Origin of the sequence: Achromobacter dolens, from assembly GCF_902859745.1 — a bacterium.
Classification (GTDB): domain Bacteria; phylum Pseudomonadota; class Gammaproteobacteria; order Burkholderiales; family Burkholderiaceae_B; genus Achromobacter; species Achromobacter dolens.
The window spans coordinates 1-57,671 of sequence record NZ_CADIJW010000029.1 but is presented as its reverse complement, the minus strand read 5'-3'; the positions used below and the strand labels follow the sequence as shown (position 1 = coordinate 57,671).

Here is a 57,671-nt window from a genome sequence, read left to right as displayed (position 1 = left end):
CAAGCCCGAACAGATCGAAGAAGTCATCATGGGCAACGTGCTGCAGGCCGGCCAGGGCCAGGCGCCCGCTCGCCAGGCCGCGCTGGGCGCGGGCCTGCCGCTGGGCGTGGCGTGCACCACCATCCACAAGGTGTGCGGTTCGGGCCTGAAGGCCGCCATGTTCGGCCACGACCTGCTGGCCGCGGGCTCGGCCAACATCGTCGTCGCCGGTGGCCAGGAAAGCATGAGCAACGCGCCCTACCTGCTGCTCAAGGGCCGCCAGGGCTACCGCTACGGCCACAACACCGTGTACGACCACATGGCGCTGGACGGCCTGGAAGACGCCTACGACAAGGGCAAGGCCATGGGCGTGTTCGCCGAGGACTGCGCCGCCAAGTATTCGTTCACCCGCGAGCAGCAGGATGCGTTCTCGCTGGAATCGCTGCGCCGCGCCCGCGCCGCCACCGAGGACGGCAGCTTCAAGTGGGAAATCACCCCGGTCACGGTCGCCGGCCGCAAGGGCGACACCGTGATCGACACCGACGAGGCCCCCACCAAGGCCATGCCGGAAAAGATCCCGACGCTCAAGCCCGCGTTCAAGAAGGACGGCACCGTCACCGCCGCCAACTCGTCGTCGATCTCCGATGGCGCCGCCGCCATGGTGCTGATGCGCGCCTCCACCGCCGAGAAGCTCGGTGTCAAGCCGCTGGCCCGCATCGTGGCGCACAGCCAGCACTCGCAGGAACCGAACTGGTTCACCACCGCCCCCGTCGGCGCCTTGAAGAACCTGTTCGCCAAGACCGGCTGGAAGGCCGAGGACGTGGACCTGTACGAGATCAACGAAGCCTTCGCGGTGGTCACCATGGCCGCCATGGCCGACTTCAAGCTGCCGCATGAAAAGGTCAACATCCACGGCGGCGCCACCGCCCTGGGCCACCCCATCGGCGCCTCCGGCGCGCGCCTGATGACCACGCTGATCGGCGCGCTGCGCAAGACCGGCGGCAAGCGCGGCGTGGCCACGCTGTGCATCGGCGGCGGCGAAGCCGTGGCGATGGCGATCGAGATGGTCTAAATCCGCATGTTCGGGAAGCGGGCCTCGGCCCGCTTCCCGAACCGGATTCCGCTGCGCCTTTCCTGCATGGCAGTGTCCGCGACGGGTCGGTCGCGGGCCGTGCGGGAGAGGCGCAACGAAATCCGGACAAGCAACAAAAATCATCGACAACCATGCCCGGCCCACCGGGCGGCGAGACAAACCGCTCGATTCCGAGCGCCTTCAACATCCCAATCAGCAGGACGGGTGGTACCCCATGCCCATCATCGAATCCCGCATCAATCCGCGGTCGCAGGACTACACCGACAACGCGCGCGCCATGCAGGCGCAACTGGACGACCTGAGCCGGCAACTGGCGCAGACCGCCCTGGGCGGCAGCGAATCGTCGCGCGCCAAGCACGTGGCGCGCGGCAAGCTGCTGCCGCGCGACCGCGTCGAGAACCTGATTGATCCGGGGTCGCCGTTCCTGGAACTGTCGCCGATGGCGGCGCATGGCATGTACGACGGCGAAGCGCCGGGCGCGGGCGTCATCACCGGCATCGGCCGCATCGCCGGCACCGAATGTGTCATCGTCTGCAACGACGCCACCGTCAAGGGCGGCACCTACTATCCGATGACGGTCAAGAAGCACCTGCGCGCGCAGGAGATCGCCGCGCAGAACCGCCTGCCGTGCGTCTACCTGGTCGACTCCGGCGGCGCCAACCTGCCGCAACAGGACGAGGTCTTTCCGGACCGCGAACACTTCGGCCGCATCTTCTACAACCAGGCGCAGATGTCGGCGCAGGGCATCGCGCAGATCGCGGTGGTGATGGGGTCCTGCACCGCCGGCGGCGCCTACGTGCCCGCCATGAGCGACGAGTCCATCATCGTCAAGAACCAGGGCACCATCTTCCTGGGCGGCCCGCCGCTGGTGAAGGCCGCCACCGGCGAGGAAGTCAGCGCCGAGGACCTGGGCGGCGGCGACGTGCACACGCGCCTGTCGGGCGTGGCCGACCACCTGGCCGCCAACGACATGCACGCGCTGCAACTGGCGCGCGGCGCCGTGGCGCGCCTGAACCGCAAGAAGCCGGCGCCGCTGGCCACCGTGCCGGTGCGCGAACCGCGCTACGACCCGGCCGAGCTGAACGGCATCATCCCCGCCGACACGCGCAAGCCGTATGACGTGCGCGAGGTCATCGCGCGCATCGTCGACGGCTCCGAGTTCGACGAATTCAAGGCGCGCTTCGGCCCCACGCTGGTGACGGGCTTTGCCCACATCCACGGCATGCCAGTGGGCATCGTCGCCAACAACGGCATCCTGTTCTCGGAATCGGCGCAGAAGGGCGCGCACTTCATCGAGCTGTGCGCGCAGCGCAAGATCCCGCTGGTGTTCCTGCAGAACATCACCGGCTTCATGGTCGGCCGCAAGTACGAAAACGAAGGCATTGCGCGCCACGGCGCCAAGATGGTGACGGCCGTGGCCACGGCCAACGTGCCCAAGTTCACCGTGCTGATCGGCGGCTCGTTCGGCGCCGGCAACTACGGCATGTGCGGCCGCGCCTACTCGCCGCGCCTCTTGTTCATGTGGCCCAACGCGCGCATCTCGGTGATGGGCGGCGAGCAGGCCGCCAGCGTGCTGGCCACGGTCAAGCGCGACGGCATCGAGGCGCGCGGCGGCCAGTGGTCGGCGGCCGAGGAGGACGCCTTCAAGGCGCCGATCCGCGAACAGTACGAACGCGAGGGCCATCCGTACTACGCCACCGCGCGGCTGTGGGACGACGGCATCATCGCGCCGGCGGACACGCGCCGCGTGCTGGGGCTGGCGCTGTCGGCGGCGCTGAACGCGCCGATCGAAGACACGCGCTTCGGCGTCTTCCGGATGTAGAAGAAAGCCCACCCCCTACGCGCTGCGCGCGCCCCCTCAAGGGGGCGACACCGGCGGACCGGCGAAGCCGGATCCGCGGTGTCCCCGGTAAGGTCGGCGTGATGCGACGTGTGAGGGTTTTGGATGCAACGCGCTCCGCTGCAACGTAGTCAACGAATCATCCCAGTCTGGATAACGCCATGTTCGATACCCTGCTGATTGCCAACCGCGGCGAAATCGCCTGCCGCGTCGCCGCCACCGCCCGCCGCCTGGGCATCCGCACCGTCGCCGTCTATTCCGACGCCGACGCCGACGCCCGCCACGTCGCCGCCTGCGACATCGCGGTGCACATCGGCGGCCCCGAGCCGCGCGCCAGCTACCTGCGCGCCGACGCCATCCTGCAAGCCGCGCGCGATACCGGCGCCCAAGCCATCCACCCCGGCTACGGCTTCCTGTCGGAAAACGAAGCCTTCGCCGAAGCCGCCGAACAGGCCGGCATCGCCTTCGTCGGCCCGCCGGCCTCGGCCATCGCCGCCATGGGCAGCAAGTCCGCCGCCAAGTCGCTGATGGAGAAGGCCGGCGTGCCGCTGGTGCCCGGCTACCACGGCGACAACCAGGACCCGCTATTCCTCAAGGAGCAGGCCGACGCCATCGGCTACCCGGTGCTGATCAAGGCCAGCGCCGGCGGCGGCGGCAAGGGCATGCGCGTGGTCGAATCGTCCGGCGCGTTCCTCGATGCGCTGGCCTCGTGCCAGCGCGAGGCCGCCTCCAGCTTCGGCGACGACCGCGTGCTGATCGAACGCTACCTGCAGAAGCCGCGCCACATCGAGATCCAGGTATTCGCCGACAGCCACGGCAACTGCGTCTACCTGTTCGAGCGCGACTGCTCGGTGCAGCGCCGCCACCAGAAGGTGATCGAGGAAGCGCCCGCGCCCGGCATGACCGAGGAACGCCGCCGCGCCATGGGCGAAGCCGCCGTGGCCGCCGCGCGCGCGGTAGGCTACGTGGGCGCCGGCACGGTGGAATTCATCGCCGAGCCCGACGGCCGCTTCTACTTCATGGAAATGAACACGCGCCTGCAGGTCGAGCACCCGGTCACCGAGATGATCACCGGCCACGACCTGGTCGAGTGGCAGTTGCGCGTGGCCGCCGGCCAGCCGCTGCCGGCGCGCCAGGAAGACCTGCGCATCCACGGCCACGCCATCGAGGCCCGCATCTACGCCGAGAACCCCGAGAAAGGCTTCCTGCCGTCGATCGGCACGCTGGTCTACCTGGGCCTGCCGGCCCACGTCGCCTTCGCCAACGGCGATATCCGCGTCGATGGCGGGGTGCGCACCGGCGACACCATCACGCCGTTCTACGACCCCATGATCGCCAAGCTGATCGTGCACGGCGCCGACCGCGACCAGGCCCGCGCCCGCATGCTGCGGGCGCTGGCGCAGACCCAGGCGGTGGGGGTGCAGACCAACGTCGCCTTCCTGTCGCGCCTGATGCGCGACAGCGCCTTCGCCGCCGCCGACCTCGACACCGGCCTGATCGAGCGCCAGCGCGCCACGCTGCTGCCCGAACCCACGCCTGCCGACGCCGCCACGCTGGCGCTGGCCACGGCCGCCGTGCTGGCCAGCCAGGGCCAGGCGCAATCGGCGCCCCACGGCGCCACCCCGGCCGATCCGTGGGACACGCGCGACGGCTGGCGCCTGGGCGGCCGCTACCAGCGCACGCTGCAATGGATCGACAATGGCGAGACCCGTCACGTCACCGTCGCGCGCCAGGGCGCCGACTGGCTGCTGGACAGCGGCGACGGCGCCCGGCCCTTCGCCTGGCGCGCCGAGGACCGCGATGGCCCGGCCCGCGTGCTGCGCATCACCCTGGACGGCCGCGAACGCGCCGGCACCGTGGTGCTGCACGCCGACAAGGCCCACGTCTTCGGCGACGGCGGCGCGCGCGTGCTGGACCTGTACGACCCGCTGGCGCACGCCCAGGACACCCAGGGCGACCACGGCGGCGGCCTGACCGCCCCCATGCCGGGCAAGATCATCTCCATCGCCGTCAAGGCCGGCGACAGCGTCGCCAAGGGCCAGCCGCTGCTGGTGATGGAGGCGATGAAGATGGAGCACACCATCTCCGCGCCGGCCGACGGCAAGGTCGAGGAACTGTTCTACGCGGTGGGCGACCAGGTCACGGAAGGCGCGGAACTGGTGTCGATCGGCGCCTGAAGCGGCCCCGCTCCCACGGCGCGCAAGACCCCACGGCCGGCGGGCGCTTTAGTTTGGCGTCAGCCGGCTGTTTATAGAATGCGCATTCCGGCGCCGTCCGCGCGCCTGCCGCGCGTTCCGCCCCGATGCCCGCCCCCGACTCGCCCAGTCCGCTTTACCGACCCGCCTTCCTGCACTTCCTGTTCGCGCGCATCGGCGCGTCGCTGGCCTTCCAGATCGTCTCGGTGGCGGTGGGCTGGCAGATCTACGCGCTGTCGGGCAGCGCGCTCGACCTGGGCCTGATCGGTCTGGCGCAGTTCCTGCCGATGGCGGCGCTGACGCTGGTGGTCGGCCACGTGGCCGACCGCTACGACCGCCGCAAGATCGTCGCCATCTGCATGGCGGTCGAGACCCTGGCCACGCTGCTGCTGGCGATCGCGGCGCTGCACGGCGTCGGCGGCAAGACGCTGATCTACGCCACCCTCATCATCATGAGCTCGGCGCGCGCCTTCGAGGCGCCCACGCTGACCACGCTGATTCCGGCCATCGTGCCGCGCGAATGGCTGCCGCGCGCCACCGCGCTGTCGTCCTCCGGCGGCCAGATCGCGCAGATCGCCGGCCCGGCGCTGGGCGGCATCGGCTATGGCCTGGGGGCAGGGTGGATCTACTGCGTGGCGGCGGCGCTGTACCTGTGCGGCTTCGCCTGCATCGCCAGCATGTCGATCGACCGCGCCCCGCCGCGCAGGGAGCCGACCACCTGGCGCACGCTGTTCGCGGGCATCACCTTCATCTTCCAGCGCCGCATTCTGCTGGGCACGCTGTCGCTGGACCTGTTCGCGGTGCTGCTGGGCGGCGCCACGGCGCTGCTGCCGATCTTCGCCAAGGACATTCTCAACGCCGGTCCGTGGGCCCTGGGCGCGCTGCGCTCCGCGCCGGCCTGTGGCGCCATGCTGATGTCGCTGACGCTGGCGCGGCTGAGCCTGGGCGAGCACGTCGGCCGCCTGCTGTTCGGCGCGCTGATCCTGTTCGGCCTGGCCACCACCGTGTTCGGCCTGTCGACCTCGATCCCGCTCTCGGTGGGCGCGCTGGTGGTGCTGGGCGCGGCCGACGCCATCAGCGTGGTGGTGCGCTCGTCGCTGGTGCAGTTGAACACGCCCGACCACATGCTGGGCCGCGTCAGCGCGGTCAACACGCTGTTCGTCGGCGCCTCGAACCAGTTGGGGGAATTCGAGTCCGGCGTGATGGCCGCGCTGCTGGGCGCGGTGCCGGCGGTGGTGGTGGGCGGCCTGGGCACGATTGCGGTGGCGGGGCTGTGGATGCACTGGTTCCCGGAGCTGCGCAGGCTGCGTTCGCTGCATCCCGAAACCGAACCGGCCTGACGCTGCCTGCAGCGCCCGGCAAACCGCGATTGTTGCTGGGCGAAATTTTGTTGCGACGCAACTTTACCCTCGCGGCCGGCCTGCCTATCTTGTGACCATGTTCAGCCAACGGGTCCTGCCGCTGCCATGTCTTCACCGGATACCAGCCTTGTTTCCGCGACGAAAAAGGTCTGCCGCGTCCTCGCCAGCCTGTCGAACCGGCGCGTCCAGCGCCTGACCGACATCGCCCAGGCAGCGCAGTTGGACGTGTCCACCGCGCTGCGCATCCTGAAGGACCTGGAGGCCGAGGGTTTCGTGGAGCGAGACCCGGTCAGCAAGCACTACATGCTTGGTCCGCAGGTCTATGCCATGCACCATGCCATGGTCGACGGCCTCGATCTGCGCGCCCTGGCGCGGCCAGCGCTGATCCGCCTGGCGCGCAAGTTCGGCGACACCGTCATCCTGTCGATGCCAACCGGCTGGGAATCGGTCTGCCTGGACCTGTGCTTCGGCGACTATCCGATCCGCGCCAACTACCTGGAGGTCGGCAGCCGCCGTCCGCTTGGCATCGGCGCCGGCAGCCTGGCGCTGCTGGCGGCCATGGACGAGAACGAAACCCAGGCGGTGCTGCCGCCGGTGCACCAGCGGTTGCAGGAACGCTACCCGCGCTATCCCGTGCGGCTGCTGGAACAGATGACGGCGCGCGCCCGCGAGCTCGGCCACGCCATGCTGCTGGACGTGGTGGTGGAAAAGATGGGGGGCCTGGGCGTGGCCGTGCGCGGCCCCAGCGGCCGCGCCATCGCCGCGCTGAGCGTGGCCGCCTTGAGCGAGCGGGTCGAATCGCGCGAACAGGAACTGGCCCAGGCGCTGGCCGCCGAAGCCCGCGCCATCGAACGCGCCTGGATGCCCCATGCCTGATCTTCACCACGCCTGCCTGCTGGCCGCGGCCACCACGCGCTTCGGCCGCCACGAGGGCCGCTCGGCCCTGGACCTGATGGCCGAGGCCGCCAACGCCGCGCTGGCGCAGTCCGGCCTGCGGCGCGCCGATATCGACGGCGTGCTGTGCGGCTACGCCACCACCTTTCCGCACTTGATGCTGGCCACGCTGCTCAGCGAAAAGCTGGGCCTGGACCCGCGCTACGCCCACGGCATGCAGATGGGCGGCGCCACCGGCGCGGCCATGGTGATGCTGGCGCGCGAACTGGTGCGCGCCGGCCGCTGCCGCCGCGTGCTGGTGGTGGCGGGCGAGAACCGCCTGACCGGCCAGGCCGTCGACGCCTCCATCCAGACACTGGCGCAGGTTGGCGAAGCCGATACCGAGGTGCCCAACGGCGCGTCGGTGCCGGCCTATTACGCGCTGCTGGCCTCCGCCTACATGCACCGGACCGGCACCCGCCGCGAAGACCTGGCCGAGCTCGCCGCGTTGATGCGCCGCCACGCCGCCAGCCACCCCCATGCGCACCTGAACGAAGCCATCAGCGTGGACCAGGTGCTGGCGTCCCGGCCCATCGCCACGCCGCTGCACCTGCTGGACTGCTGCCCGATTTCCGACGGCGCGGTGGCGCTGGTGGTCGGCGCCGACGAAGGGCCGGTGCGCATCAGCGGCGCGGGGCAGGCGCATCGCCACCAGCACCTGTCGGCGCTGCGCGACATTCTCGACACCGGCGCGGCGCGCGCGCTCGGGCAGGCCTATGCCGACGCCGGCATCGGCCCGGACCAGGTCGACTACCTGGGCATCTACGACTCCTTCACCATCACGTTGGCCATGCTGCTGGAAGAACTGGGCTTCGCGCCGCGCGGCGGCGCGGCGGATCGCGCACGGCGCGGCGACTTCGACGCGGCCGGGCCGCTGCCGCTCAACACCCATGGGGGCCTGCTGTCGTTCGGGCATTCCGGCGTGGCCGGCGGCATGGCGCACGTGGCCGAGGCCTGGACGCAGTTGGCGGGCCAGGCCGGATCGCGGCAGGCGGGCGCGCCGCGCTGCGCGCTGGTGCATGCGGACGGCGGCGTGCTGTCCGCCCACGTCAGCCTGGTGCTGCAGGCGGAGGGCCATCGATGAACACCCGCGATCCGCTGGAATTGCAGCGCTGCGAGGATTGCGGCGCCTGGTGGGCGCTGCGCCCCTACGCCTGCGCCCATTGCGGCGGCACCCATCTGCCATGGCGGCGCAGCAGCGGCGCGGGCGTAGTGCTGGCGCGCACCGAGATCCACCGCGCGCCCGACGCATTCTGGCGCGCGCACGTGCCCTACGTGCTGGTGCTGGTGCGCCTGGAAGAGGGCGCGGTGCTGATGGGCCATGCCGACGCCGGCATCGCCATCGGCCAGCAGGTCATGGGCCGCGCGATCACGATCGACGGCCGCGCATTGCTCGGTTTCGAGGCGCGCCGGCCGCCTTGAAGCGCCGCCGGCAACACCATCCCCAGCAAAACAACATATCCGCACGACGGAGGAGACAATCATGCGCGCAATCGCAGCATGCCGCACGGCCCTGGCCGCGCTTTCCCTGGTGGCAGCCGCCGCCTCGGCCGCCCAGGACTGGCCGACCAAACCCATCACCCTGGTGGTGCCGTACCCGCCGGGCGGGCCCACCGACATCGTGGCCCGCGTGGTCGCGCAGGGCCTGGGCGACGAACTCAAGCAGACCATCATCGTCGACAACCGCTCCGGCGCCGGCGGCAACATCGGCGCCGACATGGTGGCCAAGGCCGCGCCCGACGGCTACACGCTGCTGCTGGCGACCACGGCCCACGCCATCAACATGTCGCTGTTCAAGAACCTGAACTACGACACCCGCAAGAGCTTCGCGCCCGTGTCGCTGCTGACCAGCGGCCCGCTGGTGATCGTGACGCGGCCGGACCTGCCCGCCGGCAACGTGCGCGAGCTGATCGCGCTGGCCAAGTCCACGCCGGGCAAGCTGACCTTCGCCTCGTCGGGCAACGGCCAGTCCACCCACCTGGCGGCCGAACTGTTCGGCGCCATGGCCGGCCTGCGCATGGTGCACGTGCCCTATCGCGGCAGCGCGCCGGCCCTGACAGACGTGATGGGCGGCCAGGCCGACATCATGTTCGACACCATGCTGTCGTCGATGCCCTACGTGAACGGCGGCAAGCTCAAGGCGCTGGCCGTGACCGGCGCAGCGCGCTCGCCCGCCGCGCCCAACGTGCCCACCGTGGCCGAGGCCGGGCTGCCGGGCTACGAAGCCACCGCCTGGAACGGGCTGCTGGCCCCGGCCGGCACGCCGGCATCGGTGGTGGACCGATTGAACGGCGCCCTGCAGAAGGTGCTGGGCCGCGCCGACATCCAGCAGAAATTCGCCGCCCAGGGCTTCGCCCCGGCATGGAAGACGCCTACCGACACGGCGCGCTTCCTCGATGTCGAGGTCGATAAATGGGCCGGCGTGGTCAAGACTTCCGGCGCCACGGTCAATTGACCGCGCGCGGCCGCCTTCATCCTACCCAGGGGAGTTTCATGGCTTCTGTACCCATCGGCGACGCCAGCCTCGCGCGCCTGCTCGATCCGGCCTCGATCGCGATCGTCGGCGCCTCCGACAATCCCGACAAGATCGGCGGCCGGCCGATCCACTACATGCGGCGCCACGGCTATGCGGGCACGCTGTACCCGATCAACCCGCAACGCGCCGAAGTCCAGGGCGAACGCGCCTGGCCCAGCCTGGCCGCGTTGCCCGCCGCGCCGGACCTGGCGATCGTGGCGGTGGCGGGCGAGCAGGCGTTGCGGGCGGTGGATGACTGCGCCGCGCTGGGCGTGGCGGCGGCCATCGTCATCTCGGCCGGCTTCTCGGAAACCGGTGAGGCCGGGCGCGCCCTGCAGGATGCGATGACGGCGCGCGCCCGCGCCGCCGGCATGCGCATCGTCGGCCCCAACTCGCAGGGCCTGGCCAACTTCGGCAACGGCGCCATCGCCAGCTTCTCCACCATGTTCCTGGAGGTGGCGCCGGGCGACGGGCCGGTGGCGGTCATCAGCCAGAGCGGCGGCATGTGCGCCATGGTCTACGGCCTGCTGCGCCAGCGCGGCATCGGCGTGCGCCACGTGCATGCCACCGGTAACGAGGCCGACGTGTCGGTCGCCGAACTGGCCTGCGCGACGCTGCGCGATCCGGAAGTCGGCTGCGTGCTGCTGTACCTGGAATCGCTGCGCGAGGCAGGGCCGCTGGCCGAGGCGGCCGCGCTGGCGCGGGCGCGCGGCGTGCCGCTGATCGTGGTCAAGTCGGGCCGCTCCGAGGCCGGCGCGCGCGCCGCGGCCTCGCATACCGGCGCGCTGGCCAATGAGGACCGCGCGGTGGATGCGTTCTTCGAACACCACGGCATCCTGCGCGCGCGCGATCCGCAGGAACTGGTGCGCTACGCCGAACTGGCCCTGCGCAGCCCCTTGCCGCAAGGCCCGCGCGTGGTGGTGGTCAGCAACTCCGGCGCCAGCTGCGTGCTGGCCTCGGACGCGGCCGCCGAGCGCGGCCTGGAGATCGCGCCGCTGGCCGACGCCACCCAGCAGGCGCTGGCCGAGCGTCTGCCCGGCTATGCCACCACCGTCAACCCCGTGGACATCACCGCCGCGCTGCTGTCGAACAACGGCCTGTTCGGGCAAGTGCTGCCCGTAATCGGCGCCGACCCGGCGGCCGACATGTTCCTGCTCGATATTCCAGTGGCGGGGCGCGGCTACGACGTGGCCTCGTTCGCGGCGGATGCGGCCGGCTTCGCGCAAACCGCCTCCAAACCGGTCGTGGTGGTGGCGTGGCAGGACAACGTGGCCAGCGCATTCCGCGCGCGCGGCCTGCCCGTTTACGCCGACGAGATCCAGGCGATGGATGCCTTGTCGGCGCTGTTGCGCCTGCGGCGGTTGCGCGAACGCGGCCGCATGGCGTCGCCGCCAGCATCGCAAGGCATTGTGGCGGCCGATCCGGCGCCCGACGCGGCCGGCGGCTTCCTGTCCGAGGCGGCCAGCCTTGCGCTGCTGGCCGATAACGGGCTGGCGGTGATCGAACACGCCGTCTGCCGCACGGCCGACGAGGCCATTGCCGCGTGGCGCCGCATCGGCGCGCCGGTGGCATTGAAGGCCTGCTCGGCGCAACTGCCGCACAAGTCCGAACACGGGCTGGTGGCGCTGGCCCTGAACGACGAAGCCTCGCTGCGCACGGCGTTTGCCCATCAAGCCCAAACCTTGGGTAAGCTGGACGTGCGCGATGGCGCCTGGCTCGTCGCGCGGATGCAGCGCGGCCTGCAAGAATGCGCGCTGGGCGCGCGCGTTGATCCGGTGCTGGGGCCGGTCGTCATGATCGGCAGCGGCGGCAAATACGTCGAGGCGCTGCGCGACGTGGCGGTGCTGATGCCGCCGTTCGATGCCGCGCAGGTGATCGAGAAGCTGCGCGGCCTGCGCATCGGCACGCTGCTGCAAGGGGTGCGCGGCGATCCGCCGGCCGACGTGCAGGCCCTGGCGCAACAGGCGGTGGCGCTGGGCCGCTACGCCCTGGCGGCCGGTCCGCGCCTGGCGTCGGTCGACATCAACCCGGTGATGGTCGGCGCCGTGGGACAGGGCGCGGTGGCGGTGGATGCGCTGGTGGAACTCAACGCCGCGCGCCAGCCCGCCGCCAGCGAGGCGGCGTAATGCCGCCGGCACACAAACAAAGGAGACGCACCGATGTTTGAAGACCTGAAATCCAAGACCGCGCTGGTCACCGGCGCCTACAGCGGACTGGGCCGCCACTTCGCGCTGCGGCTGGCCGAGGCCGGCGCGCGCGTGGCGCTGTGCGGCCGCCGGACCGAACTGGGCGAAACCCTGGCAACGGAGATCCGCGCGCAGGGCGGCCAGGCCTGCGTCGCGGGCATGGATGTCACCCAACCCGACAGCGTGCTGGCGGCATTCACCCAGGTCGAGCAGGCGTTCGGCCCGGTCGACATCGTCGTCAACAACGCCGGCATCGCCATGACTCGCCCCGCGCTCGACATCAGCGAGGACGAGTGGACCGGCCTGATCGATGTCAACCTGAACGGCGCGTGGCGGGTGGCGCAGTGCGCCGCGCGCCACTTCCACGGCCACGGCCGGCCCGGCGCCATCATCAACATCGCCTCGATCCTGGGCCAGCGCGTGGCCTCGCACGTGGCCGCCTACACCGCCGCCAAGGCCGGCCTGCTGCACCTGACCCGCGCCCTGGCGCTGGAATGGGCGCGCCACGGCATCCGCGTGAACGCGCTGGCGCCCGGCTACATCGGCACCGACCTGAATCGCGACTTCTTCGCCACGCCCGCCGGCGAGGCCCTGGTCAAGCGCATCCCGCAGCGCCGCCTGGGCCGCCCGCAGGACCTGGACGGCCCCTTGCTGCTGCTGGCCTCCGATGCCTCCGCCTACATGACCGGCGCGGTCATCGACGTGGACGGCGGCCACCTGGCCAGCTCGCTCTGAACCCGCATCCCATCCGGAGACCCGCCATGGATTTTTCGCTGCCCCCCGAACTCGAAGACTACCGCCAGCGCGTGCGCGCCTTCGTCGACCGCGAGCTGATTCCGCTGGAAGCCGACCGCGCCAACTACGACGACCACGAGAACATCGACGCAGCCCTGCTGGACCGCGTGCGCGCCAAGGCCCGCGAGGCCGGCCTGTGGGCCCTGCAGATGCCGCGCAAGCGCGGCGGCCAGGGCCTGCCGATGGTGGGCCTGGCCGCCTGCTACGAAGAGATGAACCGCTCCATCTTCGGCCCGGCCGCCTTCAACGCCGCCGCCCCCGACGACGGCAACATGCGCGTGCTGGCGCAGGTGGCGCGGCCCGACCAGCAGGACCGCTGGCTGCAACCCATCATCGACGGCAAGGTGCGCTCGTCCTTCGTGATGACCGAACCCAGCCCCGGCAGCGGCTCGGACCCGTCAATGATGCGCACCACCGCCACCCGCCAGGGCGACAAATGGCTGATCCATGGCCGCAAGTGGTTCATCACCGGCGCCGGCGCCGCGCAGCATTTCATCCTGATCGCGCGCACTTCGGACGACGCCCGCAAGGGCCTGTCGGCCTTCCTGTTCGACGCCGACCAGCCCGGCTGGCGCATTGTCCGCCGCATCCCCATCATGGGCCCGGAAGAACACGGCGGCCATTGCGAGCTGGAATTCGACGGCCTCGAAATCCCCGACGAGAACCGCCTGATGGAAGTGGGCGACGGCCTCAAGCTGACGCAGATCCGCCTGGGTCCGGCGCGCCTGACGCACTGCATGCGCTGGCTGGGCCTGGCGCGGCGCGCCATGGCGGTGGCGGTGGACTACGTCGGTGAACGCAGCAGCTTCGGCCAGAAGCTGGCCGACCGCGAGGGCGTGCAATGGCTGCTGGGCGACGCCGCCATGCAGATCGAGATCGGCCGACTGCTCACCATGCGCGCCGCCGCGCGGCTGGATCAGGGCGACTTCGCGCGCAAGGAAATCTCCATGGCCAAGATCGTGGTGTCGGAAACCCTGCACAAGGTGGTCGACACCGCGCTGCAGTTGAACGGCGCGCGCGGCTATTCCAAAGACACGCCGCTGGAATGGATCTACCGCTACGCGCGCCAGGCGCGGCTGGTGGACGGCGCCTCCGAAGTGCACAAGATGGTGCTGGCGCGTTACCTGATGGACCAGGGCGATGCGTTCTGGCAGTGGGACGACGCGGACGCGCCGCGCAAGGCGCTGGTATGAGCGCGCCCGATCACGCCACCAACGCCGCCCCCGATTGGCTGCCCGCGCTGGCCGCCTACCTGTCGGCGCAGGGCCTGGGCAACGCCAGCGGCCTGCGCGCGCGGGCATTGACGGGCGGCCAGTCCAATCCGACCTACCTGCTGGAAGATGACAGCGGTGCGCGCGTGCTGCGCAAGCAGCCGCCCGGCACGCTGCTGCCCTCGGCCCACGCCATCGACCGCGAGTACCGCGTCATGGCCGCGCTGGCCGGCACCGCCGTGCCCGTGCCGGCCATGCTGCACTACTGCGCCGACCCTTCCATCGTCGGCACACCGTTCTACCTGATGAGCTATGCGCGCGGCCGCGTCTTCATGGACCCGGCGCTGCCGGGCCTGGCCCCCGCCGAGCGCGCCGCGTTGTATGCGGAGACCGGCCGCGTGCTGGCCGCGCTGCACGCGGTGGAACCGGCCGCCGTAGGACTCGCGGACTACGGCAAGGCCGGCGACTACTTCGCGCGCCAGGTGGCGCGCTGGACCCGCCAATATCGCGACACCGAAACCACGTCCATCCCCGCCATGGACGCGCTGATCGACTGGCTGCCGCAGCATCTGCCGCATGACGACCAGACCCGCCTGGTGCACGGCGACTACCGCATCGACAACCTGGTATTCGCGCCCGACGCACCGCGCGCCATTGCGCTGCTGGACTGGGAGCTGTCGACCCTGGGCCATCCGCTGGCGGACCTGGCCTATCACTGCATGTGCTGGCGCATCCCGCCGTCCCTGTGGCGCGGCATCGCCGGCCTGGACCTGGCGGCGCTGGGCATCCCCGACGAAGCGCAGTTCGTGCGCGCCTATTGCGAGACGCGCGGCATCGCGCCGCCGCCCAACTGGGATTTCTACCTGGCCTACAGCTTCTTTCGCATCGCCGCCATTCTGCAGGGCGTGTACGCGCGCGCCCGCGCCGGCAACGCCGCCGCCACCGATGCGCTGGAGATGGGCGCGCGCGTCGAACCGCTGGCCGCGCTCGGCTGGCAGGCCGCGCAACGCGAATCCGCACGCCTGGCCACCGCAGGCCACTAGGAGCGCATCATGACCGCATCGCCATCCGCGTCCGACGACACACTGCCCCGCAACGCCGCCAACCACCAGCCCCTGACGCCGCTGGGTTTCCTGGCGTGGGCGGCGGCCGTCTACCCGGAACGCGCCGCGCTGCTGCACGGCAGCCATAGCCAGAGCTGGCGCGCCACCTACGACCGTTGCCGCCAGATGGCGGCGGCGCTGGCCGCCTGGGGCGTGCGCCGGGGCGACGTGGTGGCGGTGCTCGCGCCCAACACGCCGGCCCTGTACGAAGCGCACTTCGGCGTGCCGATGGCCGGCGCGGTGCTGAACGCGCTCAACACCCGGCTCGACGCGCGCACGCTGGCGTTCATTCTGCAACACGGCGGCGCCACCGTGCTGCTGTACGACAGCGAATACGCGCCGCTGGTGCGCGAGGTGCTGGGCCACCTGCGCACACCGCCGCGCACCGTGCGCATCGAAGACAGCGAATACACCGGCCCGCACGGCGACCTGGGCGATGCGGAGTACGAAGCCTGGCTCGCCGCGCAACCGGCCGACGCGCCCTGGGAAGGGCCGCGGGACGAATGGGACAACCTCTGCCTGAACTACACCTCGGGCACCACCGGCAACCCCAAGGGCGTGCTCTATCACCATCGCGGCGCCTACCTGAACGCCACCGGCAACGTGCTGGCCTGCGGCATGCCGCCGCACGCCGTCTACCTGTGGACGCTGCCCATGTTCCACTGCAACGGCTGGTGCTTCCCGTGGACCCTGGCGGCGCTGGCGGGCACCAACGTCTGCCTGCGGCGCGTGGAGCCGGCGGCCATCTTCGAGGCCATCCGCCGCCATCGGGTCGGCTTCTTCTGCGCCGCCCCGGTGGTGCTGAACATGCTGGTCAACGCCCCTGCCAACGTCCGCCACCGCGCCACGCATCGCGTGCAGGCCATGACCGGCGGCGCCGCGCCGCCCGCCGCCATCATCGAAGCGATGGAGCAACTGGGCGTGGGCGTCACCCACCTGTACGGACTGACCGAAACCTACGGCCCGTCGATCGGCTGCGCCTGGCACGACGAATGGGACGACCTGCCGCTGGCCGAGCGCGCCGCGCTCAAGGCCCGCATCGGCGTGCGCAAGCTCAACGTCGAAGCGGTGCAGGTGATGGACGCCGCCATGCGGCCGGTGCCGGCCGACGGCGCCACGCTGGGCGAGATCATGCTGCGCGGCAATACGTTAATGAAGGGCTACCTGCACAACCCCGACGCCACCGCCGACGCCTTCGCCGGCGGCTGGTTCCATTCCGGCGACCTGGCCGTGGTGCATCCCGACGGCTACATCGAGATCAAGGACCGCGCCAAGGACATCATCATCTCGGGCGGCGAGAACATCTCGACCGTGGAAATCGAAAGCGTGCTGTACCGCCACCCCGACGTGCTGGAAGCCGCCGTGGTGGCGCGGCCCGACGCGGTGTGGGGCGAAACGCCGTGCGCCTTCGTCACGCTGAAAGACGGCGCGGTGTGCAGCGCCGATGACCTTATCGCCTACTGCCGCGAACACCTGGCGCGCTTCAAGACGCCGCGCACCGTGGTGTTCGGCGCCCTGCCCAAGACCTCCACCGGCAAGATCCAGAAGTTCGTGCTGCGCGAGCAGGCGGCGGCGTTGGATGACGGCGAGCCTCCCGCATGACGCACAGGGCCGGGCGGTTCACGCCCGCCCGGCGCGATAGCGGCTCGCCGGCGACGCGTCAGTCGCATTGATACGTGACGCGCGCCAGATCGAAGCGGCGCGCCGCGATATCCTGCTCGCGCATCAGCACGTAATAGGCGCCCGGCTGCGGAATGCCGGCGTGCGGGTCGGCGCCGATCTGCAACACCAGCCGCCAGTCCCTCGCTCCCGGCAACAGGGCCTGCGCGGCCTCGCTGCGCCAGACCGCGCTGCCGCCGCAATCCAGGCCGTGCGACACCAGTTGGCAAGTGGCCTGCATGCCATTCTGCAACGACTGTGCATAGCCGCCGAGCTGATGGTTGTCGCGGCCATCCATGTCCGGCGTGCCAAACCGCGACCGCCAATCCTGGTAGTTTTCGTAGGCCTCGTCGTCCTCCAGGGCAAACGCATCCCAGCCCGCGTCATCGACACCGATCGGCGTCAGCACCGTGCGGGCCGAGACCGGCGCCGCGCGGAACACGCAGGTCCATTCATCGTCCGACAGCGAGGCCAGCGCATGCGGCACCGGCGCCCGTTCCAGCCCCGCCGCGGGCGTGGTGTCCCACAGCACGCGCCAACCCACCGAAGCCGCCGGAGTGAAGCTCTCGGCCTGTTCCAGGAAATCGTAGAACACCAGCAGCCGGCCCTCGCGCGGCAGCGCGGCGTCGAATCCCGCTTCCCGCGACAACGCGGCCAGATCGAACTGCCCAAGGAACGTCAGCGGAAACGCCGTTTCCACCGCATCCGCCCGGGCGCGGGCATCCGCGCTGAAACGCTCGCCTTGCGCCGGCGTCATCCACGATCCTTTTTTCTTCGAATCCGCCAGCAGGCGCTCGGCCTCCTTGCGATGGCCGGCGGCGCGCTCGTTCGCGTCTGGATAGGCCGGCCGCGTCGGCCAGGCCATGCCACGCGGCAGGTCCGGGCGCCCGCCGATCTTGCTGGCGCCCAGGGGGATCGCGTCCTCCTCGCGGGCGGTGGTCGCCAGCACCAGCGCGGGACGCGCCTGTTCCAGCAGTCTGGAGATCACGCTGGCTGGCAGATCGGTGGCGTCGAGCGAACGGCGCAGGGCGTCCTGGTCCGAAGGCAACGGGGTGAAGTCCATGACGGCAATCCTCCTGGGGCGCGGCGCGCTGGCGAAAGTGGGGCGGGCGTCGCCGCATAAAGCGCCATTCTAGGACGGCGACATGAGGTACCCCGCGATGCCGCGCAGCGCCAACGCATCGCCGCGCAGATCCTGGGGCCGCTGCATCCGGTCGCCCATCCCTCGTCATACTTCGTCTGGCTGCCGCTGACGCCGGAAGTGCGCGCCGATGCCATCGCCATGGCGCTGATGCGCGAACGTATCGCCGTCTCCACGGCTCATCCCTTCGCCGTCTCACACGTGCCGCACGCGATCCGGCTGGCGCTGGGCTCGGTGGACCTGGACGCCTTGCGGCGCGCATTGGAAGCGGTGGCGCGGGTGGTGGCGGACCAGACGGACAGGTAGGGCGGGCAGGCCTGCGCAACGCGCAAGGGCGATTCGCCATCCTCGGCGGGAATGCCGGACGGCCGCCTTGCCGGATACGCCCACTGTTGCTTTTCCGCCCGCGCCATCGACGCGCCTGCGCGCAGGCCTTGCAGTCGGACACAATTGGCAAATTGCTGTCCGACGCCAGCCCCGGCCGGCCACTAAGATGGCGCCGCATCATGCGCCACGTGCGCTTACCGAAGACCGATGAGAACAAGTCCGACATGAAAACGCGTCTGAACGTCCGCCCGTCCCCCCGCCCGCTGCTGCGCGCCACGCTCGCCGGCCTGTTTGCCGCCGCGCTGGCCGCGTTCGCCAGCCCGGGCGTCCTGGCGGCCGACGCCGCCGAGCCGGCCGCCCTCAAGCCCGCCGCCGCCCAGGCCACCGCCGTCACCCCGCCCGATGCCCCCACGGTGATGTACGCCATCTACCAGATCGACGGCAAGGGCGCCGACTCGTACGAAGTGGCCAACGGCAGCGTCGCCACCTACTGGTTCGGCCACGCCTTCGAACTGAACGGCACGCAATACTTCACCGGCTTCACCTGGGACACCCGCGAAAAATACGGCAAGCCCGGCGAAGACGAAGCCGGCCCCGAGACCCAGGTCAACCTGGCCGAGGCCACCTTCACCCTGACCGGCTCCACCGCCGAACGCCCCTGGAAGTTCCGCGGCATGGAGCACACCATCGGCATGTTCGGCGCCTACGAACGGGCCGAAGCCGTCGACACTAGCCGCAAGCCGCTCGACTACCGCACCCCGGAAGGCAAGCTGCTGCTGGCCGTGCCGACCCAGGGCTTTGACAACGGCACCAGCTTCGAAGGCTACGCCCTGTTCGTCTTCAATCCCGGCCCGCGCGACGAGCTCAAGGACAAGGTCTGGACCTACCTGGGCAGCATTCTCACCGGCGACGACAACAGCGCCGCCTGCGCCGACGGCGACGTCATGCCCTGCGTCGCCAAGACCGGCAAGCTGACCTTCACCGCGCAGAACGGCAGCGACATGCCGCGCCTGACCGTCACCCCCAGCGGCACCGAAATCTCCGGCCCGGGCAAGACCCGCAAACTGGGCCCCGCCGACGCGGTCAGCTACGTCTACGACGAAGCCGGCAAGAAGTACACCGAGAAGTAAACCATGACGCGGCAGGCGCGCCGGCCCGCGCCGCCGCCCGCCCAACCCGTCCCGCGACTGCCGCTACACTGACAGGTCATGCAGACCCTCTTCACGGAGCGAACCATGACCTCCCAGCCCCTGGCCATCACCCCGGCGCGCAGCGCCCTGCTGGTCATGCACTACCAGACCGACATCATGGACCTGTTCCCGTCGGTCGCCCCCACGCTGCTGGCCAACACGCGGCAGCTATGCGATGCCGCCCGCCGCGCCGGTGTGAGCGTCTACTTCGCCAAGATCCATTTCAGTCCCGGCTACCCGGAAGTCAGCCCGCTCAACAAAAACGGGCAGGGCATCCGGCAGTTGGGCCGTTTCGTGCATGACCGCGTCTCGCCCGAACTCGGCCGGCGCGACGACGAACCCATCATCCTCGCCCACCGCGCCAGCGTGTTCTTCGGCACCGACCTGCAACCCCGGCTATCGGCCCAGGGCATCGACACCCTGATCATGGTGGGCGTCGCGTCCACCGGCGTCATGCTGTCGTCCATCGCCCACGCCAGCGACGCCGACTACCGTCTCCTGACCGTCAAGGACTGTTGCTACGACCCCGACCCGGTCGTGCACGACCATCTGTTCGCGACCGCTTTCGAGTCCCGCACGACGGTGCTGTCGCTGGACGCCGCCCTGTCCCTGCTGGGCGGCCTATCGAACCAATGAGTTGACCCATGCGTACCCTGATCATTGCCTCCCTTGCCATCGCCCTGAATTTTTCCCACGCCGCCGTGGCGCAAGCCGAACAAGGCTGCCCCGACGGCTACGCGCCCAGCGTCGGCACGCCCGGCCAGCAATGCGTGCCGATCCCCGTGGAGATCGCGCCCGCCGCGGGCGGCGCGTCCACCCCTGTATCGCGCGACGCCCAGCGCTGGGGCGCCGTGGCCTATGACGCGCTCTCCGGCGCGATCGGCATCTCGGCCGACCGGGCCAGCAAAGCCAAGGCCGAAAAAGACGCGCTGGGCCAATGCGCCACCAAGGGCGGCGCGCGCTGCGTCATCAACACCACCTATCACGACCAGTGCGTGGCCGTGGCCTACGGCCCGTCGCCCCAAGGCAGCGGCGTGCTGGTCAATTCCGCCACTGCCGCCAGCGAGGAACTGGCCCGCATGCGCGCCCTGGAAAGCTGCGAGAAAGGCGCTGGCGCCAGCTGCCAAACGTTCTACACCGGTTGCAGCCTGCCCCCGCCGGCTCAATAATCGGCGTCTCGCCGGCCCGCATCCCTCGAAGGACCTTCCATGCTCGACCCCGCCACCCTCGTCCTCTTTGGCGGCGCCTGCGTCGCGCTGGCCATGACGCCCGGCCCCGACATGCTGCTGATCGCCTCGCGCAGCGCCGCGCAGGGCAGGGCCGCCGGCTTCGCCTCGCTGGCCGGCATCCAGGCCGGCACCTACTGCCACGCGCTGCTGGCGGCCTTCGGCCTGTCGCAGCTATTCGTGGCGGTGCCCATGGCCTACGACGCGGTGCGCTTCGCCGGCGCGCTCTACCTGCTGTACCTGGCCGTGCGCGCGTTCCGCTCGCGCCCCGTGTCGCACATGCCCGATGCCGCCCGGGCCCGCTCGCCCGTGCGCGAAGTCTTCCTGCAAGGCCTGCTGACCAACCTGCTCAACCCCAAGATGGCACTGTTCGTGCTGGCGCTGTTCCCGCAGTTCGTGCGCCCGCAGGACGGCTCGGTGGCCCTGCAGATCCTGGTGCTGGCCACCATCCTCAACGTCATCGGCCTGTTCATCAACGGCGCCGTCATCCTGGCCGCGCACCAGCTCAGCCGGCGCTGGGCCGGCCGCCAACGCGTGTCGCGCTGGCCGCAGTACGTACTGGGATCGGTGTTCCTGGCGCTGGCGCTGCGCCTGGCCACCGCCAGCCGCAACTGACGCGCGCGCTCCATGCAAAAGATCGAAGGCCAGGAATTCCGCATGGCCCTGGACAAGGGCAACGCGCACTTCCACGACCTGCACTTGCACAACTGCGCCTTCGACAACTGCGGCCTATCCATGGTCAAGTATCCGCAACGCATGTCGCGCGTGCGGAACGTAACGCTGTCGCAATGCCGCGTCGTGAATTCAGAGATCAAGCCGTGCGTGTTCGAGGACGTGGTGGTCGAAGACCTGTCCACCAACCCCATCCTGCTAGTGTGGGCCGCGTTCCTTCGCCGGGTCACGTTGAAGGGCAAGATCGGCAAGATCAACTTGAACCTGACGCCCGAAGCGTTCTGCACGGATGCGGACCGGCTCCAGCAATTCGAGACCGCCCGCGCCGCGTTCTATGCCGAGACCGATTGGGCGCTGGACATCAGCGAAGCCAGGCTGTTGGGGCTGCGCTGCGAAGGCGTGCCGCTGCACCTGATCCGGCGCGATCCGCAAACGCAGGTGATCCTGGACAAGCGCGGGCGCTATCGTGGGCAGCAGGCGCTGGATGCCAGCTTCGCCAAGGCGTTTCCCGTTGCCGACAGCGTGCTGCGCGGCTTCGACGAATCCGACCGGCCGGCCATGCTGCTGACCGCATCAATGGGTGCGCCGAAGAAGCGGCGTGACGAGGAACTGGGCGCGATCGCGGAGTTGCGCACGCTGGGATATCTGGAAGAGTGAAGCGCGTGCCGCGTCAACGCCATAGCCAGTAGCCGACTGCCGTCACCACCGCCATCCACAACGCCACGATCACCGCCGCGCCCACCCGGCTGCGCGGCTTTTCGCGCTTGGCCTGGATCCACGCGTCCGCCTGGCTGCGGCATTCCCGCAGCACATCTGGCGGCAACAGCTTGATGGCCAGCCAGATCAGGCCCGGCAGCAACAGCACGTCATCCAGATAACCCAGCACCGGGATGAAGTCGGGAATCAGATCGATGGGACTGAGGGCGTAGGCCACCACGAACACGCCCAGCGCCTTGGCGTGCCAGGGCGTGCGGGGGTGCTTGCCAGCGAACCAGAGGGTCAGGCCATCGCGCTTGATGCGCCGGGCCCAGGTTTTGAGGCGGTCGCGGGTTGGCATGGAGCGCGGGGTAGAGGGCAGCGTGGATGGATTCCAGATTGAACCCGTGACTTGGCTTCAACGCAATCTGCTCGCTAAATCCGCAGCCGCTTGCATCGCGTGCTTTGACGCCCGATAGGGGGGCAATACCTTGGGCAATCGCCGGATGATGACCGCGACGCGTCTTTCCGAGGCAGCCAAGGCACGCACCAGGACGTCGCCGAACATCTTGCGAATGGCGGTATTCGTATCGATCGCGCCCACCTTCGCGTACAAGCGACCGCAGGTGGGGATCGCACCAGTACGGACCCAGCGTCGTTCATCACGGCACAAAAAGGCGAATATCATCAAGGGCATCTTCGACTTGACCGACAATCTCGGGGTCTTGGAGGCTCTCTCGAAGAGCAAGAACCACCGCCTCCTTATCAAGTTGTCCATGAATCCTCGCGATGTGTCCGAGACATGTAGCGGCTAGCCTCCTGAGGGCTGGATTTTCATTGCGGAGAAACGAGAGACATGTGTCTTGAGCCCATCTCCAGTCAGGCGAGCCAAATGCGATTGAAACCAACGCCTCACGAATGACATTGACGTCAGCCGATGCGAGCGCATCTTCTGCGGACGTGCGTAGAAAAGACCTTGGGGGCACATATTTCATTTTTTTCACCGTCAATGAGGATTTTCCCATTTCGATTCACCATTCCCGCTCGCGTTAACGCATTTTGCATATCTGGATGGAGATTTTTCCAAGAACGGACGTGGTCGTGATAAACGGAGTTTTTAGTTTCGTCACACACGACGAATTCTCTTGTTTTGTAGTCGATGCCAATCCAGCGCGTCGACGTCTGCTTCACTCGAACTGGCGTGTTCAGTGCATCTTGTCCATTAGTAGGTGCACGACTCTTAGTCACGGTATCGACCTTGCCATGATAAGACGCAGCTTCGTAGGTCAACCGGGGCACCGCGCGGCCATGCACACCAACAACCGCAGCAGCTCCAAGCGCTCCTTCCGTGGCAATGCTATTTCACGCTTCCTTCTTTGCCTCTTCCGAGCCCGCCAAGATCGCCCGCTGCAGAACCTCATTACGGTCGCTCAGGGTGAGCAGGCTCATGCCCTCCCTTGACGGCCTTCAATTCCTCACGGTCCGCCTCGCTCAGACCACCTTCCTGCCGGCTTTTCTCCAGCAGCTCGCTTGCGCGCGCGTCGTAGCTGGCGGCCAACGCCGTCAACTTCCGCGCGTTCTTCGTGCACTCCGCGCCTTCACAATCCACTAGCTCGGCACGCTGCTTTTTGCTGAGATCAGCGTATCGATCCCTCACCTCATCCCAGCGAGCCGTATCCTTGCACTGCACCCACTCGCCGATACGCGCCTCGTGCTGCACGACGGTCAGATGATTGGCCTTGACGCCGATGCTTTGCTGCCTGGAGTCGTAGGTGCTGGCGTCCTGCAGGGTCTCCAGGCGCAAGTCCCTGCCCACCGACGCGATGATCCGGTCGGCTCGACCGGTCGCACCGATCAAGGAGGTGTCAGCGCCGGATCGCAACGCCAGTGTCTATGCCAGCACGGGCGTCCAGACTTGTGCGAGCAGCACCAGCCCAGCAACGATGGAACGCAGCGCAGACATAAGGGGAACAGGGACGTAAACGGACACGGGACCGGCCCGGACCCAGACGTGGATCAAGTCAAGGCGACCACGCACAGGGGCGCTGATTGCTCAACGTGTAATTGCTCGCTCAACTTATCCAACGTGCCCACTACTAGCGATAGGAACGGGTCCGAGAAGTCGGGCTGCACGCCGTGGTATTCCGTCAGCAGGCGCAATAGCGGACGAATCATGGCGCGGATGACCGGGCAGGACGCCATGCGCGCCGGAGAGGTCGTGGCGACGACGCCGCCGGCCACGGCGACGTTGAACCTGCCGGGGCGGCCGGGGCAGGTGAGTTTTCAGGTGCGCGCGTGAGTGGGGGCTGGTCGGCGCAGTTTGACTCAAGCTGACCGGCCGCCGCGAAACCCCGGGGAGGGTCATTTCGCACCGATGGTTCAATAGAAAGGAAAACGCTTCAACTGCAGCTAAGCCCAGTTCAGTATCAGAAGAAGACTGCGGCAAGAAACACTGTTTCCCTTTTGGGTCCGGTAGGAAGTCCAGAACGCCGATCCTTTTTAAGGAGGGACCCTCACTCTGCCTACTTAGCGGACCGATCAGAATATCCCCCGTAACATCACGAGCCAGCTCTTATAAAGCACGTTCAGCCTTGATAGCTCCCCATTCAATAGGATCGAATCCTGCCGGCCAGATTGTTCGGTCATCGTAAAGCGCATCGGTAAAATTCGCATTATCGATTCGGTTTGCTCTCAAGTTGGCCCCACATAGATTTGCTTTAAAAAAATTTGCAGCGCAAACATCAGCACACTCTAAATTGGCGACAGACAGATTAGCTTTAGAGAAATCTGCAGAGACAGCTACCGCCCCCGACATCGTCACCCCCTCCATATTTGCGCCAATAAAAACAGCATTCATTAACGCCGCGTTATTCATCACCGATTTAAATAAAACTGAATTTACAAAAGACGCGTTTCTCAAATTCGATGCAGTAAAATCAGCTCGCGCAAGATCTAATTCATCAAAAATTGCACGATGAAGCTCTAGTCCTTTCAAATTCGAACCGCTAAGAGTCTCGACAGGCAAAGCCAATACCTCACCCGTCTCAAAATATATTTCTATCATTGATTCCCCCAATCTGTTAGATCAACCTTAACATCAGATACGGGTCTAGTTTGGCTAACTTTACTTGAAGATAGAATTCCAGGAGCAACCTCCGGATTTCTTCCCAATATTTTTGCTGCAATATAACGATGATTTCCATCGATAATTACATTTCCATCCATTTTAATTGCGGGGGCAATATCGCCTTTAAGGAGCCTATCAACGTATCTTTGTACGGCTGGCAATGAGACAGAACCTTGCGCACTAGTGGCGGGATCACCTTGCAAAGCCTTTTTAATAATTTCGGGAGTTACCTCAGAGCCTTTAGAGACGAGAAGCTTCCCAGTTGTCGCCGTTCCTTTTAAAACATTCAAAGGCGCAGGCTTCACATTCTCAGCCGTTGAACGTGCTTGCCGTCCTCCAACCGATCCGATCCCCTTCATCACGCCATCAGCCACTGCTGGCAACACCGCCAGAACCCCCACCTTCAGTCCCTGGCTTCGCATCGCTTCCAGATCCTGCACCTCCTGCGCCGTCAGATAGCCACTCGCAGACAGATCTTCCTTGGACAGCGCGCCCGGCCATGCCCCCTGGCCCTCGCGCTCGCGCGCTTGCTCAGCTGCAAGCGCCCGCGACTCCAGGTTCGTGTAGTACTGCGTGCGCGCCTGCAGCAGATTGTTGGCGGCCGTGGCTGCTTCCGTGCGGTCCAGGCTCTTGGCCTGTGCCTCCAGCGCTGTGATATCGGCGCGCAGCACTTGCGCCACCGCCGCGCAGGCGTCCGGGTTGTCAAGGCAAGCCCGCTCCGCCCCGTTGTTGCGATTCATGCTGACGGCATTGAGCCGATCCACTTCCTTGCGGGCTTGCACGCAAACATCCCCGGCGCAATCCTTCAATGCCTGCCGCGCCGCAAGGTACAACTTCAACTCATCCGGCTTGAGATAGTTGTTTTCCGTCTCGTTGGTCGCCGCGAAGACCACCTCGGCGGCCGACACGCCTGATGCTCCCGCAATCCCCGCCACCAGCGAACCGATCAGGTTGCGACGCAGCTCCTTCTCTTCCGGGGTCATCTTCGAGGCATCGCCCGCCAACAGCGCATTCAGCACCGCCCCGGAACCCGCGCCCAGCGCGCCCGCGCCGCAATCGCTGCCTTTGCCTGCCGCGCCCGCGCAACCCACGATCGCGTGCATGGCGGCGCGAGCCGTCTCCGCCATGGGGCCGTCGCCCAACGCCGAGACGATTTGCTTCACGTCGGATGCCGCCAATCCTTGCAGATAATTGACTGCGGTCGCCTGGATCGCGTCACCCGCCGCGCCGGTCACATTGCCGCTCACAGCCCCCAAGATCGCAGTCAGCCAGCGACGGCTCTCGCCACCCGGCCCCCACGTCTTCGCATCCTCGAAAGCTTGCTTTAATTGATCGCGACGCGGTCCTTCGGGCTCGTTCTTCAGCGCATCTTCCAGCGCCTTGGCTTCCCTGGCCCGCGTTTCCAGGAACTGCCCGACCTGCCTCTGAGCCTCCGACGCGATCTCGAACCCCGCCTCGATCTTCTCCTTGTCGAAGATCGGCTTGAGCGCATTCAACGTGTCCGACGACGTGTCGCGATTCAGCGCGGCGATCGTTTGAGTCGCCGTCAGTCCAGTTAAGTCCTGCTGCGCGACTTCATCGCGAATCACGACATTGCCGCCGCTGATCGCGCTGCGCGTGGTCGAGCTGGCTTTGCCGGAAGCGCCCGCGACAACAGGCAGGCCTGCCGACGCCCCGCCCTTATCGCCCGATTCCCGCGCCTTGTCGGCCCCGCCCGCCGCCTGGCCGTTGGCGTTCTCGGCTACGTCCGCTTTGCCCGCGTCGCCTTTCTTGGGTGCGCCCCCGCCGTCGCCGCCCCAGCTATAGCCCCCGCTCAGGGCAATCTGGTCGGCCTTGTACCGGGCCGTGTTCTTTACATCCCGAACATCCAGCGTGCCCGTGCCGAGCGCGTTTCGGCCTTCCAGCGCCGCCCGCTCGCTGCTGGATATCATCGCGCCGGCCAAGGTCGTGTTTCGCGCGATATCCAGTTGGAAGCCGCCGTCGCCCGCCTTCAGGCCGGCCTGTTCGCTGGCGGATCGGAAGTCACTGTTCATCCGGCCTTGGGCGACGTTGCCCGACACAGAACTCTTGCAGTAGCCGTACACGCAGATGTTGGCCTTGACCCCGATGCTTTGCTGCTTGGCGTCGTAGGTGCTGGCGTCCTGCAGGGTCTCCAGGCGCAAGTCCTTGCCCACCGACGCGATGATCCGGTCGCCTCGACCGGTCGCACCGATCAAGGACGTGTCAGCGCCGGATCGCAACGCCAGCACGTTGCCGGCGCTCACGTCGGCATAGGTCCAACGGGTGTCCTTGCCATCGGCACGGCCACGAGCGCCGCTGACGCCGATGGTGACCATGACGCCAGCCCCGTTCTCGCTGTCGGCCGACACGCCGATGCCCACGCTTGCGCTGGAACTCTTGTTCTTCGTGTTCTGCTCGAAGGTGTTTTGCGCGGCCCGCAGCCGGATGTTCCCATCGGCCTCAAGCAGGGCATTGCCGCCCGCCGACAAGCGCGATCCCGTGAGCGTGATGTCCGAAGCGGACCCCGCGCCCTGGGCGAGGAGGGTGAGGTCCTGGCCGGCGGCCACCGTCGATCCGGCCGTCGACGAAGACGCGCGGTCTGTGGCGCTCTGGCTCTTGCTGGTGCCCAGGTCGATACTGAGGCTGACACCGCCCGCGCTCTTCGGGTCCGCCATCACCGCGTCGTAGGCATTGAGCGCGGCAAGGCCAGTGGTCGCCAGGGCCAGGCCCTGCATGACTTTGTTGTCGGTCTTGCCGGCGGCCTCGTTCATCCGGCCGGCGGTCTGCATCGCGCTGATCAGCGGCGCGCTGGCGTTGATGCTGACGCCGGATTGCTTGACCTCGTGCAATTCCTTGTCACGCGTGGTGTCGAGCGCCGCGGCGACATTGATGCCGCGCCCGGTCAGCGTCACATCGCCCTGGCGCGCCAGGACGTTGCTGCCAACGACATTGAGCGACTGCCCGGCGCGGATCAGCGTATCGCCTTCGACGCTGCCGACGGTGCTCGCGGTATGGAACACGTTCCTGCCGTCGAGCGAGTCGGTTTGCCTGCGCGTGCCGTAGCTCAGCCCTCCCATCGCGCCTAGCCCCGACTTCCTGACCATCTTGTAGTCATAGCGGTCAGAACGATTCTCGCCAGGCAGAATGTTCACGTCGCGCACGCCAGCGATGAGCAGGTCTCGCTGCGCGCCGACGTTCGATCCCGCCACGCTCAGGTCGCGGCCCGCCGTCAGCACCGCCGTGTCGCCCGTAAAGGTGGCAGCCTGCGCCAGTATCTGGTCCACCGACTGTATCTTGTGGGTGGTCTTGGATCGCAGAAAGCCGCGCTCCTTGTTATGGCTTTCGGCATACGCGTACAGCGTCCGCTCGCCAGCGGTTATCTGGATGTCACGGCCCGCATCGACGGCCAATTGCTTGCCCGCGGTGACGTCCGCCGCGCGCGCAATGACGTCTTGACCGGCAACCAACGCCAGGTTGCCACCCGCGGCGATTGTCGTGCCGGTCTGCTCACTGCTACGAAACTCGTAGCGATTGCGCGCGTCCCGCACATTGGTTTCGCCATGGCTTTGGGTCAGGGCGGTCAGCGACAGGTCGCGTCCGGCCTGCAGGCGCGCGTCGTCCTGGACGGCTAGCTGCGCCGCCGTCAAGGCAAGGTCGCGCCCGGCCCGCATGTCCAGACTGCCTGCGTCAATACGCGCGATGCCGGTCAGGTACGAGCCCCAGGTCGTGCCGTGGTTCTCCTTGGCGGCGGTCGATGTCAGGCGTATATCGCGGCCGGCCAAGAACGCAACCGTCTTGCCCACGATCCTGGATACCTGGTTGGTGAGGTCCTCGCGCGCGGCCAGATCGATCCGCCCGCCCTGGATGCGCCCGCCCGCCTGGTTGACGATATTGGCCGCGCCCATCACGAGCGCCACGCGCGCGCCCAGGGTGCCGCTGTTGGCGATATCGCCTTGGGCCGCGAGTTCGACATTGCGCCCGGTCATCAACGTGCCGTCGCCTTTCAAATCGTCCGGCCGCACCAGCAGATAGACCCTCGGGACAAGCACGCTCCCGATGCTGCCATCGGCCAGTGTGATCGACTCCTCCTCCAGCCAGACGAGATCAGTGGTCAGCAGGCGCTGCTGCGCCTCGCTCAGCGCCACGCCGATCTTCAGGCCATTGCGCTGGGCGAAGCGCGCGCCTTCGGCCATGAGCGCCTTGTATTGCGCGTCGTAATCGCTGTAGTTCTCCAGGAAGCGCTGCCCCGAGGAAGCCAGGATCTGGTCAGACACGAGCTTCTGTTCGTAGAACCCGTCACCCAGGCGTCTGGGCTGGCCCGTGGGCGTCAGGAATCCGGCGCTTGCGGGAAACAGGGCGTCCCAATCCGGCGGGCGCGCGTCGGACGACCCTTTGCCTGTCGTCGCAGCGCCAATAGTGGTGTCCGGCGCCGCGCCGGGCTGGCGCAACAAGTCCAGCAGGTAATCGCTGGACACGAACGGACGCTGGCCAACGAAACGCGGGTCGGTAGCCACGATGTACGGCGCGTCCGGCTTGCCGTTGACGACAAAGAACTGACTGTCGGGAATACTCGCGGGATTGGCAACGACACGCACCGTGTTGCCACCGGGCAGGTCCACACTGGCCACCTGCACGGGGCCGGGTGCGGCGATGCCGCTGGCCCCCGGCGTCTTGCCGCTCAGTGACACCACTGCATTGCCGCCTGCGGCGCCCACCGGCAATTCGATGCTCTCTTCGCTTGCGGTGCGCCGGTAACGCGATTGGTTTTCTTTGCGGTGGTTCTTTCTGCCCGGATAGGTATGGGTTTGCGTGCCCTCGCGCGTCGTGATGCGGACCCCGCCGGCTCCTATATTCTGGATCGCCGGACCTTGCACGGACAGTGCGCCGCCCGCCGCAATCTGGCTTTTATCGTTGACGACAGTGCCGGCCAGTGTCATGGCGCCGCCGGCCAGGATCTTGCCGGGATCGGAGCTCAGCGTCCGCGTTTCGGTGACCGTTTCATCCAGGTAGTAGTAGGTAAAGTCATCGACCAGATGGCGCTGGAAGTCCGCATTGAATGCGTTGATGCGGGTATTCAGTTCGAGGAAGGGCGCCTGGTAAGCGGCGAACGCGCGCTTGTAGGCCTCCCGGCTGGCGTTCTCCTCGGCAATGCATCGGCCATCGCGTCCGCAGTAGCGCGGCGTCCACTGCGGCGCCGGGCCTGTCGGCGGCTTCACGTCGAAAACCTGCCAGATCTTCGCATCCACGCGGTAGGCGTAGGACGGCCCCGAGCTCCCGAACCTACCGCTCCCGAATTTCTTGGGCCGGGAGCACTTCGGGCCGCTCCCCTCCAGGGCGCAGCGGTCCAATTGGGGAACCCGGATAGGCGTGACCGGAATATGCCCGTGCTTGTTGCGAATACCCGGCGTGTAATCGAACTGCGGCCCGTAGCGCGATGCCGGATATTGGTCGGACGGCAGCAGCAGCATGCGCTCGGCGTCGTCGTCCATGAAGCTTCGGGGATCCTGACTGCACAGCTTGGTGACCGAGTCGCAGACCCAGTTGTCCGCCATGTCGTACATGACGCCGGAATTCCATGGCTTGGCATAGACCTTTTTCTGCTCGGCCACCTTCACCATGCCGCTGGTGTACTGGGTGTTCTGGTTATCGATCCGCGCCGCGCAGATGTGCGCATCGCCGGCAGCCTCGATGGTGGCCGAGGCGTTCAAGAGCGAGGCGGCCTCATCGATAGCCGCGCCTTGCGTATCCAGCGCGCCGCCGATGCGCAGGTCGGCGCCCGAGTAAATCAGTGCATGGTCGCGGTTGGTCAGCGATGCCACTCCGAGATTCATGTTCCCGCGCGAGGCGATGACGGCGCCGCCGCCCGCCCCGGCGCCATTGACCAGCGTGCCCGCCTGGATGGACAACGTGTCGCCATAGATGCGGCCGGTGTTCTCCACGCGATCCGCGGCGATGCGCGTCGAGCCGCCGTCGATGAGGCCCGCGTTGGCCAGGCCGCGCGCGACCGTGATGGCATTGGCGCCGCCGGCCAACAGTTCGCCCGAGGCCTGGTTGTTCAACGCGCCTGCCGTGATGGTCAGATCGCGAACGGCGCTGATCCGGGCCCGGTTGTCCATGTCGCCGCCCACGGACAGCGCCAGGTCGCGGCCGCTGGCGATGTCGCCTTCCTGGTTCAGGGAGCCGGCGTATTGGAACGACAGATCACCCGCCGACTGCAACGTCCCCAGCCCTTGCAAGACCTTCGTGGTCACCGTCAGGCGCTTGTCCGCCAACAGCTTGCCTTCGGCGTTGTTCAACCCGTCGGCAAGAATTCGCGCATTGCCCTGGGAGACGATTTCGCCGCCGGTGTTGTCCAGGTCCTGGGTGGACAGCGTCAGATCTTCGCGCGCTTGCACGGACCCCGTCTGGTTACCCACCCGGTCCGCCAGAATGTCGAGCACCTTGCCCAGCACACCCTTGGGGGGATCGCCAGCCGCGGTCAACGTGCCGCCGTTATCGAGGCTGGCCGCGCGCAGCGTCAGCGCGTTGTCGGCCAGGATCAGGCCTTCGCGGTTGTCCACCGCGTTCGTGGTGGCGGGGGAGGAGGTTGCGGTGATGGTCACATCACGCCCGGCCAGCGTGCCGCGGCGGTTGGCGATGGCGGCGGCCTCGATGCGCGCGGCGCCCGCTGCGGCAATCCGCCCACCCGTGTTGTCGAGATTTCCGCCAAGCTCGATCTCAGCATCACTCGTCGCAATCAGCTCGCCGCCCTGGTTGCGCAGATTGGCGGCGGTGACATCCAGGGTGTACCCCTGGAGGACCGCGTTGCGGCTGTCCACGTCGCCGGGCGTGGACAGCACAAGCTTGTCGACGGCGGACAGCTTGCCGCCCGCCAGGTCCAGACTGTCCGCCGACACGCTCAGCGTCTTGCCGGCCAGGCTCGCGCCCGGGTGGACAATGGCGCCCGCCTTCAGCGTAAGGCTGCCGGGCAGATTGAGCGCGCCGTTGGCGTCCACACCGGCCACGAACTGGCCGGCGTTCGCGAGTTGTCCCGTAGCGGTGGCGATCAGATCGCCGCCAGCCAGCACCGAGCCCGTGTTGTCCAGCGTGGTTCCGGCCTTCAGACTGGCACGCCCGGCTGCCGTGGCGATACCGGCGTTGCCCAGCGCACCGCCCGCGCTCAGGTCCAGCGCCGCGCCGGACTGCAAGCGGCCGTCCGCCGTGGTGTTGAGTTTGCCGGCGGCGCTGACGGCGAGGTCGCCCGTTCGCGTCGCGGCGATGCCGCCCAGCGTCGCATCGGCGCCCGCGCGCAGCGTCATGCCGTGTTGCGCGGAAGCCGCGCCCAGCGCGGTGAGCGCAGCGCCAGCGTGAGCCGTCAGCCCACCGCCCGCCTGCTGCCGCGAGGCGGCGCGCAGCGCGATGTCGCCGCGCTGCGCGGTCAGCGAAAGATCGCCCTGCAAGGCGACGGCCGTGCCTTCGATGCTGAGCGTGTCGCCCGCGATCAATGATTGCGAGCCGCCCGCCAGCATGCGGCCAGCCACTTCCAGTGCCCCTGACGCGGACGCGTTCAACGTGCGGCCAGCTTGCGCCAGCCCGGCCGCGCCCACCGCCACGTCACGGCCTGTCAGCGTCAGGGTCGCGTCGGTGGCGGTGGTTCCGTTCAAGTGCGCGTCGTGCGTGGCGGCAAGCCGCATGTCTCCCACGGAACTGAGGGCGCCCGCCACGAACAGGGAGCGCCGCGCGTTGGCGGTCAGCGTACCGGCGGCCTGCAACGACCCGTCCTGTTTGACGACGACATCGCTCCCAGCCGTGAGAGAGGCATCGCCCGCTGCGCGCCCGCCCAGCGCAGCCGCCAGACCGCCCACGCGGACGTCGCCTTTTGCGGCAAGCGTCAGGCCGCCGCCGGCGGCAATGACGCCATCAGCGTCCAACTGGGCGCCGGCACTCGCGTTCAAGTTCTGCGACGCCTGCATCCTGCCGGTTGCCGCGACTTCCAGGTTTGCGCCCGCGTCAGCCGTAAGCCCGCCCGCCAGCGCAGTCGCGATGCCGGCGACACGGATGTCGCGCCGCGCGCCCAGGACAACGGGCGAGCCGGCGGTCGCCGCGCCGGTGATGAACAGATCGCGGCCCGCCTGCGCTTGCAACGTACCCAGGCTCGCACCAGACCCGGCGCCCTTGGCGGTACCCGCGATGCCGGCGATTCGCAGGTCCTGGCCCGCGCTCAGCAGCAGCTTGGCGCTGCCCTGGGCCAGGCCCGTCTCGCCGACGGTCAGATCATCGTTCGCCTCGGTGCGCAGGGTACCGTTGGCGACGGTCTTGCCGTTCAACTCCGCGTTCTTGCCAGCTGTCAGGATGATGTCCCGCAGACCGGAAATCGAGCCGTTCGCCAGCAGCTTGCCGCTGGCCTGCGCCTGCAATGATCCGCCGGCCTGCAGCGCACTCGCACCACCCAGCGTCAAGGCGCCGCCGCTGCCGACCTTGAGCGCCCCCGTGTCCACCAATACCGTGCCGTCCACGGTCAAGTCCCTTTCGACTCGCAACGTCGCGGCTTGACCCGCCACCAACGTGCCCGCCAGCGTCCCGGTCCCTACCCGTGCCAGGATCGAACCATTGGCCTGCTGTCGCGATCCCGCCAAGGTGGTCAGGCCGCCGGGCGTCTGAATGATCAGATTGCCGGCGGCGAAGTGCTGGCCCGCAAGGCGCTGATTGGTCGCTTCCAGTATCAGGTCGCCCAGCGATGTCATCATGCCGGTGGCCATCAGCGTGCTGCCCGCGCGTGCTTGCAATACGCCACCTGCCAGCGTCTGGCTGTCGGCAGACAGGTTCATACCTTTTCCGGCGATCAGATCCAGGGGCCCGTTGGCGGACGCAGCGGTGCCGGCCAAGTCCATCTGGCTGCCGGCCTCCAGGTGCATGCCCATGTCACCGCGCGTCGCGCCGGCCACCGATAAATCGCCTGCCGCGAGCAGGCGCGCCTTGCCGGATGCGTCTGCCTGCCCGGTGGCGCCGATACGTAGATTGCGTCCGGCGTCCATACCCAACGATCCACCGGCACTGAGCGTTCCGTCCACACGCGTATCGCGTGTCGCCCGCGCCTGGAGATCGGCCGCGGACACCAATGCGCCGCCCAATGTGAGGTCGCGGCCCGCAGTGGCCCGCACCTGCTTGCCTTGCAGCTTGCCCGCCGAACCCTGCGCCAGATCGTTGCCGCTTGTCAGGCTCAACGCCGCGTCGGTCAGGACGGCCCCGCCCAAGGATGCATCCCGGCCGGTTCGTAGCGTGACGTTGCCGGTCGACTGCAATTGTGTGCCGGCCTCCAGGGTCAAGTTACCGTCGGCCTGGGTCAGCAACGTCCCCGACGCGTACACCTGTTGCGGCAGTACCAGGTCGCGTCCCGCTTGCAGCGTGACGTAATCCTTTGCGGACACCACGCCGGCCACCAGGGATACGCCGCCGCGCGAGTCGGCCGGCGCGTCGGACGGCTTGCCCAACTGCGCATCCGCCTGCGCTGCGGCATCGGCGCCACTATCGGTGGTTACGCCCTGGGCGGGTTGCGGCACGGCCGTCTGAAGGGCCACCGTCAGGTTGCGGCCAGATTGCACGCGCGCGTCCTGGCCCGACGTCAGCAGGCTTCCCGATAGCGAAAGGTCCCTGCCGGCGGCTACACGCAAGGCGCCCTGTGTACGCAGGCTGCCTTGTGCGCCCACAGTTGCGTCGCCGCGCGCGTCCACGTCCAGCGCCGCGCCCGCGCCGACCGCGCCCGACACCGCGACTTTACCTGCGGCGGTGAGCGCCACCGCGCCTGTCGCCTGCGCCGCGCCCTGCACGGCCAGGTCGCCGCCACTCTCCACGCGCAGATCCCCCGCTGCCTGCACGGTGGCGCGCGGCGCAATGCGGACGTCGCCGGCGGCATTGACCTGCAAATCGCCCGTCAGCGCCATCAGATTGCCGCCGATGTTCACCCCCACGCCGGCCTCGGTGCCAATCAGACGGATGCTGTTGGCGTACATGCCGCCCAGCGCGGCGGTGTCCAGCGTTACCCCGGGTGCTGGGCCATCACCCGCCTGCGGCGATACGGCGCCCGTGCCATAGTCGACCTGCGACGCGCCGGCCGTCACGCTCAACCGGTTCGCCCAGACCTGCGCGTTGATTTCCAGCGTGCGCGCGATCAGGTCCACCTGGCTCAGGTTCATGCCGTTCAGGCCTTGTCCCTCGATGCCAAGCCGGCCTGCCGCCACGTCAAAGCCGATGCCACCGTCCGGCCCGACGCGGGGTTTGCCGGTGGTCAGCGTGGCCCGGTCGGCATTCAGGAATCCGCAGCCATTGCACGTAATGCCTGCCGGGTTGGCGACGATGACGTTGGCCCGATTGCCAGCCACTTCCAACGTGCCGAGCAATTGCGACGGATTGGGCGCGGTGACCTGGTTGAGAATGGTGCCCGCATGCCGATTGCCCAGCATGGGGTTGCCGTCCACTTGCCCGGCCAGTTGCGACGGGCTGGCGCCGCCGCTGTTATTGAGCACCACGCCGGATGGGCCGACGTTGAATTGCGTGTAGCGGTTGTTCGACACGCCACCGGCCGAAGGCGGCGCGATATTGACCACCGGCACGCCATGGCTGACGCTCACGAAGGGCTTGGCGCCCGGCACACTTCTGTCCACCGAGATCGGCAGGGTCTGCGCCATCACGGGCGACCAGACCTGCGTGAAGACCACGGACCACGCCATCAGGGAACGGAGCTTGGACATCATTCGTACTCGGTTGAAGGCGGCTTGGAGGGAGGGCGTAGCAATCGTCTTGATGACTGCCGAAACACCCACATCCCGTCACCCGCCACGGATCGCCGGCGATATCTGGAATCGGCAATTGCACGCTTCGCAAAGCGCCATGCAGGACTTCATTTTTAGTCGCGCTCCGTTCGTGCAAGGCGTAGGAACGATCCGAGATTCAGCGTGACACGCGCGAAAATCGGATGAATGACGTGTTGTGTGGGTAATCCGCGCATCGGCGGAAATCACGGTGGATGGGATCGAAAGCCCCGCGCCGGTCTCGCGCAATGCCTTTCGTCCATTCAGTCCAGGCCCACCTTCGCCGAATGCTTCGGCGCCCGATAATGCGACGAACGCTTGCGTGATTGCCGTGTCGTGGCCTCAAGGGACCGCCCCGGCTTGGCCAGCGCCCGCGCCAGTTGCTTGCCTGACACCCTACGGCGGCCGACGGTGTCTTCGTCCACGTCCACCTTGACGTACAGCCGGAACAGCCAGAATTGCCGTTCGGCATCGCACCAGTAATAGATCACCCGCAGGCCGCTGCGCTTGCCCCGGCTGCGGTGGGGATCGGCGTAGCGCAGCTTGCGCAGTCCGCCCGTGCCTTCGAGCACCACGCCCGCCTCCGGCATTTTCAGCATCATGCATTGCAGCGCGCGAAATGCGTCATCGTCCAGGAACTTCTCGCGGTCGCGCGAGAACTCGGGCCGTTCGACAAACAGGGCATTCATGGCAATGCACGCGTATCACTATCGTGGATAGACTGAAACCCATTTTGAAGGGCTTCAACGTATCCATGCGCGTGCGGGCCGTGGGTTTCGGACGAAGCGAATGACTGCGCCTCACGGTGGAGGTCAGAACGGCTTCATCACCACCAGCAGAATGATCAGCACCGGCGCGGCCAGCACCACCGGCATCAACCGCGCACGACTCGCCTCAGTGACGTCGCCCGCCGCCTCCGCCAACCGCCGCAGCCGTCCCGCCTGCATCCCGTGCACCGCCGCCAGCAACAGCACCAACGCCAGCTTCACCGACAGCCACCCGCTGCCAAACCAGCCCGCGCTCGTCGCCAGATACACGCCGCTGGCCAACGCGCCCACCATCGACGGCGTGGTCAGCAACCGTTCCCACTTGCGCAGCAGGCGCAGGCGCGCCAGCTCCTGAGGCAAGGCCGGGCCCGGCAGCTTGTCGGCCGCCGCCAGCACGAACGCCTGCACCACCATCCCCGCCACCCAGAACAGCACCAGCGCCAGGTGCAGCGACTTGATCAGCAGATACGCCATCGCTCACGCCCCCCCCGCGCGCGGCGCAGCGAACGCGCGATCACAAAGCCGCCAAACGGCACCAGCGTCGCCACCAACGTCCACACCAGCCGCTGGCGCGGCCAACCCTGCGCCGACGCCACATTGCACGCCAGCGCGATATAGACCATGAACGCCACCCCATGCACCGGCCCCACCCACGAGACCCCTTGCGGCATCCCGGCCAGATGCTTCAACGGCACCGCGATGCCCAGCAGCGCCAACAGCGTCACGCCTTCCAGCATGGCCGCCCACTTGAAGAGAGCAGGGGTCGAAGCATCGGCGTCTTTCAGGGGCATGGCAGCGTCTCGCAACAGGATGAGCGGCATTGTCCGGGCTGGCGCAATCGCCAGCCATTGGCCAAAATGCCAATCTTCGAAAGAAATCCGCCAACCGTGCGCCGCCGTCCGCCCGACCCATCTCGAGGCCCCAGCCCCATGCCCCCGCCCACCCCGCACCGCGTCGCCGTGCTCGCCTTCGACGGCCTCGTCGCGGGCGACCTGTCCATCCCCTGCGAGATCTTCCAGCTCGCCGAAACCCTCGACGGCCGCCGCCCCTACGCCGTGCAGGTCCACGCCGGCAAACCCCGCGTCCGCACCCACGCCTACGACCTGCACATCCGCCACCGCCTGGACGCCGCGCGCGGCGCCGACACCCTCGTCATCCCCGGCCTGGCCGACCCGGCCGACAGCGTCCCGGACGACATCCTTGATGTGGTCCGCCACGCCCACGCCCAGGGCGCCCGCATCGCCTCCATCTGCACCGGCGCCTTCGTCCTGGCCGCCAGCGGCATCCTCGACGGCCTCAAGGCCACCACCCACTGGAAAGCCGCCGGCCAGCTCGCGCGCCGCTACCCCGCCATCGACGTCAACCCCAACGTCCTGTTCGTCGACAACGGCCAGGTCCTGACCTCCGCCGGCGCCGCCGCCGGCATGGACCTGTGCCTGCACATGATCAAGCGCGACCACGGCGCCGCCGTCGCCGCCAACAGTGCCCGCCTGGCCGTCGTGCCGCTGGAACGCGCCGGCGGCCAGGCGCAATTCATCGTCAGGCCCACGCCGGCCTCGCACACCGACCTGACGCCGCTGCTGCACTGGATCGAACACCGGCTGGCCGAGAACCTGACCGTCGCCGCGCTGGCCACCCAGGCCGCGGTCAGCGTGCGCACGTTGAACCGGCGGTTTCAGGAACTGCTGGGGGTGAGTCCGCTGCAATGGGTGATCCAGGCCCGCGTAAATCGTGCGCGCGGGATGCTGGAGACGACGGACCTGCCGGTGGAGCGGGTGGCGATGGAGGTGGGGTTCGGGTCAGCGGTGTCGCTGCGGGAGCATTTCACGGGGATCGTGGGGACGAGCCCAACGGGGTATCGACGGGCGTTCCGGCGGGCGGGGTGAGAGCGGCTGACGCAGCTGGATGGGCTCCAATGGGCTGGAACCGGCCGCGCCCGCCATGCGATAATTGATAACGATTCCCATTAATTCATAGCGCAAGCCGTGGACTCGACACGCGATAGCCGGTTTTCCACCATTTACAAGAACGACCATCCCTGGCTGGAGCGGCGGCTGCGCAATGGATTGCGCAATCGCGAAGACGCCGAGGATGTCGCCGGTGAAACCTTCACGCAACTCCTCTGCCTCCCCGCGCTGGATCAATTGAACGAGCCGCGGGCGATGCTGATCACGATCGCCCGGCGCATTACTTGGCGGCTGTGGCGGCGGCGCGAGCTGGAGCAAGCCTGGCTGGAGATGTTGCGCTTGCAGCCGGAACCGCTGGAGCCGTCGGCCGAGGAACGGGTACAGACGTTGCACTCGTTGCAGAGGCTCGACACGGCGCTGGACGGGCTGTCCTCCAAGGCCAGGATGGCGTTTCTGTATAGCCAGCTCGATGGCATGACGCATGTGGAGATCGCCGCGCGCCTGGACGTATCGCCGACCATGGTGCGCAAGTACATCATGCAGGCTTTGCGCCGTTGCTGCGAGGTGTTTGGGCTATGACGGCCTTGGACGCGCGCGCCCGCGCGGCGGCGATTGAGTGGCAGGTCTGTCTGACCAGCGGGCAGGCCAACGATGCGGACCGCGCGGCGTTTGAGCTGTGGCTGGCGGAGAGCCCGAGCCATGGCGCGGCCTGGCAGCGGCTGAACGCGGCGCTCGATGGCATGGTGCACGCGTTGCGGCCGGGGCTGCTGGCCGATGGCGATGCGCTGCGGCGTTCACTGGTGAGGCCACAGCTTGCGCAGCGCCGCCGGCTGGGGAAGCTGGCGCTGGCGGGCGGGGCGTTGCTGCTGGGCGCAGGTGTGGCGGATCGCTATGTGCCGTTGCAGTATCTGACAGCGGGCTATGTGACCCGCACCGGCGAACGCCGGCGCGTGGACTTGCCGGATGGCAATGTGATGGCGCTGGATGCGCGCAGCGCGGCGTCGTGGGAAGCGCAGCATGTCGTGCGGGTATCGGCCGGCGCGGCGATTTTTGAGTTGCGGGGCAGCCAGGGACTGCAAGTGCGGCTGCCGCAAGGCGAGGTCCGGCTTGCCTCGGGGAGCGCCATGGTGCGCTGTGGCGCCGAGCGCAGCTTCTGCCTGGCCTTGAGCGGGGCCGCCGAGGTCACCACGCAGAAAGGCGTGCGCCAGCCGTTAGCGCCGGGGCAGGGCGTCTGGTTCGATGCGCGGCAGGTCGAAACGGTACAAAACGGCCAGGAGCACACCGCCGCCTGGCAGAACGGCGAGCTTGAAGTCCATGATGAGCCGCTGCAGACCGTGGTGGATGCGCTGGCCCGCTATCAGCCCGGCTGGCTGCGGATATCGCCGCAGGCTTCGCGGCTGCGCGTGACGGGGCTGTTTCCGCTGGACGACGGCGAGCGGGCGCTGGAGGCGCTCAGGAATACCTTGCCGATCCGGTTGCAGCGGCTGAGCCGTTGGTACGTGATGATCGACCTGGCTTGAAATTTTTTTTTCGCGCCAGGTGTTTTTTTGATGGCGCCGATGCACATACATGGAACGCGTGCTCACGCATCCACGGAGTGTTCCATGCTTTCCCTGAGGTTTCCGGCCGCCTGCGTCATCGTAGCCGCCGCCAGCACCGCCCATGCCCAGGCGCTGCGTCAATACGACTTGCCCGCCGGCCGGCTGGATGTGGCGCTGACCCAGATCGCCCGCATAGCGGGCGCGGTGATCTCGTTTCGGGCCGATCTGGTGGCGGGCAAGTCCGCCCCCGCCGTCTCCGGCCAGTTGTCAGTGGAGGAAGCCACTGCCCGCGCGCTGGCCGGCAGCGGACTGGAATTGCGGCGCACGCCGGATGGCAGCCTGACGGTGGCCCCGGCCAGCGCGACGACGCTGGCGCCGGTGACGGTGGAAGCGGCCACGTTGGGGGTGACCGAGGGGACCCATTCCTACACCACGCCGGTCATGTCCACGGCCACCAAGTTCGCGCTGTCCCCGCGCGAGACGCCGCAGTCGGTCAGCGTGGTGACGCGCCAGCAGATCGAAGACCGGGGCTATCAGTCGCTGGACGACGTTGCCCGCGATACGACGGGGCTGACGACGCGCCAGATCGGCGGCGGTGAACGCACGCAGTTCTTCTCTCGCGGCTTCGAGATCAGTTCGTTCCTGGCCGACGGGGTTCCGCTGGGCTACGACTACGACACGCAGGGTGTGGCCACGCTGGCCATGTACGATCACATCGAGGTGCTGCGCGGCGCGGCCGGCATGATGACGGGGGCCGGCAATCCCTCGGGCACGATCAACCTGGTGCGCAAGCGCGCCACGGCGGTGCCGCAGTTCTCGGTGACGACCAGCGCGGGAAGCTGGGACAATTACCGGGGCGAGGTCGACGGCTCGGGCCCGCTGAACCAGAGCGGCACCTTGCGCGCCCGGGGCGTGGTGGCCTATCAGGATTCGAACACCTTCAAGAAGGCCTACGAGCACCAGCGCCAGCTTTTCTACGGCACGATCGAAGCCGACATCACGGCCAGCACCACGCTCAGCATCGGCGGCTACTACAACCGCGAGGACAATCCGGGCGCGGATTGGAATGGCCTGCCGACGCGCCGGGACGGCAGCTTCTATGACTTCAAACGCTCGACCCGCCTGTCGCCGGATTGGGCCTATTGGAACAAGGAGAACACCAGCTTCTTCGCCGAGCTCGACCACCGTTTCGAGAACGGCTGGTCCGGCAAGCTGACCGCCCGCACGCTGCGCGCCCAGATGAATATGCTGGGCAGCTATCTGTACCCCCTGGAAGACTCGACGCTCTTCGGGCAGGGGCTGGGCCAGTATGCCTATGACAAGACCCAGTACAGCGTGGACGGTTATCTTAGCGGCCCGTTCAGGCTGCTGGGGCGCACGCATGAGCTGGTGCTGGGCGGCAGCTTCCTGAAGAACAAGGACAATGACGGCCCTGGCGGCTGGCCGTTGGACTACAACATGACTGTCGACCCGGAACACTGGAATTCCAGCGCCGTCGAGAAGCCCGCGTTCGTCTACCCGTGGTCGCGCAAGGGATACCAGCGCCAGGTCAGCGGCTACGCCACCACCCGCCTGAGCCTGGCCGACCCGCTGACGCTGATGCTGGGCGCGCGGCTGGACTGGTATGAATACGACATGCAGCTGAAGTCAGGCGATTACGTCAGCCCGCCGGCGGACTACAAGGTCAAGCACGAGTTGACGCCCTACGCGGGCCTGATCTATGACCTGGACCGCCAACACACCGTCTACACCAGCTGGACCAGCGTGTTCCAGCCTCAGAGCAATCAGTCGACGGGTGGCGCGCCGCTGGACCCGGTCATCGGCACCAATCTGGAAGCCGGGATCAAGGGCGAATATTTCGGCGGGCGGCTCAACGCCAGCGCCGCGGTGTTCCAGATTCGCCAGCGCAACCGTCCCGTCGCGCTGGACACGTCCGCGTGCAGCCCGGGGGTGAGCGAGTGCTATGCGCCGTCTGGCAAGGTGCAGAGCCGGGGCGTCGAATTCGAAGTGGCGGGCGCGATCACGCCGGGCTGGCAGGTGTCGGCCGGCTATACGTACAACCAGTCGAAATACCTGGAGGATTCGGGCAATCTCCGGGCGGGCGCGGCCTACGATACGCAGACTCCACGCCATCTGTTCAAGCTCTCGACCATGTACACCTTGCCCGGCTCGCTGAATGCGTGGCGCGTGGGCGGAGCGGTGCGCGTGCAAAGCGCGATCAGCTTGCCCGCGTATAACGTGCGCCAGCCCGGGTATAGCATCTGGGATGCCGTGGTGGCGTATCGGGCCACGCCGAACCTGGATCTGCGCCTGAACGTGTACAACCTGTTCGACAAGTATTACTACCAGGCGATCGGAAGCACCCAGGACAACAATCACTTCGGCGCGCCGCGGTCGTTTTTGTTGACGGCGAAATACACGTTTTAGGGTTTGGCCATGAGCCCTCGGTTACGGTCCAGCGCAGATAACGCGCATCTGGCGGAGAATCCAGGACCCGACCTTGAATTGAATGCCGCGATATTGGCAGAAGCCTTACACGAATAAGTACGTAAACAGGATGGAAAAGATAAGGGCCGCAAACGCGGCTCTTATCTTCATGGCTTAACGAATCGCTTCCATCAAGCCTTGCGCACCTGCGCAATCAACCCATCCAACTGCGTAAGCATCGTATCGATTTCTTCAGCCGTCACATTCAACGCCGGCATAAACCGCAGCAAATTCCCGCGCGGCGCATTCAGCAGCAGCCCATTCGGCGCCAGATTCCGCGCGGCTTCGACGATGGCGGGGCCATCATCGCGATCCATCACCAGCGCACGCAGCAGGCCCATCCCACGCTCGCCCTTCATGCCGTACTTAGCCGACAGGGCCAGCAGGCCTTCCGACAGTTGCTTGGCACGCGCATTGACCGATTCCATAAAGCCCGGAGCAGCCAGAGCGTCGAACACCGCCACGCCGACAGCCGCCATCAGCGGATTGCCGTTATACGTACCACCCTGGTCCCCATGCGAGAACACGCAAACTTCCTGACGCGCCAACAGCGCAGCCAACGGCACCCCACCACCAATCCCCTTGGCCAGCGTCATGATGTCCGGCACCACGTCGGATTGCTGGTAGGCGAACAACGTCCCCGTACGCCCCATCCCCGTCTGCACTTCATCAACAATAAACAACAGCTTGTGCTCATCCGCCAACTTGCGCAGGCCCTGCATGAATTCCTTGGTAGCGGGGATGACACCAGCTTCGCCCTGCACAGGTTCGAGCATGATGGCGACGGTCTGATCATCGATCAGCTTGCGCACCGATTCCAGATCATTGATCTCGGCCTTCGGGAAACCTTCCACCTGCGGCGCGAACATCTTGTCCCAGCCCGGCTTGCCGGACGCCGACATCGTGGCCAGGGTGCGGCCGTGGAAGCCGTGGTTCATGGTGATGATCTTGTAGGCGCCTTTCTTGTTGACCTGGCCCCATTTGCGCGCCAGCTTGATGGCGCCTTCGTTGGCTTCGCCGCCGCTGTTGGCGAAGAAGACGCGGTCGAAGACCGAGGCGCTGGTCAGGCGGGTGGCCAGTTCGATGGAGGGCAGGTTGTAGAACGCCGGCGACGGGTTCATCAGCAGCTTGGACTGGTCCAGCAGGGCCTTCTGCATTTCCGGGGCGCTGTGGCCCAGGGTGTTGACGGCCCAGCCCTGGACGAAGTCCAGGTATCGCTTGCCCGCGTGATCCTCCAGCCAGGACCCCTGGCCGCGCACGAACACGAGGTCCGGACGGGAGGTGATCTCCATGAGGGCGTTGACGTTGTACTGGCTGAATTCCATGGCGGTTCCTGCTGAAAGGAGAGAACAGGGGTTGAAAAAGAAGGGGAAACGCTAAATGCCGAATTTAGCACCGGCGGGGGAATGCTATCGTGACGCACCCCCAGCCGATCCGCCCCACGGCCGCCCCAAAAGGGCCGCTTGCGCGGGGCTCTCTATTTTATGCAACAGGGCCGGCGCCGGACGCCGCGCTTTGTCGCTTTTTACTGACCGATCATGACACGAATTCTTTCCAGTCTTGCCGCCGGCCTGGTGCTGGCGGCGGCCGCGACGGCCGCGCATGCCGAGTATCCCGACCGTCCCATCCGCCTGGTCGTGCCGTTCCCGCCGGGGCAGGCCACCGATATCTTCGCCCGCGCGCTGGCCGAGAAGCTGGGCACGGCCGTCAAACAACCGATCGTGGTGGAGAACCGCGCCGGCGCGGGCAGCAATATCGGCATGGAGCAGGCCGCGCGCGCGACGCCGGACGGTTACACGCTGGTGATCGCGGGCTCGGCCGCGGCGGTGAACCAGACGCTGTACAAGACCATCAACTACAGCCTGACCAAGGATTTCGCGCCGGTGTCGGGGGTGTTCTCGGTGCCGCTGATGTTCCTGGCGACGCCGGCTTCGGGCATCACGTCGCTGCAGCAGTTGGTCAAGCAGGCGCGCGCCAATCCGGGCGAGCTGGCGTATGCCAGCGCCGGCATCGGCGGCACGCAGCATCTGTCGGCCGAGATGTTCAAGGCGGCGGCCAATATCGACATCCGCCATATTCCGTACAAGGGCAGCGGCCCGGCGCAGGCGGATTTCCTGGGGCACCAGGTGCCGCTGATGGTGGATTCGGTGACGGCGGGGCTGCCGCACGTGCAGAGCAAGAAGGCGGTGGCGCTGGCGGTGACGACGGCCAAGCGCCTGCCGCAACTGCCGGACGTGCCGACGGTGGCCGAGAGCGGTTATCCCGGTTTCGAGGCGATCGGCTGGGCGGCGGTGCTGGCGCCGCGTGATACGCCGCCGGCCGTGACCAACTATCTGAGCCAGCAGATTGGCCACGTGCTGGGCACGCCCGAGATGCAGAAGTTCTTCCGTGATCGTGGTGCGGAACCGATGCCGATGAAGCCCGAGGCCACCGGCGCGTTCATCGCCGGCGAGGTCGACAAGTGGGGCAAGGCGGTCAAGCAGTCGGGCGCGCAGGTGGACTGACGACTGTCCCGCAGGAGCCGGTGGCGGGGCGGTTCCCGCCCCGGCGCTCGCCGTGGTGCCGATCCGGTGCCACGCATGCGCCGCAACGGCGCACGATGCACCACCCTGGTGCGATGGGCGAGGAGCAATAGGCGCGCGCCACGGCGCCGCAAAATGGCACGGAACTTGCTTTTCCAGTTTTGTATACCGAATTGGTGTGCAACGCTCGACCCCGCTCCCGGGGCGGCGCGCCCTGGAGAGTTCCTCATGAACCGTAGAACCCTGTTGCTGTCCCTCTGCACCGCCGCCACGCTGCTGGCCGCGCCGCTCACGCATGCCGACACCCTGGACGACATCGTCAAGCGCGGCACCCTAAAGGTCGCGGTGCCGCAGGACTTCCCGCCGTTCGGCTCGGTCGGCGCCGACATGAAGCCGCTGGGCTATGACATCGACACGGCCGCGCTGATCGCCAAGCAACTGGGCGTGAAGCTGGAGCTGGTGCCGGTGACTAGCGCCAACCGCGTGCCGTACCTGCAGACCCGCAAGGTGGATCTGGTGATCTCCAGCCTGGGCAAGAATCCCGAGCGCGAGAAGGCGATCGATTTCTCCGACGCGTATGCGCCGTTCTTCAACGGCGTGTTCGGCCCGGCCGATGTGAAGGTGGCGTCGGCCGCCGACCTGGCGGGCAAGACCATCGGCGTGACGCGCGGCGCGGTCGAGGACATCGAGCTGACCAAGATCGCCCCGCCCACGGCCACGCTCAAGCGCTATGAAGACAACAACGGCACCATCACCGCCTTCCTGTCGGGCCAGGTACCGCTGATCGCCACGGGCAACGTGGTGGCCGCCGCGATCCTGGCGCGCAACCCGCCGAAGAAGCCCGAGACCAAGTTCCTGATCAAGGATTCGCCCTGCTACATCGGCCTGAACAAGGACGAGCCGAAGCTGCGCGCCAAGGTCAACGAGATCCTGGCCAACGCCAAGCGCGACGGCTCGCTGACGGCGATCTCCAAGAAGTGGCTGGGCGCCGATCTGCCCAAGGATCTGTAAGGCTGGCGCGCGCGCCGGAGCGCTGTTCATGGCTTATCAATTCGACTTCGCTTCCGTGTTCGACTACACGCCGGTGCTCATCAAGGGCATTGGCGTGACGGTCGAGCTGATCGCGTTTGGCGCGGTGGCGGGCGTGGCGCTGGGCATCGCCTGCGCCTGGGCCCGCACGCAGGGGCCGCGCTGGCTGCGCGCGCCGGTCACCGCCTATGTGGAGGTGGTGCGCAACACGCCGTTCCTGATCCAGTTGTTTTTCGTGTTCTTCGGGCTGCCGTCGCTGGGCGTGCAGTTCAGCGAGATGCAGGCGGCCTGCCTGGCGATGGCGCTGAACCTGGGCGCCTACAGCGCCGAGATCATCCGCGCCGGCATCGACGCCACGCCCAAGGGCCAGTACGAGGCCGGCGCCAGCCTGGCGATGACGCGCTTGCAGGTGTTCCGCCATGTGGTGCTGAAACCCGCATTGGCGCGCATCTGGCCGGCGCTGTCGTCGCAGATCGTGATCGTGATGCTGGGGTCGGCGGTGTGCTCGCAGATCGCGGCCGAGGACCTGACGTTCGCGGCCAACTTCATCCAGTCGCGCAATTTCCGCGCGTTCGAGGTGTATTTCGTGACCACCGGCATCTATCTGGTGCTGGCGGTGTTGTTGCGCCAGTTGCTGCGCATGACGGGCAGGCGGTTGTTCCGCAAGGCGGCGCGATGATCGAGTTCACCACCTGGGACATTGTCCGCAACCTGCTGCTGGCGGCGCGCTGGACCGTCGTGCTGTCGCTGGTGGCGTTTGCCGGCGGCGCGCTGATGGGCATGCTGGCGCTGATGATGCGGACTTCGCGCGTGGCGCTGCTGCGGCGCGTGAGCTGGGCTTACATCGAACTGTTCCAGGGCACGCCGCTGCTGATGCAGTTGTTCCTGGCGTTCTTCGGCTTGTCGCTGGCCGGGGTCGAGGTGCCGCCGTGGCTGGCCGCGGGCGCGGCGCTGACGCTGTGGTCGGGCGCGTTCCTGGCCGAGATCTGGCGCGGCTGCGTGGAAGCGATTCCGAAAGGCCAGTGGGAAGCTTCGGCCAGCCTGGCGCTGGGCTACGTGCAGCAAATGCGCTACGTGGTGCTGCCGCAGGCGCTGCGCATCGCGGTGGCGCCGACCGTCGGTTTCGCGGTGCAGATCGTCAAGAGCACGGCGCTCACCTCCATCATCGGTTTCACCGAGCTGTCCAAGGCCAGCACGGTGATCACCAACGCCACCTTCAGCCCCTTCACTGTCTATGCCTGCGCCGCGCTGATCTATTTCGCGCTGTGCTGGCCCCTGTCGCGCCTCAGCCTGCTGCTGGAAAGGAAGTTGCATGCCCCTCATCGCCCTTGAAGACGTCCGCAAGAAGTTCGGCGACAACGAAGTCCTGAAAGGGGTGACGTTGCGCGTCGAGCCCGGCGAGGTCATCGCCATCATCGGCAAAAGCGGTTCCGGCAAGAGCACGCTGCTGCGCTGCGTGAACGGCCTGGAGCAGATCGACAGCGGCGCCATCATGGTGGCGGACGCGCAACTGGGCGACGACGAGTTGCGGCTGCGCGCGCTGCGGCTGAAAGTGGGCATGATCTTCCAGCAGTTCAACCTGTTCCCGCACCTGACGGTGGGGCGCAACGTGATGCTGTCGCCGATGGTGGCCAAGCGCATGCCGCAGGACCAGGCCGCCGACCTGGCGCGGGCGATGCTGACGCGGGTGGGACTGGCACACAAGTTCGACGCCTGGCCCGAGGAATTGTCGGGCGGGCAGCAGCAGCGCGTGGCGATCGCGCGCGCGCTGGCGATGCAGCCGCTGGCGCTGCTGTGCGACGAGATCACGTCGGCGCTGGACCCGGAGCTGGTCAACGAGGTGCTGGCGGTGGTGCGCGAGCTGGCCGCCGACGGCATGACGCTGCTGATGGTGACGCACGAGATGCGCTTTGCGCGCGAGGTGTGCGACCGCGTGGTGTTCATGCACCAGGGGCGCGTGCACGAGATCGGGCCGCCGGAGGAATTGTTCACCGCGCCGGCCACGCCGGAGCTGCGGCAGTTCCTGGGGATGACGGACCTGGCCGGATAGGGCGCGTAGATCCTGGCGGCGGCCATGGCCCGGCCGCCGAGGGTCAAGCGGCTGGCAATCGACCCAACAATGCGTCGAAGCGACCCAGGCGCACGTGACGCAGTTGCCCCCCGACGACCACCCCGCCATCCGGCAAAATCCACGCGCGCTGGATGCCGCTATCCAGATCGAGCGCGCCGTGGCGGATGCGCAGGACCTGGCCGGAATCGGGATGCCACAACTGGCCCAGGTCCAGGCTGCGGTGCGGCGCATGCCAGTGGCCCAGCAGCAGCCAGCCTTGCGGCAGGGACTGCAGGATCATGCCGCCGGCGGGCATCTGTTGCGGCGCATGGCGGCTGACGGCAAGGGCGTCCAGGTCCGCGTGGCAAAGCGCGTCGTCTTCCAGCCAGGCGATGGCGCCGCTGCCGCAGGCGACGGGATGCGAGAGATCCCCCGATGCCGCGTCGGCAGGGCCCAATGCCAGGGGATGCAACTGGCCGTCGCGCCACCGCAGAAGCCGGCCACGGCACAGCACGCAGGCACGGCCGTCGGGCGTCTGGATCACCGCCGAGCGGTCGCTGACGGGGCGGCGCTGCGGCGGCGCGGTGTACAGCAGTGCCGGATCGATGGCGACCGCTTCGTCCTGCGCGGCAAAGCCCCGGTACACGAACACCATGCCGCGATCCACCAGCAGCAGGTCGTCGCCCGCGAAGCCCAGGCTGAATTCGGGCGTGCGGCGCTGCGCCTGCGCCGCGCGCGGCGGCAGCGCAAGGCCGGGGCGGTTGAGCGGCGCGGCCTCGACCCGGGGCGCGCGCAGCAGATGGGCATAGGGCGTGCTGGCGATGCCGTCTGGGCCTTGCTCGATCCAGGCATGGACGCCGTTGGCGGCGACGGCCGATGCCAGCAGGCCGCGATGCGGCTGGAACTTGCCGCCAACCTCGCGCAAGGCCGGCCAATCATGCAGGTCCACCAGTTGCGGCGCCGCCGTGTCACGGTTGGCCATGCATGCCCAGCCCGGCGCCAGCGGGACGCACTGCGCCATGTCCAGATAATCGCCAGGCTGCGCCAGCGGACCGGAAGCGGGGCGCGGCAATGCCGCCGGCGCGCCTTGCGGGGCGCCGTCCTGCCGATGCCGCGTACCTTGTCGGCCCTGTGCCGCGATCCGCGCCAGCGCGTCACTAACATCGGCCAAAGGCACGATCAGCAGATGGATGGCGTCGTCGTCTTCGTCCTGCTCGATCAACGCCAGCCCCTGCGCTTCCAGTTCCCGGCCCAGCAGCGGCAGGAAGTCGTCGGCGCGGTCATCGCGCAACGCCGCGCGCAGCGCATCGAGCCGCGCGGCGGCCAGGGCCGGGTAGCGCGCCGCATACGCCTGCCGCAACGCGTCCAGCAATTCCGGCAGCGGCGTCTTCCAATCGAAGGACAACGGCTCCATCACGATCGGCGCGGCCGCCATCAGCGCGAGAACCCGCGCGCCGAGATCTCCCAGATGTCCTGCACGATGCCGTCGCGATACACCACCAGCCCGTCGTGCAGGTTGAAGGTGGGATCGACGTGCGACGGCACCAGCAGCAGCGTGTCGCCCAGCGCCGGCGGCTGCGCGCCGGATGCGACGCGCACCACGCCGTGTTCGTCGTTGATGGCGGCGTATTGCAGGCCCTGGGCGCCGTGGATCGCGGGCGGGCCGCATTCGGCGGTGGTGGACTTCAGGCCGGCGTCGAGGATGACGCGGTCCGGCGCCGGCGTGCTCATCACAGTGGACAGCACGAACAGGCTTTTCTGGAAGGCGAGCGCGCCGTCCCATTCGTTGGCGCCGTAGTCGCCGTCCATGAAGGCGTAGGAACCGGCCTGCAGTTCGGTGTAGACGCCGCTGGCGGCATCGAATTCGGCGCTGCCGGTGCCGCCGCCGGTAATGATGTCGCAGGCGATGCCGCTCTCGCGCAGCAGCAGTTGATACGACGCGGCGATGCGCGCGGCCTGGCGGCAGACCGCGGCGCGTTCTTCGCGGGTGCGCAAGTGCTGCACCGAGCCGTGATAGGCCTGCAGGCCGACGAAGGTCACGCCCGGCAGGTCGCGCGCCTGCTGCGCCAGCGCCAGCACGGTGGCGTCGTCGGACACGCCGCAGCGGCCCTGGCCCACGTCCACTTCCACCAGCACGTCGATCTCGGCGCCGGCCGCGGCCATGGCCTGCGAGATCCGCGCCAGGTTGGCGGCATTGTCGACACAGACGCTGAGCTTGGCGGCGCGCGCCAGTTGGGCCAAGAGGCGCAGCTTGGCCGGGCCGACCACTTCGTTGCTGATGTGGATATCGGTGATGCCGGCGGCCACGAACGGCACGGCTTCGCTGACCTTCTGGCAACAGATGCCGCGCGCGCCCAGCGCCAGTTGGCGGCGCGCGATCTCGGGGCATTTGTGGGCCTTGGCGTGAGGCCGCAGCGCGACCTCGTGGCGGTCGGCCCAGGCCTGCATGGCGCGCAGGTTGGCCTCGAACGCGGCCAGGTCCAGCACCAGGCTGGGCGTGTCGACGCTGGCCAGGGGATCGCCGGCCTGGGCGGGCGGGGGCAGCGCAATGCCGCGTATGACTTCCTGGGACATCTGGAAACTCCGTTGTCTGCACTGCGGGGAAAGCGATGACCCCCTGGTAAACCATAGCCTTGCAAGCATTGGCGCGGGGGTGCTGCCATGCCAGAATTTCACCACAAATAAAGCCCCGCGCCATGCGCCCGCACAACGGGCCGATTCGATACCGAGCGGGAGCCGAGGCCGCGCAACGGCCCAGCAGCACCAATGCATGCCCCTTATCTATTCCCTGGAGAAGCTCGCATGAAAACGAAAAGCTGGATCACCACCCTGACCCTGGCGTTGTCACTGGCGGCCGCGGCCGGCACGGCGCAGGCGCAGCAGTTCTTCCGCATCGGCACCGGCGGCACCGCCGGCACCTACTATCCCGTCGGCGGCATCATCGGCAACGCCGTGTCGCAACCCGGCAAGCTGATCGCCACCGCGGTCGCCTCCAATGGCTCGGTCGCCAACATCAACGGCATCATGGGCGGTTCGTTCGAGGCCGGCTTTACGCAGTCGGACGTGGCGTACTGGGCCTACAGAGGCACCGGCACGTTCGAAGGCAAGCCCAAGGCGCAGGACCTGCGGCTGATTTCCACGCTGTACCCGGAAAGCATCCACCTGGTGACGCGCAAGGGCGCCGGCATCAAGGGCGTGGCCGACCTGAAGGGCAAGCGCGTGTCGATGGACGAGCCAGGCTCGGGCACGCTGGTGGACGTGCGCCTGATCCTGGGCGCCTACGGCATGACCGACAAGGACATCAAGGCCGAATACCTCAAGCCCAACCAGGCCGGCGACAAGCTCAAGGACGGCGGGCTGGACGCGTTCTTCTTCGTCGGCGGCGCCCCCGCCGGCGCCATCGCCGAGCTGGCCTCCACCGGCAATATCGAGCTGGTGCCGCTGGTCGGCCCGGAAATCGACGCGCTGCGCGCCAAGCAGGAGTTCTTCACGCCCGACGTGATCGCCGCCAACACCTACCAGAACCTGCCCGAGGTCAAGACCATCTCGGTCAACGCGCAGATGGTCACGTCGGCCAAGATTCCCGAGCAGACGGTGTACGAGGTGACCAAGGCGCTGTACAGCGACGCCACCCGCAAGACGCTGGACGCAGGCCACGCCAAGGGCAAGCTCATCACCAAGGAAAACGCGGTCAAGGGCGCGGGCATTCCGTTCCATCCGGGCGCCGAGAAGTTCTACAAGGAAGTCGGCCTGCTGAAGTAGGCCCGTCGCCGCGGACCCGTTGGCGCCGGCCTGCCGCGCCGGCGTGGGTCCGCACGCATCCGCGCGCGCCGTCGCGTGGCAGGGGCAGGGCCGTCCGGCCCTGCCCGCCGTGTTCTTCCCGAGATTCCAGGCCATGGAAATTGACCACCAGAAGACCCAACAACTGGCGGAGAAGTACGACTCCGAGATCCGCTTTCGCCCGCTGCACCAGACCGCCACCTGGCTCGTGTCCGGGCTGCTCGTCGCGCTGTCGCTGTTCCACTACTACACCGCCGGCTTCGGCCTCTTGCGCGAGGCCACGCACCGCGGCGTGCACCTGGCGTTCGTGCTGAGCCTGATCTTCCTGGTGTTCGGCTTTTCCAAGTCGCACTACCAGCGCGAGCCGAAGTCCACCTGGTATGCGCCGGGCGGCGTGCCGCTGTACGACTGGATCATCGCCATCGCGCTGGCGCTGTCGGTGCTGTACATCCCCTACATCTTCGAGGACCTGGCGTTCCGCGTCGGCAATCCGATGCCGATGGACGTCTTCATGGGCTCGATCCTGCTGATCGGGCTGCTGGAGGCGACGCGCCGCGCCATGGGCTGGCCGCTGCCCATCATCGCGCTGGTGTTCATGGCCTATGCGATGTTCGGGCCGTATTTCCCCGGGCTGCTCAAGCACGCCGGCAACACCTGGCCGCAGATCGTCAACCACATGTACCTGACCAGCCAGGGCGTGTACGGCGTGGCGGTGGGCGTGGTGGCGACCTACGTGTTCCACTTCGTGCTGTTCGGCGTGCTGGCCACGCGCATCGGGCTGGGCCAGTTGTTCCTGGACGTGGCCTCGACGGTCGCCGGACGCTATGCCGGCGGGCCGGCCAAGGTGTCGGTGTTCGGCTCGGCCATGTTCGGCATGCTGTCGGGCTCGTCGGTGGCCAACGCCGTGACGGTGGGCTCGCTGACCATTCCGGCGATGATCCGCATCGGCTATCCGCGCCACTTCGCGGCGGGGGTGGAGGCGGCCAGCAGCACCGGCGGACAGATCACGCCGCCGATCATGGGCGCGGCGGCGTTCCTGATGATCGAGTTCCTGGGCATTCCATACCAGCAGATCGCGATCGCCGGCATCTTCCCGGCCTTCCTGTATTTCTTCGGCATGTTCATGCAGGTGCACTTCGAGGCCAAGCGCGAGGGCCTGCGCGGGCTGACCGAAGCCGAGATGCCGAAGCTCAAGCAGTCGTTCAAGATGCGCTGGCCGACGCTGATCCCGCTGTTCCTGCTGATCGGCGTGCTGGCCAGCGGCCGCACGCCGTACCTGGCGGCGTTCGCCGGCATCACGGGCTGCATCATCGTCGGCCTGCTCAATCCGTTCCAGCGGCTGCGCTGGCGCGATCTGTACGAGGCCTTCGAGACCGGCGCCAAATACGCGCTGGCGGTGGGCGCGGCGGCCGGCACGGTGGGCATCGTGATCGGCGTGGTGACGCTGACGGGCGTGGGGTTCAAGATCTCGTACATCGTGATCGCGGCCTCGCAGGCGCTGGCCAGCGGCGCGGCCATGGTGATTCCGGACAGCCTCGCCAACATGCAGTCGCTGACGCTGATCGCCGCGCTCATCATGACGGGCATCGTGTGCATCCTGATGGGCTGCGGCGTGCCGACCACCGCCAACTACCTGATCATGGTGGCGGTGGCCGCGCCGACGCTGGTGCAGTTGGGGGTGCAGCCGATCGCGGCGCACTTCTTCGTGTTCTATTTCGGCATCCTGGCCGACATCACGCCGCCGGTGGCGCTGGCGGCCTACGCGGCGGCGGGCATGGCGGGCAGCGACCCATTCAAGACCGGCAACACGGCGTTCCGGCTGGGCATCACCAAGCTGATAGTGCCGTTCGTGTTCGTGTTTTCGCCGTCGCTGCTGATCTCGGTGCAGGGCTTCACCTGGTACGACTTTTTCGTGACCCTGTTCGGCTGCATGGTGGGGCTGGTGCTGCTGTCGGCGGCGTTCTCGCGCTACATGCTGGTGGGCATGAAGAGCTGGGAACGCTGGCTGTGCACGCTGGGCGCGCTGCTGACCATCCTGCCGGGGCTGACCAGCGGGCTGGTGGGGCTGGCCATCTGCATTCCGGTGTTCATCCGCCAGTTGGCGCAACTGAAACTGGAAACAGCGCCGAAAACCGTCTGAAGTGTAGGGACATTAAAGAGGGGCGGACCCCGGAAGTCCGCCCCGGCCACATCGCGCAACCCCTTATTCTGTCAGCCTTTCCGCGCGGTTTTCATGACTGTCGCAAGGCCACTACGGCCCACCGCCCTCGGCCTTTTCGGCGGTTGCCCGGGCAAATAAATCAGCGTAAAGTAAAATTCATGTTTGCTGGTCTGCCGATATGCGGGCCGACTGTGCAAACAGGCACAAGACTGCGCCATATGTTCGATATCCTGGTTTACCTGTACGAGAATTACTACACGCCGCAAGCCTGTCCCGCCGCTGACGTGCTGGCCAAACGGCTGGCCGCCGCCGGGTTCGAGCACGAGGACATCGATGACGCGCTCGGCTGGCTTTACGGCCTGGCCGAAACCACCGAACGCTGCGTCGATCTCGCCCAAGCCCCCGCCACCGGTACCCGGATCTACACCGATAACGAATACCAGCAACTCGGCTCCGAATCCATCGGCTTCATCGCCTTCCTGGAATCGGCCGGCGTGCTGCCCGCGCCCTTGCGCGAGATCGTCATCGACCGGGGCCTGGCGTCGCCGGAATCGCCCGTGCCGCTCTCCAAGATCAAGATCATCGCCCTCATGGTTCTCTGGAGCCAGGAAGCCGAGATCGACAACCTGGTCCTGGAAGAGCTGCTGGACGAAGACGGCGTGCGCTTGCTGCACTGACGGCGCCGGCTCCGGCCGGCGTTCGTATCCCCGCGCCGCGCGCGCTTCCTGCGCGCGGCGTCGCCACGCCGCAACCCCCTTGCTCCGCTTCGCCATCCCGTGACCTACACCGGCCGCTTCGCCCCCAGCCCCAGCGGCCCGTTGCACGCGGGCTCGCTGGTGGCCGCGCTGGCCAGTTGGCTGGACGCGCGCGCCCACCAGGGCCGCTGGCTGCTGCGCATCGAGGACGTGGACACGCCGCGCACGGTGCCCGGCGCGGCCGAAACCATCATGGGCCAACTGGAGGCCCTGGGCCTGCGTTGGGATGGCGACATCGTCTGGCAATCGCAACGCGGCGACGCCTATCAGGCGGCCTTCGACGCGCTAGCCGCCCGCGGGCTGGTCTATGGCTGCGGCTGCACCCGCCGCGAGATCGCCGATTCGGCGCTGCGCGGCCAAGCGGCGCCCGGCGCGGACGGCGAACGCCCATACCCCGGCACCTGCCGCCACGGCCTGGCGCCGGGACGCGAGGCGCGCGCCTGGCGCGTGGTCATGCCGGAAGGGGTGGAGCGTTTCGAGGACCGCTGGCTGGGGCCACAGGAGCAGGACGTGGCGCGGGCGGTAGGCGACATCGCCGTGAAGCGCGCCGATGGCCTGTGGGCCTATCAACTGGCGGTGGTGGTGGACGATGGCGCGCAGGGCGTGACCGACGTGGTGCGCGGCGCCGACCTGCTCAGTTCGACCGCGCGCCAACGCGTGCTGGGCCGGCTGCTGGGCCTGCCGCCGGTGCGCTACCTGCACGTGCCGTTGATCCTGGACCCTGCCAGCGGCCTGAAGCTGTCCAAGCAGAACGGCGCCCCGGCCATCGACACGAGCGCGCCGCTGGCGTCGCTGCAAGGCGCCTGGCGCGCGCTGGGATTCGCGCCGCTGGACGCGCCGGACACGGCGGCCTTCCTGCGCGAGGCGACGGCGCGCTGGGCCGCGCGCTTTCCGCTGCCCTGAGCCGGCCTGTCACTCCTACAACGGCTGCAGATCCTCGCCCAGCATGCGCACAAGCAGGGCCTCGCCGTTCTCGGCCACGCGCAGTTCGCCGAACTTGGCGACCTCATAGCGCTTGGCCTGGCCTTCAGGGAAGAAATAGGCATTGGTGACGATGCGCACCTGGTTGTCGCGCACGCGATAGCGCAGCGGCACTTCGCCGTCGCCATGCGGCCTGGCGTCGGTCTGAATGCGCACGGGCTGGTACACGCCGCGCGAATCGCCCGTCAGCATGACGTAGCCGTCGGACGCTCCGCCCATGACGGAGTCCTCCGTGTCCTGGCGCTCGCCGCCCAGCCGCAGCCGGGTGACTTCGCGCCCGGCGGCGAAGTTGAGCGCCATGTAGTCGCCCTGCATCAGCGAGCGCGGGTCGACCGGCGCCAATTCCAGGATCACCACCTTGCCGCTGGCCAGCAGCTTTTCGCGCTGCCAGATACTGCCGTTGGCCACCACCAGCACCAGCGCCAGGCCGCCCAGGATCGCCAGGGTGCGCCAGCGCAGGGCCGGCGAGACCGGCGGCAGCGGCGCGCGGCGCGACGGGTCCTGGGTGCGCATCAAGCGCGGCACCAGCCACACCAGCACCCGCAGCACGAACAGCAGCACGGCGCCGCCGCCCAGCCACAGCGCCTTCTGCAACAGCGGCACGTCGAGCTGGTAGTAGTACACGCCCAGGTAGGCCAGCAGGCTCAGTACGCCGAAGATCGTGACGCCCAACTGGTTCAGGCCGAAACCCAGCAACAGCCAGGCCAGCGCGAAGCCGACCCCGGGGCTGGGCAGCCAGAACAGCGCCAGCAACAGCAGGGCGATCGGCACGCCCCAAATGACGCCGGGGGTCAGCACATGCCGGCGCGGCCACAGCACCGCCATCGCGGCCGCCGCGGGCAAGACGGCGCCCGCGCACACCAGCAGCGCGGTCTGCGGATGCAGTTGCCACATGGCCGGCAGTTGCAGCACCGACAGGCCGCTGGCCAGCCACACCATGCCCTGCACCGACAGCAGGAAGGCCCAGGCCAGCGGTTGCAGCGCGTGGCCGCGCTTGCCGCCCAGCCGGTGCGCCAGGGTCAGGATCACGGCCGTGGCCCAGGCGCCGGTCACGGCGATGGGCAGCCAGATGAAGGCGGCGCGGGCCATGTCGAGATACAGCAGGGAGTCGATCATGTCCTCGCGCAGCAGCTCGGGCGCCAGGATGCGCCAGATCAGGCCGGCGCCGGCCAGGGCGATCAACCCGCCGCTCAGGAAGCGCAGGATCACGTCCGGCCCCAGCGCGTACACCGCCGTGGCCATCAGCAGCACGAACAGGCAGGCGCTGGCGAACGAGGTCGAGCTGGACATGCCGTAGATGATGAGGATCTGGCCGGCGAAGGCCATGGCCGTGCCGCACTGGCGCCAGAACGGGCCGGCGTCGCTGCGCAGCACCGCCACGCCGGCGGCGCACAGCACCAGGCCGGCCACCAGCGCGCCTTCCTCTGAATTGATGATGCCGGAGAAGGCCACGAACACCAGCAGCAGCAACGTGGCCAGCCAGGCGCTCAGGCCCAGGATGCACTGTACATACCAAGGCGGTTCGGTATGCGGCACGGCGGGCGGCGCCACCTGGGCGACGGGTTCGCCTGCCTCGGCGGGGTCGACCGCGTTGCCCGCCGAGGCGGCGGCCGGCTCGGCGTCGGCGGGCGCGGCGGCGGCGACCCGGGGCGGCT

46 protein-coding genes and 1 pseudogene (1 of these 47 running past the window's edge) are annotated in these 57,671 nt (G+C 67.9%); 33 read left to right on the top strand and 14 right to left on the bottom strand.

The genetic code is table 11. The features are described from left to right. The 13 genes from HV783_RS19045 to HV783_RS18985 all read left to right on the top strand — a co-directional run. Positions 1-1,051: the 3' portion of an acetyl-CoA C-acetyltransferase gene (locus HV783_RS19045; protein ID WP_064527688.1), read on the top strand. 131 nt of this gene lie to the left of the window's left edge; 1,051 of the gene's 1,182 nt are visible here — the last part of the coding sequence; its start codon lies off the left edge, out of view; it ends in the stop codon at positions 1,049-1,051. A 235-nt stretch (positions 1,052-1,286) separates the two neighbouring features. Next, entirely contained in the window at positions 1,287-2,894 is a 1,608-nt protein-coding gene (locus HV783_RS19040; protein ID WP_175189693.1) for a carboxyl transferase domain-containing protein, read from the top strand. 179 nt (positions 2,895-3,073) lie between these two features. Further along, complete coding sequence (locus HV783_RS19035) at positions 3,074-5,089, top strand: acetyl/propionyl/methylcrotonyl-CoA carboxylase subunit alpha (RefSeq protein WP_175189692.1); 2,016 nt, start codon at positions 3,074-3,076, stop codon at positions 5,087-5,089. Between the two features lie 125 nt (positions 5,090-5,214). Continuing rightward, positions 5,215-6,447 carry an MFS transporter gene (locus HV783_RS19030; RefSeq protein ID WP_175189691.1) on the top strand — a complete coding sequence of 411 codons (1,233 nt, stop codon included), beginning with the start codon at positions 5,215-5,217 and terminating at the stop codon, positions 6,445-6,447. A gap of 126 nt (positions 6,448-6,573) precedes the next feature. Continuing rightward, positions 6,574-7,344 (top strand): IclR family transcriptional regulator, encoded by a 771-nt coding sequence (locus HV783_RS19025; RefSeq protein ID WP_054504365.1) that lies wholly within the window; start codon positions 6,574-6,576, stop codon positions 7,342-7,344. Beyond that, positions 7,337-8,485, top strand: a complete 1,149-nt coding sequence (locus tag HV783_RS19020) for a thiolase family protein (protein ID WP_054504364.1) — start codon at positions 7,337-7,339, stop codon at positions 8,483-8,485. The genes HV783_RS19025 and HV783_RS19020 overlap by 8 nt, the downstream gene beginning before the upstream one ends. Further along, positions 8,482-8,823, top strand: coding sequence for a Zn-ribbon domain-containing OB-fold protein (locus HV783_RS19015; protein ID WP_054504363.1), 342 nt, complete (start codon positions 8,482-8,484; stop codon positions 8,821-8,823). Before HV783_RS19020 ends, HV783_RS19015 begins: the two co-directional genes overlap by 4 nt. A 61-nt stretch (positions 8,824-8,884) precedes the next feature. Continuing rightward, the gene (locus tag HV783_RS19010; RefSeq protein ID WP_175189690.1) at positions 8,885-9,856 is read left to right on the top strand and encodes a tripartite tricarboxylate transporter substrate binding protein; all 972 of its coding nucleotides are present in this window, start codon (positions 8,885-8,887) and stop codon (positions 9,854-9,856) included. Between the two features lie 38 nt (positions 9,857-9,894). Further along, a complete protein-coding gene (locus HV783_RS19005) occupies positions 9,895-12,042 on the top strand; it encodes an acetate--CoA ligase family protein (protein WP_144656414.1) in 2,148 nt (715 codons plus the stop codon). 33 nt (positions 12,043-12,075) lie between these two features. Then, positions 12,076-12,837: an SDR family NAD(P)-dependent oxidoreductase gene (locus HV783_RS19000; RefSeq protein WP_020925681.1), complete on the top strand. Its 762-nt coding sequence runs from the start codon at positions 12,076-12,078 to the stop codon at positions 12,835-12,837. A gap of 26 nt (positions 12,838-12,863) precedes the next feature. Beyond that, positions 12,864-14,090, top strand: a complete 1,227-nt coding sequence (locus HV783_RS18995; protein ID WP_006389424.1) for an acyl-CoA dehydrogenase family protein — start codon at positions 12,864-12,866, stop codon at positions 14,088-14,090. Next, a complete protein-coding gene (locus HV783_RS18990; RefSeq protein WP_175143519.1) occupies positions 14,087-15,151 on the top strand; it encodes a phosphotransferase family protein in 1,065 nt (354 codons plus the stop codon). The genes HV783_RS18995 and HV783_RS18990 overlap by 4 nt, the downstream gene beginning before the upstream one ends. Before the next feature lie 9 nt (positions 15,152-15,160). After that, positions 15,161-16,813, top strand: coding sequence for an acyl-CoA synthetase (locus HV783_RS18985; RefSeq protein ID WP_175189689.1), 1,653 nt, complete (start codon positions 15,161-15,163; stop codon positions 16,811-16,813). Positions 16,814-16,871: 58 nt separating this feature from the next. Here the strand turns inward: HV783_RS18985 and HV783_RS18980 are convergent, their stop codons facing one another. Beyond that, entirely contained in the window at positions 16,872-17,933 is a 1,062-nt protein-coding gene (locus tag HV783_RS18980) for a YwqG family protein (RefSeq protein ID WP_144656402.1), read from the bottom strand. 84 nt (positions 17,934-18,017) lie between these two features. On the opposite strand from HV783_RS18980, the pseudogene HV783_RS18975 reads away from it, so the two are divergent. The 6 genes and pseudogenes from HV783_RS18975 to HV783_RS18950 all read left to right on the top strand — a co-directional run. Then, positions 18,018-18,317 (top strand): annotated as a pseudogene (locus HV783_RS18975) (PLP-dependent aminotransferase family protein); the annotation flags it as partial. A gap of 245 nt (positions 18,318-18,562) precedes the next feature. Continuing rightward, positions 18,563-19,468: a hypothetical protein gene (locus HV783_RS18970; protein ID WP_175189688.1), complete on the top strand. Its 906-nt coding sequence runs from the start codon at positions 18,563-18,565 to the stop codon at positions 19,466-19,468. A gap of 105 nt (positions 19,469-19,573) precedes the next feature. Further along, positions 19,574-20,164 carry a cysteine hydrolase family protein gene (locus tag HV783_RS18965; protein WP_064527475.1) on the top strand — a complete coding sequence of 197 codons (591 nt, stop codon included), beginning with the start codon at positions 19,574-19,576 and terminating at the stop codon, positions 20,162-20,164. A gap of 8 nt (positions 20,165-20,172) precedes the next feature. Further along, entirely contained in the window at positions 20,173-20,697 is a 525-nt protein-coding gene (locus HV783_RS18960) for a DUF4189 domain-containing protein (protein WP_175189687.1), read from the top strand. 39 nt (positions 20,698-20,736) lie between these two features. Then, the gene (locus tag HV783_RS18955) at positions 20,737-21,369 is read left to right on the top strand and encodes a LysE family translocator (protein WP_054419531.1); all 633 of its coding nucleotides are present in this window, start codon (positions 20,737-20,739) and stop codon (positions 21,367-21,369) included. 12 nt (positions 21,370-21,381) lie between these two features. Continuing rightward, entirely contained in the window at positions 21,382-22,083 is a 702-nt protein-coding gene (locus tag HV783_RS18950; protein WP_175189686.1) for a hypothetical protein, read from the top strand. Positions 22,084-22,096: 13 nt separating this feature from the next. Here the strand turns inward: HV783_RS18950 and HV783_RS18945 are convergent, their stop codons facing one another. The 4 genes from HV783_RS18945 to HV783_RS18930 all read right to left on the bottom strand — a co-directional run bounded on the left by HV783_RS18945 (position 22,097) and on the right by HV783_RS18930 (position 24,004). Continuing rightward, positions 22,097-22,483, bottom strand: a complete 387-nt coding sequence (locus HV783_RS18945; RefSeq protein WP_175189685.1) for a YkvA family protein — start codon at positions 22,481-22,483, stop codon at positions 22,097-22,099. 57 nt (positions 22,484-22,540) lie between these two features. Continuing rightward, a complete protein-coding gene (locus HV783_RS18940) occupies positions 22,541-22,900 on the bottom strand; it encodes a hypothetical protein (RefSeq protein WP_175189684.1) in 360 nt (119 codons plus the stop codon). A gap of 152 nt (positions 22,901-23,052) precedes the next feature. Then, the gene (locus HV783_RS18935) at positions 23,053-23,412 is read right to left on the bottom strand and encodes an adhesin (protein WP_175189683.1); all 360 of its coding nucleotides are present in this window, start codon (positions 23,410-23,412) and stop codon (positions 23,053-23,055) included. 130 nt (positions 23,413-23,542) lie between these two features. Beyond that, complete coding sequence (locus tag HV783_RS18930; protein WP_276608458.1) at positions 23,543-24,004, bottom strand: hemagglutinin repeat-containing protein; 462 nt, start codon at positions 24,002-24,004, stop codon at positions 23,543-23,545. A gap of 291 nt (positions 24,005-24,295) precedes the next feature. On the opposite strand from HV783_RS18930, the gene HV783_RS29630 reads away from it, so the two are divergent. Beyond that, entirely contained in the window at positions 24,296-24,421 is a 126-nt protein-coding gene (locus HV783_RS29630) for a hypothetical protein (RefSeq protein ID WP_276608457.1), read from the top strand. A gap of 273 nt (positions 24,422-24,694) precedes the next feature. Here the strand turns inward: HV783_RS29630 and HV783_RS18925 are convergent, their stop codons facing one another. From HV783_RS18925 to HV783_RS18905, 5 genes are all read right to left on the bottom strand, one after another. Continuing rightward, the gene (locus tag HV783_RS18925) at positions 24,695-25,186 is read right to left on the bottom strand and encodes a pentapeptide repeat-containing protein (protein ID WP_144656376.1); all 492 of its coding nucleotides are present in this window, start codon (positions 25,184-25,186) and stop codon (positions 24,695-24,697) included. Then, a complete protein-coding gene (locus HV783_RS18920) occupies positions 25,183-35,979 on the bottom strand; it encodes a two-partner secretion domain-containing protein (protein WP_175189682.1) in 10,797 nt (3,598 codons plus the stop codon). The genes HV783_RS18925 and HV783_RS18920 overlap by 4 nt, the downstream gene beginning before the upstream one ends. A 320-nt stretch (positions 35,980-36,299) precedes the next feature. Continuing rightward, positions 36,300-36,725 (bottom strand): hypothetical protein, encoded by a 426-nt coding sequence (locus HV783_RS18915; RefSeq protein WP_054504346.1) that lies wholly within the window; start codon positions 36,723-36,725, stop codon positions 36,300-36,302. A 123-nt stretch (positions 36,726-36,848) separates the two neighbouring features. Beyond that, a complete protein-coding gene (locus HV783_RS18910; RefSeq protein ID WP_064527464.1) occupies positions 36,849-37,277 on the bottom strand; it encodes a CopD family protein in 429 nt (142 codons plus the stop codon). Next, positions 37,262-37,594: a DUF3817 domain-containing protein gene (locus HV783_RS18905; RefSeq protein ID WP_175189681.1), complete on the bottom strand. Its 333-nt coding sequence runs from the start codon at positions 37,592-37,594 to the stop codon at positions 37,262-37,264. Before HV783_RS18905 ends, HV783_RS18910 begins: the two co-directional genes overlap by 16 nt. Positions 37,595-37,732: 138 nt before the next feature. On the opposite strand from HV783_RS18905, the gene HV783_RS18900 reads away from it, so the two are divergent. From HV783_RS18900 to HV783_RS18885, 4 genes are all read left to right on the top strand, one after another. Next, complete coding sequence (locus tag HV783_RS18900; RefSeq protein WP_175189680.1) at positions 37,733-38,689, top strand: GlxA family transcriptional regulator; 957 nt, start codon at positions 37,733-37,735, stop codon at positions 38,687-38,689. 99 nt (positions 38,690-38,788) lie between these two features. After that, complete coding sequence (locus tag HV783_RS18895; protein ID WP_035359833.1) at positions 38,789-39,289, top strand: sigma-70 family RNA polymerase sigma factor; 501 nt, start codon at positions 38,789-38,791, stop codon at positions 39,287-39,289. After that, the gene (locus HV783_RS18890) at positions 39,286-40,230 is read left to right on the top strand and encodes a FecR family protein (RefSeq protein WP_175189679.1); all 945 of its coding nucleotides are present in this window, start codon (positions 39,286-39,288) and stop codon (positions 40,228-40,230) included. Before HV783_RS18895 ends, HV783_RS18890 begins: the two co-directional genes overlap by 4 nt. A gap of 84 nt (positions 40,231-40,314) precedes the next feature. Next, positions 40,315-42,678: a TonB-dependent siderophore receptor gene (locus HV783_RS18885; RefSeq protein WP_175189678.1), complete on the top strand. Its 2,364-nt coding sequence runs from the start codon at positions 40,315-40,317 to the stop codon at positions 42,676-42,678. A 191-nt stretch (positions 42,679-42,869) separates the two neighbouring features. On the opposite strand, the gene HV783_RS18880 is transcribed toward HV783_RS18885, so the two are convergent. Continuing rightward, entirely contained in the window at positions 42,870-44,063 is a 1,194-nt protein-coding gene (locus tag HV783_RS18880; RefSeq protein ID WP_175189677.1) for an acetylornithine transaminase, read from the bottom strand. 213 nt (positions 44,064-44,276) lie between these two features. Between HV783_RS18880 and HV783_RS18875 the strand changes: the two genes are divergently transcribed. From HV783_RS18875 to HV783_RS18855, 5 genes are all read left to right on the top strand, one after another. Further along, the gene (locus HV783_RS18875; protein WP_063583208.1) at positions 44,277-45,242 is read left to right on the top strand and encodes a Bug family tripartite tricarboxylate transporter substrate binding protein; all 966 of its coding nucleotides are present in this window, start codon (positions 44,277-44,279) and stop codon (positions 45,240-45,242) included. 246 nt (positions 45,243-45,488) lie between these two features. Continuing rightward, positions 45,489-46,271, top strand: coding sequence for a transporter substrate-binding domain-containing protein (locus tag HV783_RS18870; protein WP_054418795.1), 783 nt, complete (start codon positions 45,489-45,491; stop codon positions 46,269-46,271). A gap of 28 nt (positions 46,272-46,299) precedes the next feature. Beyond that, positions 46,300-46,968 carry an amino acid ABC transporter permease gene (locus HV783_RS18865; protein ID WP_006389456.1) on the top strand — a complete coding sequence of 223 codons (669 nt, stop codon included), beginning with the start codon at positions 46,300-46,302 and terminating at the stop codon, positions 46,966-46,968. Continuing rightward, the gene (locus HV783_RS18860; protein WP_024067353.1) at positions 46,965-47,621 is read left to right on the top strand and encodes an amino acid ABC transporter permease; all 657 of its coding nucleotides are present in this window, start codon (positions 46,965-46,967) and stop codon (positions 47,619-47,621) included. Before HV783_RS18865 ends, HV783_RS18860 begins: the two co-directional genes overlap by 4 nt. Further along, complete coding sequence (locus HV783_RS18855) at positions 47,602-48,339, top strand: amino acid ABC transporter ATP-binding protein (protein ID WP_006389458.1); 738 nt, start codon at positions 47,602-47,604, stop codon at positions 48,337-48,339. The genes HV783_RS18860 and HV783_RS18855 overlap by 20 nt, the downstream gene beginning before the upstream one ends. A 43-nt stretch (positions 48,340-48,382) precedes the next feature. Here the strand turns inward: HV783_RS18855 and HV783_RS18850 are convergent, their stop codons facing one another. Together HV783_RS18850 and HV783_RS18845 are read right to left on the bottom strand one after the other, a co-directional pair. Further along, positions 48,383-49,774, bottom strand: a complete 1,392-nt coding sequence (locus HV783_RS18850) for a DUF6630 family protein (RefSeq protein WP_175189676.1) — start codon at positions 49,772-49,774, stop codon at positions 48,383-48,385. Next, a complete protein-coding gene (locus HV783_RS18845) occupies positions 49,774-50,913 on the bottom strand; it encodes a DSD1 family PLP-dependent enzyme (protein ID WP_175189675.1) in 1,140 nt (379 codons plus the stop codon). The genes HV783_RS18850 and HV783_RS18845 overlap by 1 nt, the downstream gene beginning before the upstream one ends. Before the next feature lie 228 nt (positions 50,914-51,141). Here HV783_RS18845 and HV783_RS18840 point away from each other — a divergent pair, with 228 nt between their 5' ends. The 4 genes from HV783_RS18840 (at position 51,142) to gluQRS (ending at position 55,938) form a co-directional block, all read left to right on the top strand. Beyond that, positions 51,142-52,101 carry a TAXI family TRAP transporter solute-binding subunit gene (locus tag HV783_RS18840; RefSeq protein WP_175189674.1) on the top strand — a complete coding sequence of 320 codons (960 nt, stop codon included), beginning with the start codon at positions 51,142-51,144 and terminating at the stop codon, positions 52,099-52,101. Between the two features lie 133 nt (positions 52,102-52,234). Next, on the top strand, positions 52,235-54,259 hold the full coding sequence (locus HV783_RS18835; protein ID WP_054504389.1) for a TRAP transporter permease: 2,025 nt from the start codon (positions 52,235-52,237) through the stop codon (positions 54,257-54,259). 239 nt (positions 54,260-54,498) lie between these two features. Further along, on the top strand, positions 54,499-54,957 hold the full coding sequence (locus HV783_RS18830) for a Smg family protein (RefSeq protein ID WP_054504336.1): 459 nt from the start codon (positions 54,499-54,501) through the stop codon (positions 54,955-54,957). Positions 54,958-55,056: 99 nt separating this feature from the next. Further along, the gene (gene gluQRS, locus HV783_RS18825) at positions 55,057-55,938 is read left to right on the top strand and encodes a tRNA glutamyl-Q(34) synthetase GluQRS (protein ID WP_054504335.1); all 882 of its coding nucleotides are present in this window, start codon (positions 55,057-55,059) and stop codon (positions 55,936-55,938) included. Positions 55,939-55,953: 15 nt separating this feature from the next. Here the strand turns inward: gluQRS and HV783_RS18820 are convergent. Further along, positions 55,954-57,671 (bottom strand): GDYXXLXY domain-containing protein (locus HV783_RS18820; RefSeq protein ID WP_175189673.1); only part of this gene is annotated, 1,718 nt, incomplete at its 5' end.

Excerpts from the sequence above, each read along its gene's own strand:
- HV783_RS18915 (WP_054504346.1), bottom strand. The coding sequence starts at position 36,725 with ATGAATGCCCTGTTTGTCGAACGGCCCGAGTTCTCGCGCGACCGCGAG.
- HV783_RS18880 (WP_175189677.1), bottom strand. The coding sequence starts at position 44,063 with ATGGAATTCAGCCAGTACAACGTCAACGCCCTCATGGAGATCACCTCC.
- HV783_RS19000 (WP_020925681.1), top strand. The coding sequence starts at position 12,076 with ATGTTTGAAGACCTGAAATCCAAGACCGCGCTGGTCACCGGCGCCTAC.
- HV783_RS18835 (WP_054504389.1), top strand. The coding sequence starts at position 52,235 with ATGGAAATTGACCACCAGAAGACCCAACAACTGGCGGAGAAGTACGAC.
- HV783_RS18905 (WP_175189681.1), bottom strand. The coding sequence starts at position 37,594 with ATGCCCCTGAAAGACGCCGATGCTTCGACCCCTGCTCTCTTCAAGTGG.
- HV783_RS19010 (WP_175189690.1), top strand. The coding sequence starts at position 8,885 with ATGCGCGCAATCGCAGCATGCCGCACGGCCCTGGCCGCGCTTTCCCTG.
- HV783_RS18960 (WP_175189687.1), top strand. The coding sequence starts at position 20,173 with ATGCGTACCCTGATCATTGCCTCCCTTGCCATCGCCCTGAATTTTTCC.
- HV783_RS18965 (WP_064527475.1), top strand. The coding sequence starts at position 19,574 with ATGACCTCCCAGCCCCTGGCCATCACCCCGGCGCGCAGCGCCCTGCTG.
- HV783_RS18925 (WP_144656376.1), bottom strand. The coding sequence starts at position 25,186 with ATGATAGAAATATATTTTGAGACGGGTGAGGTATTGGCTTTGCCTGTC.
- HV783_RS18920 (WP_175189682.1), bottom strand. The coding sequence starts at position 35,979 with ATGATGTCCAAGCTCCGTTCCCTGATGGCGTGGTCCGTGGTCTTCACG.
- HV783_RS18970 (WP_175189688.1), top strand. The coding sequence starts at position 18,563 with ATGAAAACGCGTCTGAACGTCCGCCCGTCCCCCCGCCCGCTGCTGCGC.
- HV783_RS18830 (WP_054504336.1), top strand. The coding sequence starts at position 54,499 with ATGTTCGATATCCTGGTTTACCTGTACGAGAATTACTACACGCCGCAA.
- HV783_RS18945 (WP_175189685.1), bottom strand. The coding sequence starts at position 22,483 with ATGCCAACCCGCGACCGCCTCAAAACCTGGGCCCGGCGCATCAAGCGC.
- HV783_RS18870 (WP_054418795.1), top strand. The coding sequence starts at position 45,489 with ATGAACCGTAGAACCCTGTTGCTGTCCCTCTGCACCGCCGCCACGCTG.
- HV783_RS19030 (WP_175189691.1), top strand. The coding sequence starts at position 5,215 with ATGCCCGCCCCCGACTCGCCCAGTCCGCTTTACCGACCCGCCTTCCTG.
- HV783_RS18980 (WP_144656402.1), bottom strand. The coding sequence starts at position 17,933 with ATGGACTTCACCCCGTTGCCTTCGGACCAGGACGCCCTGCGCCGTTCG.
- HV783_RS18885 (WP_175189678.1), top strand. The coding sequence starts at position 40,315 with ATGCTTTCCCTGAGGTTTCCGGCCGCCTGCGTCATCGTAGCCGCCGCC.
- HV783_RS19035 (WP_175189692.1), top strand. The coding sequence starts at position 3,074 with ATGTTCGATACCCTGCTGATTGCCAACCGCGGCGAAATCGCCTGCCGC.
- HV783_RS18900 (WP_175189680.1), top strand. The coding sequence starts at position 37,733 with ATGCCCCCGCCCACCCCGCACCGCGTCGCCGTGCTCGCCTTCGACGGC.
- HV783_RS18865 (WP_006389456.1), top strand. The coding sequence starts at position 46,300 with ATGGCTTATCAATTCGACTTCGCTTCCGTGTTCGACTACACGCCGGTG.
- HV783_RS18890 (WP_175189679.1), top strand. The coding sequence starts at position 39,286 with ATGACGGCCTTGGACGCGCGCGCCCGCGCGGCGGCGATTGAGTGGCAG.
- HV783_RS18950 (WP_175189686.1), top strand. The coding sequence starts at position 21,382 with ATGCAAAAGATCGAAGGCCAGGAATTCCGCATGGCCCTGGACAAGGGC.
- HV783_RS18940 (WP_175189684.1), bottom strand. The coding sequence starts at position 22,900 with ATGGACAACTTGATAAGGAGGCGGTGGTTCTTGCTCTTCGAGAGAGCC.
- HV783_RS18910 (WP_064527464.1), bottom strand. The coding sequence starts at position 37,277 with ATGGCGTATCTGCTGATCAAGTCGCTGCACCTGGCGCTGGTGCTGTTC.
- HV783_RS19015 (WP_054504363.1), top strand. The coding sequence starts at position 8,482 with ATGAACACCCGCGATCCGCTGGAATTGCAGCGCTGCGAGGATTGCGGC.
- HV783_RS18840 (WP_175189674.1), top strand. The coding sequence starts at position 51,142 with ATGAAAACGAAAAGCTGGATCACCACCCTGACCCTGGCGTTGTCACTG.
- HV783_RS18955 (WP_054419531.1), top strand. The coding sequence starts at position 20,737 with ATGCTCGACCCCGCCACCCTCGTCCTCTTTGGCGGCGCCTGCGTCGCG.
- HV783_RS19005 (WP_144656414.1), top strand. The coding sequence starts at position 9,895 with ATGGCTTCTGTACCCATCGGCGACGCCAGCCTCGCGCGCCTGCTCGAT.
- HV783_RS18875 (WP_063583208.1), top strand. The coding sequence starts at position 44,277 with ATGACACGAATTCTTTCCAGTCTTGCCGCCGGCCTGGTGCTGGCGGCG.
- HV783_RS18855 (WP_006389458.1), top strand. The coding sequence starts at position 47,602 with ATGCCCCTCATCGCCCTTGAAGACGTCCGCAAGAAGTTCGGCGACAAC.
- HV783_RS18860 (WP_024067353.1), top strand. The coding sequence starts at position 46,965 with ATGATCGAGTTCACCACCTGGGACATTGTCCGCAACCTGCTGCTGGCG.
- HV783_RS18995 (WP_006389424.1), top strand. The coding sequence starts at position 12,864 with ATGGATTTTTCGCTGCCCCCCGAACTCGAAGACTACCGCCAGCGCGTG.
- HV783_RS19020 (WP_054504364.1), top strand. The coding sequence starts at position 7,337 with ATGCCTGATCTTCACCACGCCTGCCTGCTGGCCGCGGCCACCACGCGC.
- HV783_RS18990 (WP_175143519.1), top strand. The coding sequence starts at position 14,087 with ATGAGCGCGCCCGATCACGCCACCAACGCCGCCCCCGATTGGCTGCCC.
- HV783_RS18845 (WP_175189675.1), bottom strand. The coding sequence starts at position 50,913 with ATGTCCCAGGAAGTCATACGCGGCATTGCGCTGCCCCCGCCCGCCCAG.
- HV783_RS18850 (WP_175189676.1), bottom strand. The coding sequence starts at position 49,774 with ATGGCGGCCGCGCCGATCGTGATGGAGCCGTTGTCCTTCGATTGGAAG.
- HV783_RS19040 (WP_175189693.1), top strand. The coding sequence starts at position 1,287 with ATGCCCATCATCGAATCCCGCATCAATCCGCGGTCGCAGGACTACACC.
- HV783_RS18985 (WP_175189689.1), top strand. The coding sequence starts at position 15,161 with ATGACCGCATCGCCATCCGCGTCCGACGACACACTGCCCCGCAACGCC.
- HV783_RS29630 (WP_276608457.1), top strand. The coding sequence starts at position 24,296 with ATGGCGCGGATGACCGGGCAGGACGCCATGCGCGCCGGAGAGGTCGTG.
- HV783_RS19025 (WP_054504365.1), top strand. The coding sequence starts at position 6,574 with ATGTCTTCACCGGATACCAGCCTTGTTTCCGCGACGAAAAAGGTCTGC.